Source organism: Rhizobium alarense, from assembly GCF_021555155.1.
Lineage (GTDB): Bacteria > Pseudomonadota > Alphaproteobacteria > Rhizobiales > Rhizobiaceae > Rhizobium_D > Rhizobium_D alarense.
Map to the genome: position 1 here is coordinate 1 of NZ_JAKGBU010000047.1, position 41,254 is coordinate 41,254.

The following is a 41,254-nucleotide window of genomic DNA, read 5'->3' on the forward strand; positions in this document are numbered from 1 at the left end:
GCTTCATCAAGAAGGTCCGCTTCTACGACTACTACGGCAACCTGCGCGTCAAGCGCATCCGCGTCTGCCACTGAGACAACCCGACGACATCCTCCCGTCAAACGAAGAACCCCGGCCACCTCTGGAGGCCGGGGTTCTTCGTTTGACGGGGGCGTGGCGCAAGGGACGAGGGCGGTGGCGGAATCGTCTCAGTCGCGGCGTCGCAGCGCGGTCACCTCGATTTCGACCAGCATTTCGGGCTTGATAAGCCCGCAGACGACCATCGTGGCCGCAGGGCGGATGGCACCGAAGGCCTCGCCGAGGATCGGAAAGACGATGTCGGCGAAGGCGGCGTCCGTCACGTAATAGTGACAGCGCACCGTATCGGCGAGCGAGAAGCCGGCCTCCTCCAGCGCCTTTCGAATGGTGGCAAGACAGTTCCGCGTCTGCGCCTCCACCGTCTCCGGCATGGTCATGGTGGCATAGTCGTAGCCGGTCGTGCCGGAGACGAAGCACCACTCGCCCTCGACGACCGCGCGCGAATAGCCCGCGATCTTCTCGAAGGGTGAACCGGAGGAGATCAGCCGGCGCATCAGGCCCAGGGCCGCGACGCGGCGTTCGTCTTCTCGAAGCTGTCGATGGCCGTCGCTTTCTCGAGCGTCAGCCCGATGTCATCAAGGCCGTTCAGCAGGCAATGGCGACGGAAGGCATCCACCTCGAAGACAATGCGGCCGCCGTCCGGTCCGCTGATTTCCTGCGCCTCGAGGTCGATGGTCAGGACGGCGTTGGAGCCGCGGCTGGCATCGTCCATCAGCTTGTCGAGATCGGCCTGGCTGACGACGATCGGCAGGATGCCGTTCTTGAAACAGTTGTTGTAGAAGATGTCGGCAAAGGACGTCGAGATCACGCAGCGGATGCCGAAATCGAGCAGCGCCCACGGCGCGTGCTCGCGCGAGGAGCCGCAGCCGAAATTGTCGCCGGCCACCAGGATCTTGGCGTTCTGGTAGGCGGGCTTGTTGAGCACGAAATCCGGGTTCGGCGAACCGTCCTCCAGATAGCGTGCCTCGGCGAAGAGGCCGGTGCCGAGACCGGTGCGCTTGATCGTCTTCAGGTAGTCCTTCGGGATGATCATGTCCGTGTCGATGTTGACGACGGGAAGCGGCGCGGCGACGCCGGTCAGCTTGACGAACTTGTCCATGACTCTGCGCTTTCGATTACGGGTGTCGGATATTTCCCCGCCTTAGAGCAATTTTCCGCCGAAATGAAGGAAAATCTCGTGCCGGGACGGGCGGGAGGTTGCCGTCCGTCCCTTCTACACGGGTTGGATTACCGCGCAGCAGGCTCGTTCATGGCCCAGAGCACGCCGAAAGGATCGCGCAGCTGCCCGTAGCGATCGCCCCAGAACATGCGTTCGACCGGCATCACCACCTCCATGCCGGCATCGACGGCCCGTCCCCACCAGCGGTCGATGTCGTCGACGACGAGCTGTAGCGTGTAGCCCTGCGGCTTTTCGTAGGGGTGGCCGAATTCCGGATAGGCGTCGGCGAGCATCAGCGAACTGCCATTGACGTAGAGATGCACATGCATCGTGCGGCCCTGCTCGTCGACGGGAACGAGAAAAGCCCGCTCGGCGCCGACGGCCTTCGCGTAGAATTCCGCCGCCTTCACGGCGCCATCGACGGTGATATACGGCAGGAGCCCGTTCTTGACGGGCGGCATGGGCGGGTGGGATTCGGTGGTCTGTTCCGGGGTCGTGTCCATCTTGGTCTCCATCTCCTGTCACGATGCCGCGATGCGCGGTCGATCTAGGACGATGGCGGGTCCGGGATTCCGACAGGTGCCCCGAAAATTTCCCGAAACGTCGCCTGGGCCGGTCAGAGATCGATGATCGTGCCGCGGCCGTCGTTCCAGACGCGCGGTTCGCGCGGGGCCTGGCGGCGGTTGCGTGCATCGACCGTGGCGCGTACCGGCCTCGGCTGCATGCGGGCGGCAACCCAGCTCCCGAACATCAGCACCGCCGTGATGCCGGCAAGCGCAAGCCCGAGCGAGGCGGCGAACAGGAAAACGGCGCCGGCGAACAGAACGCCGGCAACGGTGAGGAACAGAGAACGAATGCTTTGCATTGGATGGAACCCTTTCTCTGCTGAGAATGTGGGAGGCGATTGTGTTGATTGCAAGGCTTCATTCGGTCGCAGGCACTGAGGATCGGCGCTTGCCGCCTGCGGCAAAGCGGTGCACAAAGACCCCATGATCAGCCTGCCCCATCACCATCCCGTCCGCCTGCGCCGTTCGGTGCTGAGCGTTCCCGCCAGCAACGCGCGCGCGCTCGCGAAGTCGGCGGCGCTCGATTGCGATGCGATCATCTTCGACCTCGAGGACTCCGTGCTGCCCGAGAAGAAGGCGGAGGCGCAGGCGGCCCTCGTTTCCCATTTCGCCGCGCTCGACCGCTCGGGATCGCGCGAACACGTCATCCGCGTCAACCCGTTCGCCGGCCCGGACGGGCTGGCGGATCTCGAAACCGTGGCCGCCTGCGTACCGGATGCGGTTCTGCTGCCGAAGGTCTGCGAGCCGCAGCACGTGCTCGACGTCGCCGACTGGCTGAGCGAGAAAGGCCTCGACGAGGCGCCGCGGCTCTGGGCGATGATCGAGACCGCGGCGTCGATCCTCAACCTTGCGCCGATCGCCGAAGTGGGCCGAACGGCCGGCGGTAGGCTCGACTGCTTCGTCGTCGGCCTCAACGACCTGCGCAAGGAGACCGGCATCGCCGATATGCCGGGCCGGCCCTATCTGCTGCCAATTCTCGTGCAGGCCGTGGTCGCCGCGCGTGCATCGGGCCTCGACGTGATCGACAGCGTCTTCAACGATTTCGCCGATACCGATGCCTTCGCCGCCGAATGCGAGCAGGGCCGGCTGATGGGCTTCGACGGCAAGATGCTGATCCATCCGGCGCAGATCGCGGCCGCCAACGCCGCCTTCGGGGTTTCGGAGGCGGAGGCCGCCGAGGCGCTCGTCATCGTCTCCGCCTTCGCCGCGCCGGAAAACGCCGGCAAGGGGGCGATCAACCTCAAGGGTCGCATGGTCGAGAAGCTGCATGCCGACCAGGCCGACCGGCTTCTCGTCAAGGCGGACCTCATCGCAGAGCGAAAGAACAGCGCATGAAACTCTACCGTTTCCTGACCGGACCCGACGACGCCTCCTTCTGTCACAAGGTGACCGCCGCCCTCAACAGGGGCTGGGAACTGCACGGCTCGCCGAGCTACGCCTACAACGACGAGACGCGCAGCATGCAGTGCGGCCAGGCCGTCGTCAAAGAGGTCGCCGGCAAGGACTACGTCCCGGAGATGAAGCTTTCGGAGCAGTGAGGCGGCCGGTCAGGCCCTGCGGAGCGCCGGCGGGGCGATCTCCCCGGCCGCTGTCGGAGCGAAGGACCCGTTCCGGGCCGGCAGTGCCGACACGTCGAGATGATCGGGCGCAAGGCCGGCTTTGGCCCGCTCGACCATGGCCTCGAAGGCCCGTTCCAGATGCCGGCAGAAGCGCTCCGCGTCGAAGAGCGGCATCGTGAAGCGGTTCGCCGCAAGCCTTTCCCTGTAGCCGGCTAACCTCTCGCGGTCGCGGCTGAGCGACACGGCCGTCGCGACATAGTGATCCGCATCGGCCGCAACGAGTTCCGGCAGTCCGATGGTGTTCAAAAGGCTTTCGCTGACCCGCGAGGCGAAGTTGGTGCCCTTCACGGTCAGCACCGGCACACCGGCCCAGAGCTGCTCCGAGGTGGTCGTATGGCCGTTATAGGGCCAGGTGTCGAGGCCGAGATCGGCGGCGGGCAGGCGGTTCAGGTGGTCCTCGTAGTTCATCTTCGACGTGAAGCGGATGCGCTCCCCGTCGATGCCCGCGGCCTGCGCACGCTTGCGGATATTCGCCTCGGTGCGGCCATTGTCCGGCAGGATCCACAACAGGCTGTTTTCGGCCTGCCGCAGGATCGCGAACCAGCGGTCCAGCGTCTCCGCCGTGATCTTGCGGTTGGCGTTGAAGGAGGCGAGGACGAAGGCCGCCTCGGGCAGGCCGAGGGCCGGCCGCGGCGTCGGCGCGGCGAGCGGGCGCCGGAGCGGATCGTTCGGCTGGTAACAGTCGGGAAGCCGGCAGAATTTCTCGTGGTAGAAGGCTTTCGAGCTTTCCGGCAACACCACGGGATCGCCGATCACATAATCCAGGTCGACATGCGTCGTGCTGCCCGGAAAGCCGAGCCACCCCACCTGGATCGGCGCGGCGGCGGCGTTGAAGATGCCGGGGCGGCTGCCGAGCGTATGGCCCTTGAGGTCGACCAGAACGTCGATTTCCCGCGCACGGACAATCTCGGCCACCGCATCGTTGGCAAGGCCGTGGATGTCGACGACGGTCCCCCAGCGCGAACGGTCGGTCCTGTTGCGGGCAAGGTTGTCCTTTGGCGTGTGGCAGAACAGCGTGACGTCGAAACGTTTCCTGTCGTGCAGCTCAAGCACGCCCTGGAGCAGCTTCATCGTCGCATGCATGTCCCAGAAATCCGCGGAGACATAGCCGATGCGGATCTTCTCGCCCCACCGGTGGGGCTGCGTGCGCCGGGCGGCTGTCAGCGCCGGCGGCACCGGCTTGAGGCCGATCGTCGCCATGCGGTTCAGGCGTTCGCTGCCGGTCCAGCTGATGTTGCAGAAGGCGAGATCGTTGGCGAGAATATCCACCTGGCCCTTCGCGAGCGCCTTGCGGACCGGCGGAGACAGCCGGTCGATCGCCTCGAAATCGCAGGATTCCCGGGCATAGATCAGATTCAGGAACCGCCACTTGAAGCTGTCGGGCGCATGTTTCAGCAGGTTGCGGGCGAGCTGGTGGTTCGTCTCGTCGCCGAAATCGTCCGTCAGCAGCTTGCGGGCAAGATTGTGGTGGAGCGGCAGCGGGCTCTCCGAGAGAGCGACCTTGAACTGCCGGGCGATGTCCATCCGGCCGCGCTTCATGAAGATCGAGACGAGCACGAAGGCGATGTCGGCATCCTTCGGTGCCTTCGGGAGAAGCCGCATGCCGTAAAGCAGCGCCTGGTCCTCATTGCCGTCTTCGAAATGCAGCTTCATCGCCTCGCGCAGGTGGTCTGCCGCATCGGGCTCCTCGAAACCGGCAGCAAGCGTGAAGGCACTGGCCGCTTCGGATTTCAGCCCGAGTTTCGCAAGCGTCCGCGCCAGCAGCGCATAGGTCTCGGCGTCCTTCCGGATGTCGATCAGGGCGTTCAGCGCATCCAGCGCCTCGGCGTAGCGGCCCTTCCGGTAGTTTTTCGACGCCTCCGAGAGCGATGCCTTGCTGTTCACGTTTCACTCCTGCCGGCCTGTTCGGCCGTCGTCCCGGATGGTCGCGCGCGGCGACAGGCCGGGTGCAGGCCTTGCTTCCCGCAAGTCTGCCCGGCCAAACTTGCGTCAGGCAGGCGGGCGGCAGAAGTGAAATGCCATTCGGCGAAACCCGGCCCTGCGGCCGAGCATGAAGGGGGCAATCGGCGCCGGCCTCACCCCGGCGCAGCCTCGGAGCTTTCCTCGATGCGTTCCATGTCGTCATCGGACAGGCCGAAATGATGGCCGATCTCGTGGATGAGCACATGGGTGATGATATCCCCCAGCGTCTCCTCGTTTTCGGCCCAGTAATCGATGATCGGGCGCCGGTAGAGCGTGATGCGGTTCGGCATCTCGCCCGTCTCCGCCGTAAAGCGCTCCGTCACGCCGCGCCCCTCGAACAGGCCGAGCAGGTCGAAGGGCGTTTCCAGCGCCATGTCCTCGAACACCTCATCGCTCGGGAAATCGTCGATCTCGATAATGAGGTTGCCGGTCAGCGCACGGAACTCGTCCGGCAAGTGGCCATAGGCTTCCACCGCGAGCGATTCGAAGGTGCTGATCGTCGGCGCATGGCGGTTCCGCCAATCCTCGGTCTGGTCAATGCGGGCCATGGGCACTCCTTTGACCCGTGATATAGCGATTTCATTGGCCTTTTTCGAGTATTGAATTCTGTCCAGGTAAAATACAGGAATAAATTCATAAAATTCCCGATTGACTCTTTCGGTAAGCTCTGGAATCCATAAGAACATAACAGGAACAGTCAAGGGAACGATCGTCATGGCGCAGCCTGCCCTGGCGCGTGAGCGGCTTTTTGCTCTGCGTGAAGCCATAACCCGGATCGAGACCGCCGACGGGCCGAAGACCGGCGCCGGCCGGGGGCGGGGCGGGGTATGGACGAAGGCGGAAGCAGCCGGCGGCGCAGAGCACAGGGAGCGGCCGCAGCGGCTGTCCTTCGGCCATCCGGCTCTCGACGCCCGGACGGATGGCGGCCTGCCGCTGGGCGGGCTCTGCGAGATCCGCAACGGCGAGACCCGCGACATCGGGGCAGCATCCGGCTTCGTCCTTGCGCTGCTTGCGCTTTGCCAGAAACACGGCGGGGGTGAGGGCGCGCTTCTCTGGATCAGCGAGGCAGAGGCCCTGCGGGAAGCGGCACTGCCGGATGCGCGCGGCCTCGAGAACCATGGGCTTTCCTCCCGCCGCTTCTTCCTTGCCCGCCCGCGGCGGCTGCCGGATGCCCTCTGGATGGCCGAAGCGGCGCTTGCCGTTTCGGCCTTTTGCGCCGTCGTGCTCGAAATGCGCGGCAATGCCGTCTGTTTCGGGCTGAGGGAAAGCCGCCGGCTGCAGTTGCGCGCGCAGGCCGCCGGCATGCCGCTCATCCTGCTTCGCCAGTCCGGCGAGGAGGAGGCGAGCAGCGCGCGTTTCCGGCTCCGCGTCGATCCCGCCCCGGCCGCCGCCCGCCCGATGCCGGACGGGCCGGCCCTCGCCGACAGCATCGGCAATCCCGTTTTTCACGTCACGGCCGAAAAGAGCAGGGCTCCTGCATCGAGCGGCCTTTTTCTGGAGTGGAACCCCCATGACCGCCGTTTCTCCGATCCCCGCGCCGGACACCTCCCTCTTCGCCGCAACGCGGACACAACGGATTCTGTCGCTGTGGTTTCCGCATCTTCCCGCCGATCGGGTCGCCCGACGGCGCTGGGGGCGGTCCTGGCTTTCGACCGGGCGTCCTGACCATCCGCCGGTCGCTTTCACCGAGCGCGTGGACAATGCCATGCGGCTCGTCCACCTCGACAGCGAGGCCGAACGGCGCGGCCTGAAGGCCGGCCAGGGGGTGGCGGAGGCGCGCGCCGTGTGCCCGGCACTCGACGTCCTGCCGGCGGAACCCGTCGCCGATCGCGCCTTCCTCGAGGGGCTCGCCGACTGGTGCGGCCGTTTCACGCCGCTCGTGGCGCTCGATGGCGAAGACGGGCTCTGCCTCGACATCACCGGCTGCGCCCATCTCCACGGCGGCGAGCGGGCCCTGCTCGACGGACTGCTCGCCCAGCTCTTCGTCCTCGGCATCGAGGCACGCGGCGCCGTCTCGTCCTCCGTCGGCCTGTCCTGGGCGGCGGCGCGCTCCGGCCGGGGCGGTGTCATTGCGCCGGAAGCCGCCGCCGACACCCTGTCGCCGCTTCCCGTTGCCGCCCTCCGCCTGTCCCGGGAGCTGGCCGAGGCCCTGGGCCGGGTCGGGCTGAAACGCATCGGCGATCTCCTCAGCCTGCCCCGCGCGCCGCTCGCCCGTCGCTTCGGACCGTCCCTGCTGCTCAGGCTCGATCAGGCACTCGGTCGCGAAGACGAACCCATCTCGCCGCGGCTTGCCGTCCCGCTCCTCTCGGCGGAGCGCAAGCTCTTCGAGCCGGTCCAGGCGGCAGACGATATTCTCGGCCTCGCCCGCCGCCTCGCCGATCCGGTCCGCGAGGGTCTGGAACGGCGGGGAGCGGGAGGGCGCCTGTTCGAGCTCATGCTCTTCCGGGTGGATGGGAAAGTTTTCCGTATCCATGCCGCGGCATCGCTGCCGCTGCGCGATCCGGAGCGCATCGCCGGGCTTTTCCGCGAGCGCCTCGATGTCTTGCACGACGATCTCGATGCCGGCTTCGGCTTCGAGATCGTCCGGCTCTCGGTTCTCGACTGTGCGGACTTCCGGGCGCAGCAACAGGATTTCTCCGCCGGCGGCGGGGAGGAAGAGGCGCTTTCCGTTTTCGTCGACCGGGTCCGTGCCCGGTACGGGCCGGACTGCCTCGCCGTCGCCACCCTGTGTGAAAGTCACGTGCCCGAACGCGCATCGGCCTTCCGGCCGGCTTCCGATCTTTTTGCAGAGGGCACGAAGGAAAGAACGGCACGGACATCGCCGGCAGAGGCACTTGCACCCGGCACCCGGCCGGTCCGGCTTTTTACCCGGCCGGAACCGGTGGAGACCGTGGCGGAAGTGCCGGAGGGTGCACCGCGCACCTTCCGCTGGCGCCGCAGCCTCCACCGCATCAGCCGTGCCGAGGGTCCGGAACGCATTGCGGGCGAATGGTGGGCTGACGGCAGGGACGCCCGGACGCGTGACTATTTCCGGGTCGAGGACGAGGAGGGGCGGCGCTACTGGCTCTACCGCGAAGGTTTCTATGGCGAAAAGGCCGATCCGAAATGGTTTCTTCACGGCATATTCGCATGAGGCGCATCATGCCCTTCTTCGAACTCGGCGCCCGCAGCAATTTCTCCTTCCTCGAAGGCGCCGCCTCGGCCGAGGATATGGTCGCCACCGCGAAGACGATCGGGCTCGGCGGCATCGGGATCGCCGACCGCAACACGGTCGCCGGCGTCGTGCGCGCCCACGCCAAGGCACGGTACGAGAAATTTCCCTTCCGGCCCGGCAGCCGCCTCGTCTTTTCCGACGGCACGCCGGATGTCCTCGCCTATCCGCGCAACCGCAAGGGCTGGGCGCATCTCTGCCGGCTGCTCAGCGCGGGCAACCTGCGCGCCCGCAAGGGAAACTGCGCGCTCGCACTCGCCGACCTTCTGGAGTGGCAGGCGGAGATGCAGTTCATCGTCCTGCCGGGACGGATTCGCCCGGCCTTCGACCGGCTGATCGAAACCCTCACGGCGCTACGGGCGGCAGCCGGCGACCGGCTCTATCTCGCTCTGACGCCGCGCTACGACGGGTTCGACCGGCACGATTTCGCGCTCCTGTCGCGCCTTGCCCGGCAGAACGGCGTACGGCTCATCGCCACCAACGACGCGCTCTACGACAAGCCGGACCGCCGCCCGCTTGCCGATGTGGTGACGGCCATCCGCGAGAACGTTCCCGTCGCCGAAGCGGGTTTCCGGCTGCAGCCGAATGCGGAGCGCTACCTGAAGACGGCAGAGGACATGGCCGGCTTCTTCTCCGCGCATCCCGAAGCGATCAACAACAGCCGGCGCTTCTTCGAAGGCCTCTCCTTCGATCTGGAGGAGCTTTCCCATCAATATCCTGAGGAAGCCGCCGAAGGGGAAACGCCGGCGGAAACACTTGCCCGGCTGGTGGCGGAAGGCGCTGCAATACGTTATCCGGCGGGTGTCCCGGCAAAAGTTTCGGAGAATATCCGCTACGAGCTGAAGCTCATCCACGCCAAGCGTTATGAGCCGTATTTCCTGACGGTGCACAAGCTGGTGACGTTCGCCCGCAGCAAAGACATCCTCTGCCAGGGGCGCGGCTCGGCGGCCAATTCGTCCGTCTGCTACTGCCTCGGCATCACCGAGGTGGACCCGAACCGGTTCAAGCTGCTCTTTGACCGGTTCCTTTCGGCGGACCGCGACGAACCACCGGACATCGACGTCGATTTCGAGCACGAGCGACGCCAGGAGGTGATCGAATATATCTACAAGACCTACGGCAAGGAGCATGCGGGTCTTGCAGCGGCCGTGATCAGCTACCGGACACGTTCGGCGGGCCGCGAGGTCGCCAAGGCCTTCGGCCTGTCGGAGGATGTGCGGGCGGCTCTTTCCGGCTCCGTCTGGGGCTGGTGGACCACCTCCGTTTCCGACGAGCAGGCGCGCGCGGCCGGCCTCGACATGCAGGATCCGACGACAGGGCGGGTGATCGCCTATGCCGGCCAGCTCATGGGCTTTCCCCGCCATCTCTCCCAGCATGTGGGCGGATTCGTCATCACGCGCGACCGGCTCGACGAGGTGGTGCCGATCATGAACACGGCGATGCCGGACCGCTACATGGTGGAGTGGGACAAGGACGACCTCGACACGTTGAAGATCCTGAAGGTCGATGTGCTGGCGCTCGGCATGCTCACCTGCCTCGCAAAGGCGCTGAAGCTGCTCGACACCCATTACGGCAGACAGAAAACGCTGGCCGCGATCTACGAGGAGGAGCGGACGGACGACCCCGTCTACGACATGATCTGCCGGGCGGACACGCTCGGCGTCTTCCAGATCGAGAGCCGGGCGCAGATGAGCATGCTGCCACGGCTGCGCCCCCGCGAATTCTACGACCTCGTCATCGAGGTGGCGATCGTGCGTCCCGGACCGATCCAGGGCAACATGGTTCACCCCTACCTGAAGCGCCGGGAGGAATTCCGGGACAGGAGAAAGGAGGCCGAATATCCGAAGGAGGAACTTCGCGATGTCCTGGCGCGGACGCTGGGCGTGCCGCTTTTCCAGGAGCAGGCCATGCAGATCGCCATTGTCGCCGCCGGGTTCTCGCCGAACGAGGCGGACAAGCTGCGCCGCGCTATGGCGACCTTTCGCCGGACGGGACAGGTGAGCGGCTTCAAGGCGCGTTTTGTCGAGGGCATGGTCGCGCGCGATTATCCGCGTGAATTCGCCGAGCGCTGCTTCAGCCAGATCGAGGGTTTCGGCGAATACGGCTTCCCGGAGAGCCATGCGGCCTCCTTCGCCACGCTCGTCTACGCGTCCTCCTGGTTCAAGGCCTATTATCCGGACGTCTTCTGCGCGGCGATCCTGAATGCCCAGCCGATGGGTTTTTATGCTCCTTCGCAGCTCGTGCGGGATGCCCGCGAGCATGGCGTGAGGGTGCTGCCGGTCGACGTCAACCATTCCGGCTGGGATTGCGGTCTGGAGGGAGAACGGATGTTCAACCCGGACGACATCGCGGCACGCCACCGGGAGATGCGCGGCGTCATCCGCTCGAAAAGGGCGGTGCGGCTCGGCTTTCGGCTCGTCAAGGGATTGAGGGAGGACGACATCGGGAAGCGGCTCGTCGCCAATCGCGGGCCGGGTTATGCCTCCGTGCGCGACCTCTGGCTGCGTTCGGGCCTGCCGCGCTCCGTCATCGAGCGACTGGCCGACGCGGATGCTTTCCGTTCGCTCGGCATCGACCGCCGCGCGGCGCTTTGGGCGGCGAAGGCGCTCGACGAGACCAGCGCCGCGGAGCGCCTGCCGCTGTTCGACCGTGCGGGCCGGGGCGACCTGCAGGCCGAGCCCGCGATCCGGCTGCCGGACATGCCGGCGAGCGAGCAGGTGGTCAACGACTACCGCTATCTCGCCTTGTCGCTCAAGGCGCATCCGGTCTCCTTCCTGCGCGGCGAATTTGCCCGTCTGGGGGTGTTGCGCAGCGAGGAACTCGAAACGGCCCCGAAGGGGCGCCTTGTCACGGTGGCGGGTCTCGTGCTCGTGCGCCAGCGCCCGGGCTCGGCGAAAGGGGTGATCTTCATGACGCTGGAAGACGAGACGGGCATCGCCAATGCGATCGTCTGGCCCAAGGTCTTCGAGGCCTACCGATCGGTCATCATGGGGGCGCGGCTCGTGACGATCCGCGGGCGGCTGCAACGGGAAAGCGGCGTCATCCATGTGGTCGTCAGCCATGTCGAGGACATGACGCCGATGCTCGGCATCCTGACATCGGAGAGGCGGAGCTCGGGTGCCATGAGCCACGCCGGCGAAGTGCTCCATCCGGTGGACGAGGCGCGCGGCAAAGTGCGTCAGGACAGCCGCGGCACGCCGCCCGGGCAACCGGATGCCGCCGTCCGCGAGACGGCGCGGGTCATGCCGAAAGGCAGGAACTTCCATTAACCCGCGCCAGGGCATTTTTTCGCATACCTGCAACAAAAAGTGATCAGCCGGCATACAGGGATGCATGGTGGCATTTCGCCTCCCTCAGGAAAACCAAATATATGAAAACACGATATGTTTCCTCTAGTTTATAATGATTCTAATAGTATGTGACAGGACTTCTGACCTGTTTTTTCTTGACACTCACTGTCGTCTTTTGCTTAATCCCGGAAACTCAGTGCATTGCGCATGGCAGGCCGGACGTATGCTCGTTTGCAGTTGCAACTTCATCACCGAAAAAGAGATCGCCGACGTCGTTGTCGACCTTCTCAACGAGGACTGCTGGCAGCTGATCGTCCCTGCAAAAGTCTATCACGCGATGCAGAAACGCGGCCGTTGCTGCGGCTGTTTTCCCAATGTCGTCGACATCATCATCCGCACGACGGAGCGCTATCATGCCGAGCGCCACTCGACGGACGGCGAGATATTTGATTTCATGACCCGCCTCAAACAATTCCATGAAGAAAACAGGAGAGCGGATCTTGAAAGGCGACAAAAAGGTCATCGAGCAGCTTAACGAAGCGCTCTATCTCGAGCTCGGGGCCGTCAACCAGTACTGGCTCCATTACCGCCTTCTCGAAGACTGGGGATACACGCTTCTGGCCAAGAAGGAGCGCGCCGAATCGATCGAAGAGATGCAGCATGCCGACAAGCTGGTCGCGCGCATCATTTTCCTCGAAGGCCATCCCAACCTGCAGACGGTTGCGCCGCTGCGCATCGGGCAGAACGTCAAGGAAGTCCTCGAAGCGGATCTTGCCGGCGAATATGACGCCCGCACCGCCTACAAGAAGTCGCGCGACATCTGTCATGGCGCCGGCGACTACGTGTCCATGAAGCTTTTCGAGGAACTGCTGATGGACGAGGAGGGGCACATCGACTTCCTCGAAACCCAGCTGGAACTTCTCGACAAGCTCGGCGCGGCGAAATACGGCCAGCTCAACGCGGCACCGGCCAACGAAGCGGAAGCCGACTGAACGACCCTCTTTCCTTCCCGTAGCACAACGCCCCCGGCACGGCCGGGGGCGTTGTGCTTTTCAAGCCATTGCCGAAGGGGCGCATGTCGACACCGCGCGCCTCAATCCGCCTGATGGAAGCGGATGGGCTGGGCACCGTCCCACAGGCAGAGCCGCCCCAGCGCCGCGAGGTTCTCCAGCCCGCCCGTCACCGTGATGAAGTGGTTGCCGGCGAGCTGCCCGACCTTCGAGGCGAATCGCACGCCGCCATAGGCGAGCAGGATTTCGGTCTCGCTGATGCCGCCCGGATACAGCAGGATCCGGTCCGGTGCGGGAAAGCTGGTGGCATTTTCGTATCCGACGCCGAAATCGCGGTCCCCGAGGGGCAGCCATACCGCTTCGCCGCTCCAGCGCACGTGCACGGCGCGGCTCTCGAAGGGCATCTGCCTGCGGAAGGCCGCGCATGTCTTCGGCGCCGCCGCCTCTTCGAACCGCGCCTCGAAACGGAACGGCCCGGCCTCGATCCTCAATCTGTGCATCAAACCCCCACGCGCGACAGGACGACACCTTCGTACCGGCGTTCTTCGGTCCGCCGCGTCCCGAAAATCGCGGCGCCCAGCCGCTATCCATCAAAATGCCTGCGGAGATCCGGGCCAACGTTCACGGCACGCGAAAGACTTTTCCGGAAGCCATCTCGGCGGGCGCCATCCGCCCGTTGCCGAGATTTCTTCGCCGAAACCGCCATCTCCCGGTGAAGCGCCGGGAGCACGCGACCGTTCGCCTTCGCAAGGTGGGGAGCCGAGATTGCCCTATTCCCGGACAGAGGCCGCGCGGTCCTGCGCCTGGCCCCGTTCCGCGGAGAGCGGCGCGAAGATGGAGACCACCTCGTCGTAGACCTTGCGCTTGAACGGCACGATGAGGTCCGGCAGCGCCTGCATCGGCTTCCATTCCCAGGCGTCGAACTCCGGCTCGTGGCCACCCGGCGGCGGGTTGATGGCGATTTCGCTCTCGTCGCCCTCGAAGCGGAAGGCGAACCAGCGCTGCGTCTGGCCGCGATACCTGCCCTTGAGCCCGATGCCGATCAGCTGCGGGGGCAGATCGTAGTTGATCCAGCGACCCGCATCGGCCAGCAGCGAGACAGAGCGCATGCCCGTCTCCTCATAGAGCTCGCGATAGGCGGCTGCCAGCGGATCCTCGTCCCTGTCGATGCCGCCCTGCGGCATCTGCCAGAGCTGCGGCGAGCCGTCATACTCCGAATTGCCGATCGCGATGCGCCGTCCGGCCCAGACGAGCCCATCGCGATTGAGCACCATGACGCCGACACACGGCCTGTATGGCAGGTCCCCGGCCGTCACGACGCGCTTCTTGTCTTTCCCCATCCCGTCCCGTCTCCTATTGCGCGGCAAGCGCCGCGACGCCGACGATCTCGACGCCGCGCTTCGCCGCCTCGCCGCTCCATTCGGCGATCGCCTCGACGCTCTCATCGAAGGCGGAGGCAACGCCGATCGCCGTGCCGTTCCGCCGTGCGATCCGTTCCAGGTCATCGAGCTTGCGCAGCACCGCCTCGCGCGACAGCTCCGCGTCGAGCTGGATGTCGGCGAAGGCGTGCGGCATGGAAAAGGTCCCGGCGAGCGTCGCAGAGAGCGACTGCGCCGCCGTGCCGTCGTCCAGGAAGAGCAGCCCGCGCTCGCCGATATCGCGGAAAACCGGTTCCATCGCGTCCGCGTCGGAGAGGAAGCGCCCGCCCATGAAATTCATGATGCCCGTATAGTTGGTGAACCGTCCCATGGCCCGATGGAGATCGGCAAGGTTCTCGGTCGCGGAGGCGTCGACCTGCAGCGTGTTCGGCCCCGGATCGTTGGCCGGGTAGCCGAAGGGTTCGAAGGGCACCTGAAGCAGGATTTCATGACCGCCGCGCCGGGCCTCCTGCATCCAGCGGGTCAGGCTGTTGCCCGCCGAGGCAAAGGCGAGCGTTACCTCGCCCGGCAGCGTCTCGATGGCGCGCTGGGTGCCCGTCTGGCTGAGGCCGAGGCCTCCGACGACGATCGCGACGCGCGTGCCACGCGCACCGGACCACGGCCGCGCATATTGTTCATAGGGTTTGAGCCCGTCGACGCCGACCACCGGCAGGCGGCCGAACTCCGTCTCCTCGAGCAGTGCCTCGTTCGGAAAGGCGGCCGCGCGCGGATCCTGGCCGATCCGGCTGGCGTCGATGATGAGCGGGCCGTCGCCGTCGCGCTCGCCGGGCGAATATTTCCGCACGATCGACCCGTCGTCCGTGCGCGTCTCCTCGATCACGGCGCCTGCGGTACCAGACGACCGTCGAACGCCGTCCCGTCCCGTCTCCTGCGCGGTCAAGGCAACGTCGGCATCCGCGGACGCAGCGGGCTCGGCGGCAACCCCGGTCGGGCTATCGCTGAGGCCCGAAGGCGCCAAGGCGGTGAAGACGGAAAGGCTAAGAACGCCGGCCCCCACCAGACCGAATGCCAGGCGTCCCGCGGAAAACCGGGCGACGCCCGCCGCGGGGGACCTCGCCTTCCGGTTCTGGCCGAGCGGTGCGTTGATGTCTGTGCCCAAAGGAAGGTCTGCCGGTGGCGCGAATCCGAAGCGCCCGGAACCGGGTCCGGGCGCTTCGCTTCGTCGGTTGTCAGTTCTTGAGTTCAGCCTTCTCGGGATTGGCCGGGAAGGAAGGATCCGTCTTCGCGCCGCGCAGGAGGTCGAGCGCATACTGAAGCTGCAGATCGTCCTTTGCCTCCGGCGGCACATAGGCGGACGAACCGGAGCCTTCGTCGGTCTCGCTCTGCCCCTGGATATGGCCGCGCAGGTTGGATTCGCCGGCGGTCTCCAGTTTGCCCTGGAGTTCGGGCGGCAACGGTTGCTCGACCTTGACGTCCGGGGTAATGCCCGTGCCCTGGATCGACTTGCCGGAGGGCGTGTAGTAGAGCGCCGTCGTCAGACGGAGCGCACCCGCGTCGCCCATGGGGATGATGGTCTGGACCGAGCCCTTGCCGAAGGACCGCGTGCCGAGCACCGTTGCCCGGCGAAGGTCCTGCAGCGCGCCGGCGACGATCTCGGACGCCGAGGCAGAGCCGCCGTTCACCATGACGATGACGGGTTTGCCGTCGGTCAGGTCGCCCGGCGAGGCATTGAAACGTCGTGTCTCGTCCTCGTTGCGGCCGCGGGTGGAGACCACCTCGCCGCGCTCCAGGAAGGCATCGGAAACGTTGATCGCCTGATCGAGCAGGCCGCCCGGATTGAGGCGCAGATCGAGCACATAGCCCTTCAGCTTGTCGGCCGGCACCTCCGTCTTGATCTTCTCGATCGCCGCCTCCAGGTCGTCATAGGTCTTCTCGGTGAAGGAGATGACCCGCAGGTAGCCGACGTCGCCCTCGACGCGGGACTTGACCGCCTTGACCGCGATGATGTCGCGCACGATGGTCAGCTCGATCGGCTTGTCGGCGCCCTTGCGCAGGATCGTCAGCTTGATCGGCGTGTTGACCTTGCCGCGCATCTTCTCGACGGCTTCCTCGAGCTTGAGGCCGCGCACGTCCTGCCCGTCGATTTTCGAGATGAAATCGCCGGCAAGAACGCCGGCGCGCGAGGCCGGCGTGTCGTCGATCGGCGTGATGACCTTGACGAGCTCGTCCTCCATCGTCACCTCGATGCCGAGGCCGCCGAATTCGCCGCGGGTCTGCGTGCGCATGTCCTCGGCGTCGCGCGCATTCATGTAGGACGAATGCGGGTCGAGAGACGAGAGCATCCCGTTGATGGCGTTCTCGATGAGCTGGTCTTCCTTGGGCGGCGTCACGTACTGGGCGCGCACGCGCTCGAAGACGTCGCCGAAGATCGACAGTTCGCGGTAGGTCGAGGCATTGGCCGCCTCGGCGGGGAGCGTCGCCGAATAAATGACGCTTGTCGCCGTGGCACCCATCAGTGCACCGACAAGAACAAGAGAAGCCCTACGTATCATTGCGCGCCTTTCCAGAGACCTTGGACGTCCACCAGGGACCGGAATCAACCGGTTTACCGTTCTTCCGAAATTCAATGTAAAGCGTCGGCCTATCCGTTTCCAGCGCCAATGCATTTACACTCGCCACTCTTTTGTTACCCATCGTGGCCAGCGGCTCGCCAGCCACCACGAACTGGCCCTCGCGCACGGTCACCTGATCCATGCCCGAGAGCACGAGGTGAAAGTCCTCGCCGGCGTTCAGGATGACCATGCGGCCGTAGCTGCGGAAATTGCCCGCAAAGACGATCCAGCCATCCGCCGGCGCCGTGACGAGAGCTCCGGGATTGGCCGCGAGAACGAGACCCTGCGATTGATGCCCCGTTCCGTCGGCGTCGCCGAACTGCCGCAGGGGCTCGCCCGCCACCGGATAGTCCAGGCGCCCCGTCAGATCGGAGAACGGATATGCGGGAGCAATGCGGTTTTTGTCGGGCATCGCTTCAAGCGCCTGCTGCTTCTGGCGCTGCCGCTCCTCGGCGGACAACTTCGCCAGCCTCTCCTCCTCCGCTTTCGCCAGCGCCGCCGCGTCCCGCACCGAGCTGATCTCGCGCTCGAGGCTGCCGATCAGCGCCTGCAGGCCCGTCGCGCGGCCCGCGAGCTCCTCCGCCCGCCGGCGCTCCGCCTCGAGCGTCCGCGTGCTGGCGGCCGACATCGCCTCGTTCTCGCGGATGAGGAGCTCGGAGCGCTTCTCCTCGGCGAGACGGCTTTCCATCGCCGAAGCGAGTTCGGAGCGCTCGGCACCGATCCGGGCCTGCACGTCCGAGAGCGCCGCGAGGTCGGCGACGAGCTTGTCGGTCTCCGCGCGCAGACCGGGAACGACGGCGCCGAGCAGGATGGCGCTGCGCACGGAGGAAAGCGCGTCGTCGGGGGTGACGAGCAGGGCGGGCGGCGGATTGCGGCCCATGCGCTGCAGGGCGGCCAGAACCTCCGCCAGCAGGCCGCGCCGTTCGATCAGCGAGGCGCGGATGCCGGATTCCTCGCCGCGCAGCGCCGTCAGGCGGCGCTCGCCGTCCAGGATGCGCTGCTCCATGTCCTTGCGCGCCTTGGCGGAGGCGACGATCGCCTCACGCAGCGATGCGCGGTCCTTTTCGAGGTCGCCGATGCGCGAAACGAGCTCCCTGGTCTTCTCGTCCGTCAGGCGGATCGTGCCGGAAAGCGCGTCCAGCTCGCGGCGGGTGCTTTCGCGGCGCAGACGCAGCGCCGCCGCCGGATCGGCCTCGGTGACGGGAACGGCACCGGTCTTCTCGAGCGCCACGTCCGCCGGGCCGGACTGGGCACGCGGCGGCGAGGGAAGCAACAGCAGGGCAATCGCAAAGCCGGCCGCGAGCGGGCCGCGACGAAGGATGCGATGGCGAAAGTCACTGGCCTTGCTCATGGTCTCGCGCGTTCGAGGGTCTCCGTTCGTCTAAGCTGATTTGGCGATTTCGCCAAGAAACATCGCCGAAAATACGGCCGGCGCCGGCGTCAGGCCCGATGATAGGGGTGGCCGGACAGGATCGTCACGGCGCGATACAATTGCTCGGCGATCAGGATCCGCACGACCTGGTGCGGCCAAGTCATCTTGCCGAGGCAGAGCACGGCATCCGCCCGGTCGTGAAGGGCGGGATCCAGCCCGTCCGCGCCGCCGATCGCGATCATCACGTCGCGCTTGCCCGCGTCCCGGTAGCTGCCGAGCAGAGACGCGAAACTCTCCGAACCGAGCGCCTTGCCCCGTTCGTCGAGCAGGATGAGCACGGCACCGTCCGGCAGGGCCCTGTCGAGCAGGCCGGCTTCCTCGCGCTTGCGGGTCTCGGCATTGGACGCACGGCTCTCGGCGACTTCCGCGACGCGCCCCGCTTCAAGGCCAATGGCAGGACCCGCCTTGGCGAAACGGTCGAGATAGCGCGCGGCAAGATCCTTTTCCGGTCCGGCCTTCAGCCGTCCGACCGCAAAGAGTCCGATCCGCATCGACGTCGCCTCCTGTGGCACAAGCGGCGCCTCTCACCCTGGAGGTGCCTTGTTTCGCCGCTCTTGCCGACGGATGCGCCGACCGGCTCTACCCTAGTGCCGCGTTCCGTCTTCGATTTCGGGAGCCGCCCACATCCGTTCGATGTTGTAGAACTCCCGCACCTCGGGTCGGAACACATGCACGATGATGTCGCCCGTGTCGATCAGCACCCAATCGCCCGCTTCCAGCCCTTCGACACGAGCGGCGCCAAGCCCCTCGTCTTTGAGGTCGGTAATCAGGTGATCCGCGATCGCCATGACATGACGGTTCGAGCGCCCGGACACGACCACCATGTAGTCGCCCAGCGCCGATTTGCCGGCAATGTCGATGGAAACGATATCTTCTGCCTTCGAATCCTCGAGACTTGCGAGGACCACCTGAAGCGCGCGGTCGGCGGCATCGTCGCCACGTCCCGGGCTTTTAGAGAAGACGCCGGCGGCGCTTCCCTTGGCGTGCACTGTTGTCAGAGTAATCCCTTTCCACTTAACAGGACAGCACGGCGCAAACCAGAAGATCGACTGGTCTGCAGTGTAAATGTAGTCATCAATGGGTTAAGCTTTCAAGACGTCACTTCTGAGGGGCGTGTTTCTCTAGTGCGGCACCGTCGCGAAGGACGGTCGAACTCAGGATCGAGCGGGGTCCGTGGATGAACGTCCAGGCCGGCGCAGGGCGGCGGGCAAGCGTCGCGGCGTCCTCCTCGTCCACCCGCGCATAGGCGAACGTCTTTGCCATCTTGGAGGAGAGATAGGAGAGCGTATCACCCGGCCGGTCGATCACCGCGATCGGGAAGGTCGAGGCGATCGACCGCCAGCTCTGCCAGCGGTGGAAGTCCTTGAGGTTGTCGGCTCCCATGATCCAGACGAATTTTACGCCCGGATTCCTTGCCGCGACCACCGCCAGGGTTTTCGCCGTGTAGTTCTGTCCGAGCGTACGTTCGAAGGCCGTGACCTTGACGCGCGGATCGGGCGTGATCGTCTCGCTGAGCGCCAGCCGCTCGGCCAATGGAGCCAGGATGCGGTGATCTTTCAGCGGGTTGCCCGGCGTGACCACCCACCAGAGCTGGTCCAGCCGCAGGCGCCGCATCGCGATCTCGGCGACGAGCACATGGCCCTCGTGCGGCGGGTTGAAGGAACCGCCGAAGAGACCGACCGCCATGCCCTTCTCGACATGCGGCATCCTCAGGTAACGGGCGGCAACCTCCCCTTGCGCCACGTCAGGGCCGGACCTGTCCGGTGCCGCGCACCCGGTACTTGAACGAGGTGAGCTGTTCCACGCCGACAGGCCCGCGGGCGTGCATCTTGCCGGTCGCGATGCCGATCTCGCCGCCCATGCCGAATTCGCCGCCATCGGCGAACTGGGTGGACGCGTTGTGCAGCAGGATGGCCGAATCGATCTCCGCGAAGAACCGGTCGGCGACCGCCTGATCCTCGGCGATCACGGCTTCCGTGTGGGACGAGGACCAGCGGTTGATGTGGTCGATCGCGCCGCCAATGCCATCGACGAGCGTGACGGCGATGATGGCGTCGAGATATTCCGTCGACCAGTCCTCTTCCGACGCGGCGATGAGTCCGGGCACCATTTCCCGGATTTCAGCGGAGGCGCGGATTTCGCAACCGGCGGCTTTCAGCGCGTCGAGGATCGGAACGAGATGCGTGGAGGCAACCGCGCGATCGACGAGCAGCGTCTCGGCCGCGCCGCAGATGCCGGTGCGGCGCATCTTCGCGTTGACGACGATGGACGTCGCCATCGCGAGGTCGGCAGACCGGTCGACATAGACGTGGCAGAGACCCTCGAGATGGGCGAAGACCGGCACGCGCGCCTCGTTCTGCACCCGGGCGACGAGGCTCTTGCCGCCGCGCGGTACGATGACGTCGATCGTGCCGTTGAGACCCGAGAGCATGGCGCCGACGGCCGCCCGGTCGGCGACCGGCACCATTTGTATCGCATGCTCTGGAAGTCCCGCCTGCTTCAGGCCGGCGACGAGGCAGGCATGGATAGCCTGCGATGAATTGAGGCTGTCGGAGCCGCCGCGCAGGATCACGGCATTGCCTGCCTTCAGGCAGAGCGCACCGGCGTCCGCCGTCACGTTCGGCCGGCTTTCGTAGATGACGCCGATGACACCGAGCGGTGTGCGCACGCGCTCGATATGCAGGCCGTTCGGCCGGTCCCATTCGGCGATCACGTCGCCCACCGGATCCTTGAGCGCGGCGATCTCGCGGATCGTCGCCGCGATGCCGTCGATGCGCTGCGGCGTCAGCGTCAGGCGATCGATGAAGGAACTCGCGACGCCGCTTTCCCGGGCGTTCTCGAGGTCGATGGCATTGGCGGCGAGGATCCCGTCCCTGCCCGCGACGATCGCCGCTGCCATTGCCTCGAGCGCCGCGTTCTTCGCTCCGGCGGAGGCCGTCGCCAGCGGTCGGGCGGCCGCCCGCGCGTTTCGGCCGATACCGGCCATCAGTTCCGCGACGTCGGTCGCGCTCTGGACCTGGTCAAGCATGGGCAGCGTCCTTTCCTTCCTCCACGGTCTCGAAAGGCCGGGCAGCCGAAGCGCCCATCATGACGAGATCGTCCCGATGCACCATCGCGGCGCGGCCGGCATAGCCGAGGATCGCCGCGATCTCTCCCGATTTCTTGCCGGCAATGCGCCGCGCGTCCTCCGCGTCATAGCCCGCCAGCCCGCGCGCGATTTCCCGGCCGTCGAGCCCGCGGATCGCCACCGTGTCGCCGCGCGAAAAATGGCCCGATACGGCCCGCACGCCGGCCGGCAAAAGGCTCTTGCCCGAGCGCAAGGCCGTCTCCGCTCCCGTGTCGACCTCGATCGTGCCGGCCGGCTGCAGCTGGCCGGCGATCCAGGTCTTGCGCGCCGTGACCGGCGTGCCGGAGGGCGCGAACCACGAGGAGCGCGCGCCGTCCTCGATCGTCTGCAACGGATGGTCAATCTTGCCCGAGGCGATGATCATGGCGCAACCGGCGCCCGTCGCGATCTTTCCGGCGTCGATCTTCGTGCGCATTCCGCCGCGCGACAGTTCGGACGCGGCACCGCCCGCCATCGCCTCGATCTCCGGGGTGATTGCGGCGATCGTATCCAGGAACCGCGCGTCCGGATCGAGATGCGGCGGGGCGGTATAGAGCCCGTCGATGTCGGACAGCAGGATCAGCAGGTCCGCGCCGGTCATGGTGGCGACGCGCGCCGCCAGCCGGTCGTTGTCGCCATAGCGGATCTCGGTGGTGGCGACCGTGTCGTTCTCGTTGATGATCGGTATGGAGCCGAGTTTCAGCAGCTGGCTGATCGTCGCGCGGGCGTTGAGGTAGCGGCGACGTTCCTCGGTATCACCGAGCGTCAGCAGGATCTGGCCCGCGACGATGCCGTCCCGCGACAGGCTTTCCGACCAGGCGCGTGCAAGCGCGATCTGGCCGACAGCGGCCGCGGCCTGACTTTCCTCGAGTTTCAACAGGCCGGCCGGCAGCTTCAGCACGGTGCGCCCGAGCGCAATGGCACCCGACGAGACGACCAGCACGTCGGCGCCGCCGGCGCGCAGCGCCGCAATGTCCGCGCAGAGCCCGTCGAGCCAGCCGTTCTTCAGCCCCGTCTGGCGGTCGACGAGCAGGGCCGAGCCGATCTTGATGACGATGCGCCGGTATCTGGCGAGCGGCTTGCGGCCCTTGACCATCTCACTCTCCGTCCCCGGCCGCACCGATGCCGTCGATTTCGGCGCGAAGCGCCCGAAGAGCGTCGGTCATGCCCCTGCCTGTCGCCGCCGACAGCAGCAGCGGCTTCTGCCCGCAGGCCTTCTCCAGTTCCTTGGCCTTCTTCTTGAGTTCCGCCTCGTCGAGCACATCGATCTGGGAGAGCGCGACGATCTCCGGCTTGTCGACCAGACCACCGCCATAGGCCTCGAGTTCGTGCTTCACGGTCTTGTAGGCCGTGCCGACCTTTTCCTCCTGGGCCGACACGAGATGGAGCAGCACGCGCGTGCGCTCCACATGGCCGAGGAAGCGGTCGCCGATGCCGACGCCCTCGTGCGCGCCCTCGATCAGGCCGGGAATGTCGGCAAGGATGAATTCGCGCCCGTCGACGGTCGCGACACCGAGGTTCGGGTGCAGCGTCGTGAACGGATAGTTGGCGATCTTCGGCCGGGCACGGGTGCAGGCGGCAAGGAAGGTGGACTTGCCGGCATTCGGCAGGCCGACGAGCCCGGCGTCGGCGATCAGCTTCAGCCGGAGCCAGATGGTCTTCTCATCGCCTTCGAGCCCCGGATTGGCCCAGTTCGGCGCCTGATTCGTGGACGACTTGAAATGCGCATTGCCGAAGCCGCCATTGCCGCCGGCGGCCAGCCGGAAGCGCTGGCCCTCGACGGTCATATCGACGATCAGCGTCTCGTTGTCTTCCTCGAAGATCTGCGTTCCGACCGGAACCTTCAAGGTCACGGAGGCGCCGTTCGCACCGGTGCGGTTGCGGCCCATACCGTGGACGCCGGTGGCCCCCTTGAAATGCTGCTGGAAGCGGAAGTCGATCAGCGTGTTGAGGCCGTTGACGGCCTCGACCCACACATCGCCGCCACGCCCGCCGTCGCCGCCGTCCGGCCCGCCGAATTCGATGAATTTTTCGCGACGGAACGACACGGCCCCTGCCCCGCCGTCGCCCGAGCGGATATAGACTTTCGCTTCGTCGAGGAATTTCATCGGGCTGCCGTTTGCTTGTTCTGTCGTCGGAATGTCATTTTGCCGCCATCTCGATATAGCCGGTTCCAGCGGAGGTCAAAGACTATCGTGAAATTCGTGAGCTACAACGTTCAGTACGGCGTCGGACTCGATGGACGCTTCGACCTGCCGCGCATCGTTTCCAGCATCCACGGCGCCGACGTGATCGCGCTGCAGGAGGTGACCCGCAACTTCCACCGCAACGGCCATGTCGACATGGTGGCGGAGCTGCAGACGCTGCTCGCCTCGCATTATTCGGTCTACTGGCCTGCCGGTGACGTCGACGCCGGCTCGGCGGTCGAGAACGGCCGCGCCGTCAACCGCCGCTTCCAGTTCGGCAACATGATCCTCTCGCGCTGGCCGATCCTCTTGTCGCGCCTCATCACGCTGCCCCGCACGCGCACCATCGACAAGCTCAACCTGCAGCGCGGCGCGACCGAGGCGGTGATCGCCGCACCCGGCGGCCCGGTCCGCGTCTACTCGCTCCATCTCGACCATGTTTATCGCGGCGAGCGCATCGCCCAGATCCGCTATCTCAAGGACCGGGCCCAGGCCTACGGGCTGGAGGGCGGCGCGATTTCCGGCGCGGAGGAATTCGGCCTTTCCGAACCACCCTGCCCCGAAGACTATGTGCTGATGGGCGACTTCAACATGCTGCCGGAATCGCCGGAATATTGCGAGGTCGCCGGCGAGGTGGACGGCTTCTACGGCCGCCAGATCCGCGCGGGCAATCCGGTCGACGTGCTCGCCGGCCTCGGCAAGCGCCATCCCGGAAGCTATACCTGGATCGATCCGAAGGATCACGGCCACCGCATGTTCCTCGACTACTGCTTCGTCAGCCACGGCCTGCTGGAGCGGCTGAAGGATGCCTGGGTGGACGAGACCGCCTTCGGCTCCGACCACCTGCCGGTCTGGTTCGAACTGGCCTGACGGCCGAAGGGAGCCGGCGCCCGGTTTCCCGGGCACCGGTGTGGCAATCAGCGGCGTGGCGCCGCCGGCCGGAAGTCGCCCGGCGAAAGCCGCGTTTCGATATGCGGCACCAGGGCGTTGCGGGCGACCGAGAAGATCTCGCCGCAGCCGGCCACGCGGAATCCGCAGGCCTGCTGCACCTTCAGCGACGCGAGGTTGTCGGCAAAGACGCCCGAATGGATGTCCGTGCCCGGGACGCGCATCAGGAACCGGCCGCTCACCGCCCGCACGGCCTCGCTCATGTAGCCGCGCCGCCAATAGAAGCGGTTCAGCCAATAGCCGAGATGCCAGGCGTCGCCGCGCATCTCGATCGAGACGCAGCCGACATGAACGTCGTCGCCGGTCGTCACGGCAAAGGCCCAGCCGGGGATGAAGCCGGTGGTGACGAGGTTGAGCCATTCCGCCGCATCCTGCCGGTCGTAGGGCACCGGGACGCGCGCCAGCATGCGCGCGACCTGGTAGTCCCCGAGCGACTGGGCGATCGCCTCCGCATCCGACGCGCGGTGCGGACGCAGGACGAGGCGGGCCGTCGTGAGGGTCGGGCACGGACCGGGATCGATCGCGGGTGCAACCGAAGAGTCGGGGCGCATGGCGTTCATCGCATGCCTCCCCAGCTCTTCAGCGAAACCCAGGTCCGGCGGTCGAGCCGATACCATTCGACGGGCACCATGCCGCCGACGGCCAGGCTCTGTATCATGCCCGTCGCCTGGAACTGGAAGCCGCATTTCTGGATGACCCGGCGGGACGCGATGTTCATGACCCGGCAGCGGGCGTCGATCTGTTCGACGTCGCGCGTGCGGAAGACCATGTCGGTCAGCGTCTGGGCGGCCTCGGTGGCATACCCCTTGTTCCAGTGGGGTTCGCCGAGCCAGTAGCCGAGTTCGACCGTCTGGCCGTCGCCTTGCGGTTCGATGCCACAGCAGCCGAGGAAGGCGCCGTTGTCCGCCTTGGTGATGGCATAGACACACTTGCCGATCCCGCCGGCCTTCGTGCGTCGGACGAAATCCGCCGCATCGGCCACCGTATAGGGGTGGGGCATGCGCGCGACCATCGTGGCGATGTTGGCATTGTTGGCGAGATGGGCAAGGGCGTCGATGTCGTCTTCATGCGGGGCTCTCAGAACCAGCCGCTGCGACAGCAATATCGGACAATCCGTCCTCGACCTCTCAGGCCTCGGCCTTTGTTCGGGAGACCGGGATTGGCCTTCCCTCAACAGTTCGCTTTGCATGGTTCTATCCTCCAGAAACCAAAAGGGAGATGGGGTATTGCCCCATCTCCCCTGGTGTCTGGACTGAACCTTGCGCTTCAGCCGGGTCGATGAGACGCCGGCTGTTTTAGAGCGCTACCGGCTTATTCCGCTGCTTCCGCTTTCGGCATGACGGACACGTATACGCGACCATTGGCCTTCGTGCGGAAATCCACATTGCCTGCCGTCAGCGCGAAAATCGTGTGGTCCTTGCCGAGGCCGACGTTCTGACCCGGATGCCACTTCGTGCCGCGCTGGCGGACGATGATGTTGCCTGCGATGACGGTTTCGCCACCGAACTTCTTCACGCCAAGGCGCTTGGACTCGGAATCGCGACCGTTGCGCGAGGAGCCGCCAGCTTTCTTGTGTGCCATGGGAGTTCTCCTTTACCTGTCCTGATCTTATTCGGCTGCTTCGGCAGCGGCTTCGGTCTTCTTCGAAGACTTCTTGGCCTTGCCGCCGGCGGCTGCGATGTCAACGATACGGACAGTCGTCTGGTGCTGACGGTGGCCGCGCGTACGCTTCGAGTTCTGGCGACGACGCTTCTTGAAGGAAATGACCTTCTTGGCGCGACCCTGCTCGACGACTTCAGCGGTGACGACCGCGCCTTCGACGATGGGAGCGCCGATCGTAGCGTCGGCGCCCACGCCGACCATCAGCACTTCGGTGAATTCGATCTTGTCGCCGGCATTGCCCGCAAGCTTCTCGATCGTGACGACATCGTTGGCCGCCACGCGGTACTGCTTACCGCCGGTCTTGATGACTGCGAACATTTTTTATCCTTTCATGTTCGGTCCGGCTCTCTGCACGAAGCAAGGCCGTCTTTTTGTCAGTCGGGTGGAGCGAACCGAGACCGGTTCGCCGGTGAAGGGCGACTGCGGCATCAATCCGCAATAGTCCGCAACAGCGGCGCAGGCAGACCTGTGCCACGTCACCTTGCGCAATAGGTGAACCGGGCAAAACTGTCAAGGCGGATTCGGTTGCGAAAATGCACAAACTGCCGGCGGCGACGGCGCACCGGAGCATCTGGGCGAGGGCGACATTATCGGTTATGAGGGAGCCGCGCCAGGCCTGCGATCGACTGCGGAAGGGGAATGACATGACGGAAAAGCTGAAACAAAACCGTGCGGCGACCGCGGCGGCACCACTGCAGATCCTCCTCTGCGCCGCCGCCTCCCGCGCCGCCGCAAACGTGCTGGCGAAGGCTGCCGGCGGTCGCGCGCAGATCGGCCCGTTCAGCCCGTCCGCCGTGGAAGAAGCGGTCGCAAAGGGGCAGCAGTGTGTCGTCCTCTGGCCCGATCTCGCATCGGCGCTCGCAAGGCGCAACGGCGCGGAGCCGGCCGAGGTGCTGGAGCGTTGGAAACAGGCTGTCGGGAGCCTGCTCGATGTCTTTCGTCGGCACCGCGCAGCCATCGTTCTGGTAGAGGCGGACCTCGTCGAAAGCGGCGGGGAAGCGGCAGCGGCGCTCAAAGAGCGGCTCGCGCTTCGTGCCGACCTCGAACCGGAGCCGGAGGCCATCGGAACCGGCCACACGGACGACCTGTCGTTTGCCATCGCCACGCTCTACATGAACCTTCCGGGAAACCTCGCGGATCTGGTTGAAGAGTTGCGGGCAAGCAGCTACGCGCGGGCGGCACGCCCGTCGTCGCTCGTCGATCTCGACGAGGCGGCACGTCTTGTCGCCCGGGCCGGGACCGAACGGGAACTGCTGCGCAATCAGGTCGCGCTGCTGCAGGAAGCCCTCGACACGACGGAGCATCAGCACGCGCGCGCTCTGGCGGCGGAGAAAGCTGCCGAACGGGCGCTTTCCGACCTGCGGGCGGAAAGCAAGCGACGGGCGTCACTCGAGTCGGAACTGAAGAAGGCCCGGGCGACGGCCGGCCGGCCAGGCCAGCGCGACAAGGAACTGAAGGATGCGCGCGACATGCTGGCGCGCATCACGCGCGACAATACCGCGATGCTTGCCACAATCTCCGCCCAGGCGGCCCTCAAGGCGGACGCCGATACGGCACGGAAACGCTACGACCGTCTGCAGAAGACGTTTTCCTGGCGAATCACCGCGCCGATGCGCGCCACGGCCAGGCTCTTCAGGGCGAAGAAGGCCTGACGCGCCCTGCGCTCTCCCGGGAGCAAGGCTCGCATCGGCAGCTTCCGCAAGGCCTCGGATCACATTGCGCGCTGCGCTCGGGGCCGGCACCGCGTGCATGTCACCCGGCACCGCATCGTGCTCGCAATCGGCACTGCCCGGTCGCGCCTGCAAGAGGATGTCAAGTCGCCGCGACTTAGCCCTTGCAAGCACCGGGAACAGCCGCTATGTAGCCCCCCGCGCCGACATGGCGCCGACCGACGATGCGGAGAGGTGGCAGAGTGGTCGAATGCACCGCACTCGAAATGCGGCATACCTGCAAGGGTATCGGGGGTTCGAATCCCCCCCTCTCCGCCATTCGTTGGGTGTACGACCCGGACACATGGGTAACAGAACGTCCCTAAGACAGGGGTGACAACCTCGTGGGGTGCGATGTTGGTCGCACTGGCGGAAATCGACGCGACGACTGCCGGCTTTTGGGTCGTTCGTCGCAGCGCGGGCGCTCACACGGCCAGGCCGGACGCCTTCTCCCGTTCCAGATATTCGCGCTGCTTGTCCGTGATGTAATCCCGGACGATCGGGGCGGCGTCGCGGGAGCGCGACAGCTGCATGTGGAAGACGAGCTGGCTGCCGGTGCGGAACATCATCTCCGCGCTGACCAGATAGAATTCCCACATGCGGGCGAAACGCTCGTCGTAAAGCGCGATCACCTTCTCGCGGTTGGCTTCGAAGCGCTCGGTCCAGTGGGCGAGCGTCGTCGCGTAGTGGAGGCGCAGAAATTCGAGATCCGTCACCCACAGGCTGTTTCGTTCGACGACCTCGAAGACTTCGGAGAGGGCCGGCGAATAGGCTCCCGGAAAGATGTATTTCCGTAGCCACGGGCTTGCCATGCCCGGTGGGCTCATATGTCCGATCGAATGCAGCACGGCCACGCCGTCATCCGGCATGAGGGCATTCAGCTTTTTGAAAAATTCGTCGTAGTGATGAACGCCGACATGTTCGAACATGCCGACGGAAACGATGCGGTCGAAGCGGCCGTCGACGTCGCGATAATCCTTCAGTTCGAAACGGACGCGGCCGGCAAGCCCTGCTTTCTCGGCGCGCGCGGCGGCGAGTGCCTGCTGTTCCCGCGACAGCGTCACACCGAGAACGGTCACATCCTCGAGTGCCGCGAGATAGAGCGCAAGGTCGCCCCAGCCGCACCCGATGTCGAGCACCGTCATTCCGGGCTTCAGCCCGAGCTTGCTGGCGAGAAGGCGGAGCTTGTTGCGCTGGGCCTGCTCGAGGGTCTCGCCCGGCTCGCGGAAATAGGCACAGGAATACAGCATGTTCTCGTCGAGAAACAGTTTGTAGAAGTCGTTGCCGAGATCATAGTGATGGGCGACGTTCTGTTGCGCCTGTCCCTTGCGGTTCGACTGCTGGCGCTTGCGGAAGCGCATCCGGATGGCGCGCAGCACCTTCTGGATCGGATAGGAGCCGAGCGACAGGCGGTTGATCGAGAAGAGCGTCAGGAAATCCCGCAGCGTCGATCCGTCCTCGAAACGCATCGTCCCGTCCATGTAGGCTTCGCCGGCCGCGAGCTCGGCGTTGAAGACCAGGGTCCGGTAGAGCCGCCGTTCCGTCAGCCTCATCGTCACCTGCGGGCCGGAGGTGCCTTGGAAAACATGACGTTTTCCATCGGCATCGATGACCGTCAGGCAACCCTTGCGGATGAAGGACCGCATCATATGGGAAAGGGGAAACATGCGCGCCTCGCGTTTGCTGATGCCGTCGGCCCCGACCGCTCAATCTCATCCGATCGGCGGGAATTTGCAATCTTTGCTGGAAACGGTTTTCCCCGCGAAATGCCACGCGCACCATCGCCGGGGCCGCGCCGCACGCCAGCGGCTCGAGCCGGCCATCCGGCGGCGGCATAGGATATCGCGTTGCGTGCAAGCTCGGCATCGATGGCGGGCCGGATGGCGCCCGCGGGCCGGCAGGACGATAAGCGCCGCACGCCGGGCCGGGTGACAGGGGTGTTCTCCCGTGGCATAGGGGTACCCGCAATCCCACCAGGCCTTTCCCGATGATCCGCATTGACAATATCAGCAAGTCCAACAGCCACCGCATCCTCTATATCGAAGCCTCTGCCGCGCTGAACCGTGGCGAGAAGATCGGGCTCGTCGGGCCGAACGGCGCCGGCAAGACGACGCTCTTCCGCATGATCACCGGCGAGGAGCAGCCGGACGAGGGGCAGGTCTCGGTCGAGAAGGGCGTGACCATCGGCTATTTCAACCAGGACGTCGGCGAGATGGCCGGCCGGCCGGCCGTCGCGGAGGTGATGGAGGGAGCAGGTCCCGTCAGCGCCGTTGCAGCGGAGCTGCACGCGCTGGAGGCCGCCATGGTCGATCCGGACCGCCTCGACGAGATGGATACGATCATCGAACGTTACGGCGAGGTTCAGGCACGCTACGAGGAGCTTGACGGCTACGGGCTCGAGAGCCGTGCCCGCGAGGTCCTGGCGGGCCTGAGCTTCAGCCAGGAGATGATGGACGGCGACGTCGGCAAGCTGTCGGGCGGCTGGAAGATGCGCGTGGCGCTCGCCCGCATTCTCTTGATGCGGCCGGACGTCATGTTGCTCGACGAGCCGAGCAACCACCTCGACCTTGAAAGCCTGATCTGGCTCGAGAATTTCCTGAAGGGCTATGACGGCGCCCTGCTGATGACGGCGCACGACCGGGAGTTCATGAACCGCATCGTCGGCAAGATCATCGAGATCGACGGTGGCGCGCTCACCACCTATTCCGGCGACTATGCCTTCTACGAGCAGCAGCGTGCCCAGACCGAGAAGCAGCAGCAGGCGCAGTTCGAGCGCCAGCAGGCGATGCTCGCCAAGGAGATCAAGTTCATCGAGCGCTTCAAGGCGCGCGCATCGCATGCCGCACAGGTGCAGAGCCGGGTGAAGAAGCTGGAGAAGATCGACCGCGTCGAGCCGCCGCGCCGCCGCCAGACGGTGGCCTTCGACTTCCTTCCCGCTCCCCGTTCCGGCGAGGACGTGGCAAACGTCAAGCGTGTGCACAAGCGCTACGGCAGCCGCGTGATCTACGACGGCCTTGACTTCATGGTCCGCCGCCGGGAGCGCTGGTGCATCCTCGGCGTCAACGGTGCCGGCAAGTCGACGCTCCTGAAGCTCGTTGCCGGCGCCGCCGAGCCGGACGAGGGCCGCGTCGCGATCGGCGCCAGCGTGAAGCTCGGCTATTTCGCGCAGCATTCGATGGACCTGCTCGACGGCGACAGCACCATCCTGCAATGGCTGGAGGAGCGCTTTCCCAAGGCCGGGCAGGCGCCGCTCCGGGCACTGTCCGGCTGTTTCGGCTTCTCCGGCGACGACGTTGAAAAGCGCTGCCGGGTTCTGTCCGGCGGCGAGAAGGCCCGGCTGGTCATGGCGGCCATGCTGTTCGACCCGCCGAACTTCCTCGTGCTCGACGAGCCGACGAACCATCTCGATCTCGACACCAAGGAAATGCTGATCCGGGCGCTTTCGGCCTATGAGGGCACCATGCTCTTCGTCTCGCACGACCGGCATTTCCTGAGCGCGCTTTCCAATCGGGTCCTGGAACTCACCCCCGACGGCGTCCACCAATATGGCGGCGGCTACACTGAATATGTCGAGCGCACCGGCCAGGAGGCGCCCGGCCTGCACCCCTGACCCACGCGGCGGGACCCTGCCGGCCGCACAAGCCCGGGGCAAGGCGCCGCGGCTAGGGTCGGGCGATACCGGCATGAGGCCGGCACGGAAGGACGATATGATGTCGAACACCCTGGAAACGCGCCGTGAGACCGATCCCGAGGCTCTTGCGCTCTATCTTGAAAACAACGATGGCGACGACCTGACGGACCTGCTGGTGGAAGCCCTCACCGAGGCCTTTCGCATTCTCGACGAAGATCTGCGGTCGCCGACGGTACACTGATCGGCGGACGAGCCGAATCGCAATCGCTCGCCGCGTGGAGCGCGACCGGTTGGACAGGCGACCACATTCCCTCGGTGCGGCAGAGCAAATGCGCATGGCGGCGGCTAGGATCGCGATCATCGGGGGCGGCCCGGCGGGCCTGATGGCGGCGGAAACGCTCGCGGCGGCGGGCTGTGCCGTCACGGTCTACGACGCGATGCCGACGGTCGGACGAAAATTCCTGCTTGCCGGCAAGACCGGGCTGAACCTCACGCATGCCGAGGACTACGTGTCATTCCGCGGCCGCTTCGGCGCGGCGGGCCCACACCTTGGCCCGGCGCTCGACGCCTTCCCGCCGGATGCGCTGCGCGCCTGGGCCGACGCGCTTGGCGCACAGACCTTTGTCGGAAGCTCGGGGCGCGTCTTTCCTAAGGCGATGAAGGCCTCGCCGCTGCTTCGAGCGTGGGTTGGTCGGCTCGAGGAAAGCGGCGTTCGAATCGAGAAACGGCACCGTTGGACAGGTTTTTCCACCGGGCGTCCCCTTTTCGCGACTCCGGACAGCGAGAAAGCAGTCGATTGCGACGCAATCCTGCTGGCGCTTGGCGGCGCAAGCTGGCCTCGACTCGGCTCGGATGGACGCTGGGTTGAAAGCCTGGAGAAATGCGGGGTGCCCGTGCGGCGCCTGCAGCCCGCCAATTGCGGCTTCGATGTCGCCTGGAGCGGCCTGTTCCGCGATCGCCACGCCGGCGCGCCCGTCAAATCCGTCACCGCCATGTCGGACGCCGGCAGCCGCCAGGGCGAGTTCGTCATCAGTCGCTCCGGCATCGAAGGCAGCCTCGTCTACACGCATGCGGCGGCGCTGCGCGATCGGCTGGCGCGGGAGGGGTCGGCAACACTGACGCTCGACCTCGTGCCCGGACAGCCCGCCGAACGCCTCGCCGAAGCGCTGGCCCGGCAGTCAGCCGGGGCGAGCCTGTCGACCCGGTTGCGCAAGGCCGCGAACCTGACCGGCGTCAAGGCGGCCCTCGTCCGCGAAATCGAACCTGATGCCGGCCATCGGACCGCCGACGCCCTTGCCGCCCTGCTCAAGGCGCTGCCGCTCGCCGTCGACCGGCCGCGGCCGATCGAGGAGGCCATCTCATCGGCCGGCGGCATCGCCTGGGACGGACTGGACGACCGCTACATGTTGGCGGCCCTGCCGGGTGTCTTCGCCGCCGGCGAGATGCTCGACTGGGAAGCCCCGACGGGGGGCTATCTGCTGACCGCCTGTCTCGCCACGGGTCGGGCGGCGGCGAACGGCATTCTGGACTGGCTCGCCGCTCCGTGAGCGGCCTGCCGGCAACCTCAATCCATATGGAAGATGTCGCGGGTATAGACCTTGTCGATCACGTCGCGCACCTCGGCTGAAACGCGGTTGGCGACGATGACGTCTGACATCGCCTTGAACCTGTCGAGGTCGTGAATCACCGGCGACTTGAAGAACGTGTCCTCGGCGAGATTGGGTTCGTAGACGACGATCTCGATGCCCTTCGCCTTGATGCGCTTCATGATTCCCTGGACGGAGGAATCGCGAAAATTGTCCGAGCCGTTCTTCATGACGAGCCGATAGATGCCGACCGTCTTCGGGTTGCCGCTGACGATGCTGTCGGCAACGAAGTTCTTGCGTGTCGAATTGGCCGAGACGATCGCCTCGATCAGGTTCTGCGGCACGTCCTTGTAATTCGCCAGAAGCTGCTTCGTATCCTTCGGCAGGCAGTAGCCGCCATATCCGAAGGAGGGATTGTTGTAGAAGTTGCCGATTCGCGGATCGGCCGAAACGCCCGAGATGATGTCGAGCGCCTTCAGGCCGTGCACCTCGGCATAGGTGTCCAGCTCGTTGAAGAAGGCGACGCGCATGGCGAGGAAGGTGTTGGAGAAGAGCTTGATCGCCTCGGCCTCGCTGGACCCGGTCAGGAACACCTGGACATCCTTGTCATCGGCGCCCTCGACGAGGCAGTCGGCGAAGGCTTTCGCCTCGGCGTCGCGGCCGCCGACGATGATGCGCGACGGGTGGAGGTTGTCATGGACGGCGCGGCCCTCGCGCAGGAATTCGGGCGAGAAGATGATCCTGTCCGAGCCGTATCTGTTGCGGAGCGATTCGGTGAAGCCGACGGGGATCGTCGACTTGATGATGATCGTGCAGTCGTAGTCCCTTTCAAAAACATGCGAGACGACGGCGTTCACCGAGGATGTATCGAAGCTGCCCGTGCCGGGATCGTAGTTTGTCGGCGTCGCGACCACGACGAAACGGGCACCGGCAAGGGCCTCGTCCCTGTCCGTCGTGGCGCGCAGGTTGAGCGGCCGCTCGGCGAGGAATTGAGTCGCCTCCCTGTCCTCGATCGGTGAGATGCGGGCGTTGATCTTGTCGACTTTCGACCGGACCGGGTCAAAGGCGACGACTTCGTTGTGCTGGGCGAGAATGATGGCGTTGGAAACGCCAACATAGCCAAGGCCGGCGACGGCAATTTTCATGAATGCACCTGGGATGGGTCTCTGGTGCCGGCCTTATGGCGGCCGGGCGCGGCGGTTTCAACAGGAATCATCGTCCCGGCCGGCCTTGCGGGCCTTCGGCCCGTCGCCCCACCGGGTCACGGTTGCGGCATGCCGTTCGCTTCGGCAACGAAATCCGACAACATGGGCACATAGTCCTCGCCACGGCCGGCGCCGACTGCCTGCGCAAAGGCGTTGCGAACGGCCGCCCCCATCGGATTGGCGGCTCCACTCGCGTTGGCATAGGCGGCGAGATAGCTCATGTCCTTGAAGGCATTGCGGATCGCGAACCTGTGGGCGTCACGGTCCCGCTCCAGCACATAGCGGAAGAAGGTCTGGTAGAAGGGGCAGTCCATGCGGCCGCCGCGAATGACGTCATCGAAAACCTCCGGCGTGAGCCCCGCCTTGCGCCCAAGCATCAGCGCCTCGGAATAGAGCGCGGCATAACCCATCGCGAGAAAATTGTTGAGGAGCTTCATCGTGTGCCCGGTGCCCGTCGGGCCGGTATGGACAATGCGGCCGGCAAAACATTCGAGCACCGGTCGGATGCGCGCCACGTCCGCTTCGGCTCCGCCGACCATCACGTCGAGTGTGCCCGCCGCGGCGTCAGCCGGCGTGCGGCTCAGCGGCGCGTCGACGAGGACGATGCCGGACGTCGCGAGGCTTTCGGCCAGGGCTGTCGTGATCGAGGGATCCGACGTCGAGCAGTCGACGACGGTCAGCGGCCGCGCGGCCGCGGCGATGCCGTCCGGCCCCTCGATCACGGCGCGCACTTCCGGCGAGCCGGTAACGCAGAGCACGATGACGTCGCAGACACCGGCCATTTCGCGCGGTGACTTCGCCTCGGCGGCCCCGGCCGCAACGAGCGCTTCGACCGGCGCGCGGTTGCGGTGCGCCATGACCGTGAGCCCGAAATCCTTCCTCAGGATGTTCGCGGCCATACCCTGGCCCATGAGACCGAGGCCGATGAAGCCGATCCGTGTTTTTTCCGTCATTCGTTTCCTCCCGGTAGCCCCCTTCCATCCTAAGCGGATGGATGTGAATCGCCAGACCGGAAAACTTGCCGCGGAACGGCATTTGACGCATAAACAAGACTGTGTTTGTCATATTTTAACGCATTTGCGAATAGAAGAGACGCAAGCGGGCCGGCGCGACCTTTGCCAAAAGGCAAAACTGTTTCCGGAAGTGGTTGAGAAGGCTGGCTTCCATGCCTTATCAACGTTCCGCAGAACCTCTACATTGCATTGCAGCATCCTTCTTCGCTGGAGTCCCCGCACATGGCCAACACGGATTTCATCGGCAAGCGTTCGAAAGCCGCCGGCGGCTGGGGGGCGCTGAAGAGCTGCGGCAAGCGCCTGCTCGAGACCGGTTCGCCGATCGCCGGCGCCCGCGCCATGCTGAAGGCCAACCAGCCGGACGGCTTCGACTGCCCCGGCTGCGCCTGGGGCGATCCCGAACACGGTTCCTCCTTCGAGTTCTGCGAAAACGGCGTGAAAGCAGTTGCCTGGGAGGCGACCGAGAAGCGCGTGACGCCGGATTTCTTCGCGGCACACACCGTCTCGGAACTGCGCACCTGGACGGACTACGCGCTGGAGCACGAGGGACGGCTGACCCATCCCATGCGCTACGATCGCGCGACGGACCGCTACGCAGCCGTCGACTGGGGGACGGCCTTCGCCGACATCGGCGCGATCCTGCGCGACCTCGATCATCCCGACCGGGCGGAATTCTATACGTCCGGGCGGGCGAGCAACGAGGCGGCCTATCTCTATCAGCTCTTCGTGCGGCTCTACGGCACGAACAATTTCCCCGATTGCTCCAACATGTGCCACGAGGCGAGCGGCGTCGCGCTGCGTCAGGCGATCGGCGTCGGCAAGGGCACCGTGCTGCTCGAGGATTTCGAGAAGGCGGACGCGATCTTCGTCATCGGCCAGAATCCGGGGACGAACCATCCGCGCATGCTGGGCGACCTGCGCCGGGCGGCCGAGCGCGGCGTCAGGATCGTCGTCTTCAATCCGGTGCGCGAGCGCGGCCTCGAGCGCTTCTCCGACCCGCAGGACAAGCTGGAAATGCTGCGCGGCGGCAGCACGTCGATCGCCAGCAGCTACTACCAGCCGCGGCTCGGCGGCGACATGGCGGCCGTGCGCGGCATGGCCAAGGCGGTTTTCGCCGCCGACGAGGCGGCATTGGCCGACGGCGGACCGTCGATCCTCGACCGCGCCTTTCTTGCCGAGCATACGACGGATTTCGATGCCTACAGAAAGGCCGTCGAGGCGACCGGCTGGGCGGAAATCGAAGACCAGTCGGGCCTCTCACGCGCGCAGATCGAGGAAGCGGCCGCCGTCTATATGGCGGCCGAGCGCGTCATCTGCACCTGGGCGATGGGCGTGACACAGCATCGCCATTCCGTGGCGACGATCCGCGAGATTGCGAACTTCATGTTCCTGCGCGGCAATGTCGGCAAGCCCGGCGCGGGCCTTTGCCCGGTGCGCGGCCATTCCAACGTACAGGGCGACCGCACCGTCGGCATCAACGAGAAGCCGCCTGCCGCCTTCCTCGACGCGCTGGAGCGCGAATTCGGCTTCGAGGTGCCGCGCCGGAACGGCCACAACGTGCTCGGCGCCATTGGCGCGATGCTCGACGGCTCCGCCCGGGCCTTCATCGGGCTCGGCGGCAACTTCGCTCGCGCGACACCCGACAGCACGCTGATCGCCAAGGCGCTCTCGTCGCAAAAGCTGACGGTTCATATCGCGACGAAACTCAACCATTCGCACCTGCTGCCGGGCGAGGCGGGCTACGTGCTCCCCTGCCTCGGCCGCACCGAGATCGACCGCAACGCGGCCGGCGTGGCGCAGATCGTCACCGTCGAGGATTCGATGAGCATGGTGCACGGCTCCGGCGGCATCAACCGGCCGGCCTCGCCCGCGTTGCGCTCCGAGGTGGCGATCGTTGCCGGTATCGCGGCCGCGACCGTCGGCTCGTCGATCATCGACTGGCTCTGGCTCGCCGACGACCACGACCGCATCCGCGACCTCATCGAACGCACCATTCCGGGCTTCGAGCGCTACAACGAGCGGGTCCGCCAGCCGCGCGGCTTCCACCTGCGCAATGCAGCCACGCACCGCGAGTGGAACACGCCGGCGGCGAAGGCGACCTTCTCCTCCGTGGCCCTGCCGGCAGCGACGGAACACCAGATCGCAAGCGGCGGAGACGGAATATTCGTCCTGCAGACCTTCCGCTCGCACGACCAGTACAACACGACGGTCTACGGTATGGACGACCGCTACCGCGGCGTCTACGGCGAGCGGCGCGTCGTCTTCATGAACCCTGGCGACATGGACCGGATGGGCTTCCGGCCCGCCGAACGCATCGACATCGTCGGCCGCCATGACGACGGGATCTCGCGCGTCGCCGAGGACTTCCGCCTCGTGCCCTATGACATCCCGCGCGGTTCGGTCGCCGGCTACTATCCGGAACTGAACGTGCTTGTGCCGCTCTCGACTTTCGGATCGGAGAGCGACACGCCGGCGTCGAAGTCGGTGCTCGTCTCGTTCCGCCGCCGAAAGGCCGAGGCCGCGTGAGCGGCGACCCGGCCGAGCGCTGCATGGCGCTCGTCGAAGCCACCCTCTCGACCGACGGCGCAGCATTGACGCCGCTTGCCGCGGCCATCCTGGCGGCCTGCCATCTGGGCATCGCGGCCGACAGCCGCAGCTTCGCCCGGGCGCTGGGGCTCGCTCATGCCTTCGTTCTGCGCGAGATCGAGGACCTCGTCTCGGAGCGCCGCCTGCTCGTCGTCACCGATCGGGACCGCAGGACGCAGCGCATCTTCTACCGCCTGAGCGAGGCCGGCGAACGGCGCCTCGGCGCGGCCGCCCTCAGCCTCTGCTGAAGACATAATCCGTCTCCTGCCGCAGCACCTCGCCGGGACGCAGAACCGCCTCGGGAAAGCCGCCGTGGTTGACCGCATCCGGCCAGATCTGCGTCTCCAGGCAAAAGCCGGCGAAGGGACCGTAGCGACGGCCGTCAAGCCCCGGCACCGGCACGTCCATCTTGAAGCCGGTGTAGAGTTGCACGCCCGGCTCCGTCGTGCGGACCTCCAGCGACACACCGGACAGGACGCTGCGCACCATCGCAACCGGCGCCTTTTGCCGGCGCTCGGGCGTCAGGCAGAAATTGTGGTCGTAGCCGATCTTCTCGCCCTCCGTCTGGATGCGCATCGACGTCGGTGCCCTGAGATCGAAGACCGTGCCGTCGACGGGACGGATCTCGCCGGTCGGGATCTGCCGCTGGTCGGTCGGAAGATAGTGATCGGCGGCGATCCGGATCTCGTGGGCGAAGGCGTCCGGCTCTCCGTCGAGATTGAAATAGCTGTGCTGGCAGACATTTGCGATGGTCGCGGCGTCGGTGACGCTTTCATAGACGACCGACAGAATGCCGGCGCCGGTGAGCCGGTACGTGCAGGTGATGTCGCAGTTGCCCGGATAGCCGGCGCGGCCGTCCGGATCGCGGATGGCGAGAACCACATGGCTTTCCGACTGCGCGACGATCCGCCAGTTGCGTTTGGCGATGCCGTCGCTGCCGCCGTGCAGGTGCGTGATACCGTTCTCATTCAGCTCGAGCTGGCGGGTCATGCCGTCGATCGCGAAACGGCCATTGCCGACCCGGTTCGCGTTGCGGCCCGGCGTCGCGCCGAAATAGGGCGAATGGACTAGATAGGAGCCGAGATCCTCGAAACCCAGCACCAGGGGCGCATCGTGCCCGTCGAGCCGGAGATCCTGGATGATGGCGCCATAGGTCAGGACATGCGCCGTCAGTCCGCCACCCGCAAGCGCGATGCGATCGACCGGCTCCCCGGTTGGAAGTGTGCCGAACGGTTCGTTCGATGCGTTCACGAAACCTCCTCCTCCTCGCGGCCTCTCGCCGCGCGGCAACCTGCGTCAATTCGCAAGCTGGCTCAAGCCAAAAATCATACTTTTGAGGGCGCAGCGATCAGCGCCCGGCCGGCGAGCCGGGCGAAGGTCGAGCTAGACCGTCTCCGGCAGTTCGGTCTCGTAGAGGGCGGGACAGGCGGCCCAGACGCGCCGCCAGTCAGCCGTCTTCGGGAAGAAGCGGCCGGATGGCACGGCTCGACGGGCGTTATCCCCCGGTTCCGATGCTTTCGACCGCGTAGGGGGTGGTCTGGTAGATCTCGTTAATCCAGTTGCCGAAGAGCAGATGGGCATGGCTGCGCCAGCGGTTCTGCGGCGTGATCGACGGATCGTTGTGCGGAAAATAGTTCTTCGGCATCTTGATCGGCACGCCGGCATTCACATCCCGGAAATATTCGTCGGCAAGCGAGGTGGAATCATATTCCACATGGTTGAAGATGTAGAGCCGGTTGCCGGCTTTTTCCTGCACCAGGCAGACGCCCGTTTCGTCGGATTCCATCAGGATCTCGAGTTCGGGAACACGGGCAATGTCCTCGGCGCGCACCTCCGTCCAGCGCGAGACGGGAATCTGGAAGTCGTCCGAGAAGCCGTTCAGGTAGACGGAGGAGGGTTTGCGATTATGGTGGCGGTAGACGCCGAAGGCCTTTTCCGCGAGCGGGTGTTTCGGTACACCATGGAAATGGTAGATCGCGGCCATCGCGCCCCAGCAGACATTGAGCGTCGAATGCACGTTCGTCACTGTCCAGTCGAGGATCTGCTTCATCTCGCCCCAGTAGGTAACGTCCTCGAAATCGAGGGCTTCGACCGGGGCACCGGTGATGATGAAGCCGTCGAACTTGCGGTGCTTCACCTCGTCCCAGGTTTCGTAGAAGGCGAGCAGATGGTCCTCGGAGGTGTTCTTGGCCTTGTGGCCGCCGACACGCACGAGCGAGAGCTCCACCTGCAGCGGGGAAGCGCCGACGAGGCGCGCCATCTGCACCTCCGTCTTGATCTTGTTCGGCATCAGGTTGAGAAGCCCTATCTGCAGCGGGCGGATATCCTGCCGGATCGCCACCGTCTCGGTCATCACCCGCACGCCCTCGTGAACGAGGGTCTGGAAGGCGGGCAGCGTGTCGGGAATCTTGATGGGCATCGTTTCAACCGTTCGAACAACAAAAAACCGGCGGCGATGAAATCGCGACCGGTCCGTGGGAAGTTTCGTCTTCTCGCGGCCCTTTAGCGAATTCTTTTACGTGGCTGCAAGCCGGCCGGCCAAATCACCACGGAACGAGCCCCTAGATAGCGCCGCCCGATCCGAGAATCAATGCGAATGCCGCAACATCGTTCGCGCCGTGTCCCAAAGGCCAGCCGTTCGAAGAGCCGGGCATCCCGCTCGTGCTTCGAAAGTCTGCCGTGGCGGGATCGCCGGCAGCCTGTCGCGACGGTTGTCGTCATCGGCCCCGCCCCCTGTATCCGGCCCATGCCGGCGCCGCCGCGGTGCCGCCGGCACCCATTCCCGCCCTGCAGGCACATGCCTCCGGCCCGAACGGCCCGCGGGAACGATCCGGACCTTCGGGACGGAGTCCCGGATCCTCCGCCGGCAACTGCCGGCTTTCGAACCGCCCGACGCCGCACATCCGTCCGTTCGATCGTTCCGGCACCGGGGCCAGTCAGGAGATCCCTTGCAGGTACCAGGGTGCGGACCCATTAAATTGGTCCATTCTGCGTGACGGATTTTGCGCCCGGACGGCCTATGAGAAGCCTTCGGAAAAGCGGGCACGGGAAAAGGCCGAGGCCGTGCGGCGGGCGCGCAAGCTGGCACGCAAGAAGGCCCGCGCGAAGGGCTTCTCCGGCACCGAGGAACAAGGCCTCAAGCCCGGGCCGCCGCGGCGCCGTCTGAGCATGACGGTGTTCGGAACGCCGGGCGGCGGCCTTGCGCCACACCCCCGTCAAACGAAGAACCCCGGCCTTCAGGGGTGGCCGGGGTTCTTCGTTTGACGGGAGGATGTCGTCGAGTGGTCTCAGTGGCAGACGCGGA

Annotated in this window: 40 protein-coding genes, 1 tRNA gene, 1 pseudogene and 1 riboswitch; of the genes and pseudogenes, 16 read left to right on the plus strand and 26 right to left on the minus strand. The window is 65.8% G+C overall.

Annotation, left to right across the window (positions count from 1 at the left end):
• Positions 1-188: 188 nt before the first annotated feature.
• From LXM94_RS15275 to LXM94_RS15290, 4 genes are all read right to left on the minus strand, one after another.
• On the minus strand, positions 189-572 hold the full coding sequence (locus tag LXM94_RS15275; protein ID WP_235772330.1) for a RidA family protein: 384 nt from the start codon (positions 570-572) through the stop codon (positions 189-191).
• Positions 572-1,177 (minus strand): 3-isopropylmalate dehydratase small subunit, encoded by a 606-nt coding sequence (gene leuD / locus LXM94_RS15280; RefSeq protein ID WP_235772331.1) that lies wholly within the window; start codon positions 1,175-1,177, stop codon positions 572-574. The genes LXM94_RS15275 and leuD overlap by 1 nt, the downstream gene beginning before the upstream one ends.
• 128 nt (positions 1,178-1,305) lie before the next feature.
• Positions 1,306-1,740, minus strand: a complete 435-nt coding sequence (locus tag LXM94_RS15285) for a VOC family protein (protein ID WP_235772332.1) — start codon at positions 1,738-1,740, stop codon at positions 1,306-1,308.
• Between the two features lie 113 nt (positions 1,741-1,853).
• Positions 1,854-2,102: a hypothetical protein gene (locus LXM94_RS15290; protein ID WP_235772333.1), complete on the minus strand. Its 249-nt coding sequence runs from the start codon at positions 2,100-2,102 to the stop codon at positions 1,854-1,856.
• 124 nt (positions 2,103-2,226) lie between these two features.
• On the opposite strand from LXM94_RS15290, the gene LXM94_RS15295 reads away from it, so the two are divergent.
• Positions 2,227-3,138 carry an HpcH/HpaI aldolase/citrate lyase family protein gene (locus tag LXM94_RS15295; protein WP_235772334.1) on the plus strand — a complete coding sequence of 304 codons (912 nt, stop codon included), beginning with the start codon at positions 2,227-2,229 and terminating at the stop codon, positions 3,136-3,138.
• Positions 3,135-3,341, plus strand: a complete 207-nt coding sequence (locus LXM94_RS15300; protein ID WP_235772335.1) for a DUF1737 domain-containing protein — start codon at positions 3,135-3,137, stop codon at positions 3,339-3,341. The genes LXM94_RS15295 and LXM94_RS15300 overlap by 4 nt, the downstream gene beginning before the upstream one ends.
• 9 nt (positions 3,342-3,350) lie before the next feature.
• Here the strand turns inward: LXM94_RS15300 and LXM94_RS15305 are convergent, their stop codons facing one another.
• Positions 3,351-5,306 carry an O-linked N-acetylglucosamine transferase, SPINDLY family protein gene (locus tag LXM94_RS15305; RefSeq protein ID WP_235772336.1) on the minus strand — a complete coding sequence of 652 codons (1,956 nt, stop codon included), beginning with the start codon at positions 5,304-5,306 and terminating at the stop codon, positions 3,351-3,353.
• Between the two features lie 191 nt (positions 5,307-5,497).
• Positions 5,498-5,932: a metallopeptidase family protein gene (locus LXM94_RS15310; RefSeq protein ID WP_235772337.1), complete on the minus strand. Its 435-nt coding sequence runs from the start codon at positions 5,930-5,932 to the stop codon at positions 5,498-5,500.
• Between the two features lie 166 nt (positions 5,933-6,098).
• On the opposite strand from LXM94_RS15310, the gene LXM94_RS15315 reads away from it, so the two are divergent.
• The 5 genes from LXM94_RS15315 to bfr all read left to right on the plus strand — a co-directional run bounded on the left by LXM94_RS15315 (position 6,099) and on the right by bfr (position 12,877).
• Entirely contained in the window at positions 6,099-7,049 is a 951-nt protein-coding gene (locus LXM94_RS15315) for an ImuA family protein (RefSeq protein WP_235772338.1), read from the plus strand.
• A 40-nt stretch (positions 7,050-7,089) separates the two neighbouring features.
• Positions 7,090-8,517, plus strand: a complete 1,428-nt coding sequence (locus tag LXM94_RS15320) for a DNA polymerase Y family protein (RefSeq protein ID WP_235772339.1) — start codon at positions 7,090-7,092, stop codon at positions 8,515-8,517.
• Positions 8,518-8,525: 8 nt separating this feature from the next.
• Positions 8,526-11,864, plus strand: coding sequence for an error-prone DNA polymerase (locus LXM94_RS15325; protein WP_235772340.1), 3,339 nt, complete (start codon positions 8,526-8,528; stop codon positions 11,862-11,864).
• Between the two features lie 244 nt (positions 11,865-12,108).
• Positions 12,109-12,420 (plus strand): (2Fe-2S)-binding protein, encoded by a 312-nt coding sequence (locus LXM94_RS15330; protein WP_235772367.1) that lies wholly within the window; start codon positions 12,109-12,111, stop codon positions 12,418-12,420.
• On the plus strand, positions 12,386-12,877 hold the full coding sequence (bfr, locus tag LXM94_RS15335; protein ID WP_235772341.1) for a bacterioferritin: 492 nt from the start codon (positions 12,386-12,388) through the stop codon (positions 12,875-12,877). The genes LXM94_RS15330 and bfr overlap by 35 nt, the downstream gene beginning before the upstream one ends.
• A gap of 101 nt (positions 12,878-12,978) precedes the next feature.
• Here the strand turns inward: bfr and LXM94_RS15340 are convergent, their stop codons facing one another.
• The 11 genes from LXM94_RS15340 to obgE form a co-directional block, all read right to left on the minus strand.
• The gene (locus tag LXM94_RS15340; RefSeq protein ID WP_235772342.1) at positions 12,979-13,395 is read right to left on the minus strand and encodes a DUF3830 family protein; all 417 of its coding nucleotides are present in this window, start codon (positions 13,393-13,395) and stop codon (positions 12,979-12,981) included.
• Positions 13,396-13,665: 270 nt separating this feature from the next.
• Positions 13,666-14,235 (minus strand): RNA pyrophosphohydrolase, encoded by a 570-nt coding sequence (locus LXM94_RS15345; protein ID WP_235772343.1) that lies wholly within the window; start codon positions 14,233-14,235, stop codon positions 13,666-13,668.
• A 13-nt stretch (positions 14,236-14,248) separates the two neighbouring features.
• Positions 14,249-15,433: a divergent polysaccharide deacetylase family protein gene (locus LXM94_RS15350; RefSeq protein ID WP_235772344.1), complete on the minus strand. Its 1,185-nt coding sequence runs from the start codon at positions 15,431-15,433 to the stop codon at positions 14,249-14,251.
• Positions 15,434-15,503: 70 nt separating this feature from the next.
• Complete coding sequence (locus LXM94_RS15355; protein ID WP_235772345.1) at positions 15,504-16,826, minus strand: S41 family peptidase; 1,323 nt, start codon at positions 16,824-16,826, stop codon at positions 15,504-15,506.
• The gene (locus tag LXM94_RS15360) at positions 16,816-18,237 is read right to left on the minus strand and encodes a murein hydrolase activator EnvC family protein (protein ID WP_235772346.1); all 1,422 of its coding nucleotides are present in this window, start codon (positions 18,235-18,237) and stop codon (positions 16,816-16,818) included. The genes LXM94_RS15355 and LXM94_RS15360 overlap by 11 nt, the downstream gene beginning before the upstream one ends.
• Positions 18,238-18,326: 89 nt before the next feature.
• Positions 18,327-18,809, minus strand: a complete 483-nt coding sequence (gene rlmH, locus LXM94_RS15365) for a 23S rRNA (pseudouridine(1915)-N(3))-methyltransferase RlmH (RefSeq protein ID WP_235772347.1) — start codon at positions 18,807-18,809, stop codon at positions 18,327-18,329.
• 93 nt (positions 18,810-18,902) lie between these two features.
• A complete protein-coding gene (rsfS, locus tag LXM94_RS15370; RefSeq protein WP_235772368.1) occupies positions 18,903-19,385 on the minus strand; it encodes a ribosome silencing factor in 483 nt (160 codons plus the stop codon).
• Between the two features lie 31 nt (positions 19,386-19,416).
• Entirely contained in the window at positions 19,417-20,025 is a 609-nt protein-coding gene (locus tag LXM94_RS15375) for a nicotinate-nucleotide adenylyltransferase (RefSeq protein ID WP_235772369.1), read from the minus strand.
• Between the two features lie 37 nt (positions 20,026-20,062).
• Positions 20,063-21,346 (minus strand): glutamate-5-semialdehyde dehydrogenase, encoded by a 1,284-nt coding sequence (locus tag LXM94_RS15380; protein WP_235772348.1) that lies wholly within the window; start codon positions 21,344-21,346, stop codon positions 20,063-20,065.
• The gene (proB, locus tag LXM94_RS15385) at positions 21,339-22,520 is read right to left on the minus strand and encodes a glutamate 5-kinase (RefSeq protein WP_235772349.1); all 1,182 of its coding nucleotides are present in this window, start codon (positions 22,518-22,520) and stop codon (positions 21,339-21,341) included. Before proB ends, LXM94_RS15380 begins: the two co-directional genes overlap by 8 nt.
• Before the next feature lies 1 nt (position 22,521).
• Positions 22,522-23,532, minus strand: coding sequence for a GTPase ObgE (obgE, locus tag LXM94_RS15390; RefSeq protein WP_235772350.1), 1,011 nt, complete (start codon positions 23,530-23,532; stop codon positions 22,522-22,524).
• A gap of 87 nt (positions 23,533-23,619) precedes the next feature.
• Between obgE and LXM94_RS15395 the strand changes: the two genes are divergently transcribed.
• Positions 23,620-24,480, plus strand: coding sequence for an endonuclease/exonuclease/phosphatase family protein (locus LXM94_RS15395; protein ID WP_235772351.1), 861 nt, complete (start codon positions 23,620-23,622; stop codon positions 24,478-24,480).
• A 47-nt stretch (positions 24,481-24,527) separates the two neighbouring features.
• On the opposite strand, the gene LXM94_RS15400 is transcribed toward LXM94_RS15395, so the two are convergent.
• From LXM94_RS15400 to rplU, 4 genes are all read right to left on the minus strand, one after another.
• Positions 24,528-25,118 (minus strand): GNAT family N-acetyltransferase, encoded by a 591-nt coding sequence (locus LXM94_RS15400; protein WP_235772352.1) that lies wholly within the window; start codon positions 25,116-25,118, stop codon positions 24,528-24,530.
• On the minus strand, positions 25,115-25,747 hold the full coding sequence (locus LXM94_RS15405; RefSeq protein WP_235772353.1) for a GNAT family N-acetyltransferase: 633 nt from the start codon (positions 25,745-25,747) through the stop codon (positions 25,115-25,117). The genes LXM94_RS15400 and LXM94_RS15405 overlap by 4 nt, the downstream gene beginning before the upstream one ends.
• Positions 25,748-25,869: 122 nt before the next feature.
• On the minus strand, positions 25,870-26,139 hold the full coding sequence (gene rpmA, locus LXM94_RS15410; protein WP_235772354.1) for a 50S ribosomal protein L27: 270 nt from the start codon (positions 26,137-26,139) through the stop codon (positions 25,870-25,872).
• A 27-nt stretch (positions 26,140-26,166) separates the two neighbouring features.
• The gene (rplU, locus tag LXM94_RS15415; RefSeq protein ID WP_235772355.1) at positions 26,167-26,538 is read right to left on the minus strand and encodes a 50S ribosomal protein L21; all 372 of its coding nucleotides are present in this window, start codon (positions 26,536-26,538) and stop codon (positions 26,167-26,169) included.
• A gap of 326 nt (positions 26,539-26,864) precedes the next feature.
• Between rplU and LXM94_RS15420 the strand changes: the two genes are divergently transcribed.
• On the plus strand, positions 26,865-27,872 hold the full coding sequence (locus tag LXM94_RS15420) for a hypothetical protein (protein ID WP_235772356.1): 1,008 nt from the start codon (positions 26,865-26,867) through the stop codon (positions 27,870-27,872).
• Between the two features lie 246 nt (positions 27,873-28,118).
• A tRNA-Ser gene (locus LXM94_RS15425) sits at positions 28,119-28,208 on the plus strand.
• Between the two features lie 146 nt (positions 28,209-28,354).
• Here the strand turns inward: LXM94_RS15425 and LXM94_RS15430 are convergent.
• Positions 28,355-29,596, minus strand: coding sequence for an SAM-dependent methyltransferase (locus tag LXM94_RS15430; protein WP_235772357.1), 1,242 nt, complete (start codon positions 29,594-29,596; stop codon positions 28,355-28,357).
• Positions 29,597-29,916: 320 nt separating this feature from the next.
• Between LXM94_RS15430 and LXM94_RS15435 the strand changes: the two genes are divergently transcribed.
• The 3 genes from LXM94_RS15435 (at position 29,917) to LXM94_RS15445 (ending at position 33,107) form a co-directional block, all read left to right on the plus strand.
• Positions 29,917-31,539 carry an ABC-F family ATP-binding cassette domain-containing protein gene (locus LXM94_RS15435; protein WP_235772358.1) on the plus strand — a complete coding sequence of 541 codons (1,623 nt, stop codon included), beginning with the start codon at positions 29,917-29,919 and terminating at the stop codon, positions 31,537-31,539.
• A 100-nt stretch (positions 31,540-31,639) separates the two neighbouring features.
• Positions 31,640-31,801, plus strand: coding sequence for a hypothetical protein (locus LXM94_RS15440; RefSeq protein ID WP_235772359.1), 162 nt, complete (start codon positions 31,640-31,642; stop codon positions 31,799-31,801).
• A gap of 94 nt (positions 31,802-31,895) precedes the next feature.
• The gene (locus tag LXM94_RS15445) at positions 31,896-33,107 is read left to right on the plus strand and encodes a TIGR03862 family flavoprotein (RefSeq protein ID WP_235772360.1); all 1,212 of its coding nucleotides are present in this window, start codon (positions 31,896-31,898) and stop codon (positions 33,105-33,107) included.
• 17 nt (positions 33,108-33,124) lie between these two features.
• On the opposite strand, the gene LXM94_RS15450 is transcribed toward LXM94_RS15445, so the two are convergent.
• Positions 33,125-34,291, minus strand: coding sequence for a nucleotide sugar dehydrogenase (locus LXM94_RS15450; RefSeq protein WP_235772361.1), 1,167 nt, complete (start codon positions 34,289-34,291; stop codon positions 33,125-33,127).
• A gap of 116 nt (positions 34,292-34,407) precedes the next feature.
• Positions 34,408-35,343 (minus strand): NAD(P)-dependent oxidoreductase, encoded by a 936-nt coding sequence (locus LXM94_RS15455; RefSeq protein WP_329605616.1) that lies wholly within the window; start codon positions 35,341-35,343, stop codon positions 34,408-34,410.
• A 243-nt stretch (positions 35,344-35,586) separates the two neighbouring features.
• Between LXM94_RS15455 and LXM94_RS15460 the strand changes: the two genes are divergently transcribed.
• Both LXM94_RS15460 and LXM94_RS15465 read left to right on the plus strand, forming a co-directional pair.
• Positions 35,587-37,890: an FdhF/YdeP family oxidoreductase gene (locus LXM94_RS15460; protein WP_235772363.1), complete on the plus strand. Its 2,304-nt coding sequence runs from the start codon at positions 35,587-35,589 to the stop codon at positions 37,888-37,890.
• Complete coding sequence (locus LXM94_RS15465) at positions 37,887-38,198, plus strand: hypothetical protein (protein WP_235772364.1); 312 nt, start codon at positions 37,887-37,889, stop codon at positions 38,196-38,198. The genes LXM94_RS15460 and LXM94_RS15465 overlap by 4 nt, the downstream gene beginning before the upstream one ends.
• Here LXM94_RS15465 and LXM94_RS15470 read toward each other — a convergent pair.
• Both LXM94_RS15470 and metA read right to left on the minus strand, forming a co-directional pair.
• Positions 38,185-39,201, minus strand: coding sequence for an aldose epimerase family protein (locus tag LXM94_RS15470; protein ID WP_235772365.1), 1,017 nt, complete (start codon positions 39,199-39,201; stop codon positions 38,185-38,187). The two genes, LXM94_RS15465 and LXM94_RS15470, sit on opposite strands and share 14 nt — an antisense overlap.
• Before the next feature lie 244 nt (positions 39,202-39,445).
• Entirely contained in the window at positions 39,446-40,369 is a 924-nt protein-coding gene (metA, locus tag LXM94_RS15475; protein WP_235772366.1) for a homoserine O-acetyltransferase MetA, read from the minus strand.
• 63 nt (positions 40,370-40,432) lie between these two features.
• Positions 40,433-40,510: riboswitch (SAM riboswitch) on the minus strand.
• Positions 40,511-40,956: 446 nt separating this feature from the next.
• On the opposite strand from metA, the pseudogene LXM94_RS15480 reads away from it, so the two are divergent.
• A pseudogene (locus LXM94_RS15480) lies at positions 40,957-41,214 on the plus strand (small ribosomal subunit protein bS21); the annotation flags it as partial.
• Between the last annotated feature and the right edge of the window lie 40 nt (positions 41,215-41,254).

Excerpts from the sequence above, each read along its gene's own strand:
- LXM94_RS15275 (WP_235772330.1), bottom strand. The coding sequence starts at position 572 with ATGCGCCGGCTGATCTCCTCCGGTTCACCCTTCGAGAAGATCGCGGGC.
- leuD (WP_235772331.1), bottom strand. The coding sequence starts at position 1,177 with ATGGACAAGTTCGTCAAGCTGACCGGCGTCGCCGCGCCGCTTCCCGTC.
- LXM94_RS15285 (WP_235772332.1), bottom strand. The coding sequence starts at position 1,740 with ATGGACACGACCCCGGAACAGACCACCGAATCCCACCCGCCCATGCCG.
- LXM94_RS15290 (WP_235772333.1), bottom strand. The coding sequence starts at position 2,102 with ATGCAAAGCATTCGTTCTCTGTTCCTCACCGTTGCCGGCGTTCTGTTC.
- LXM94_RS15295 (WP_235772334.1), top strand. The coding sequence starts at position 2,227 with ATGATCAGCCTGCCCCATCACCATCCCGTCCGCCTGCGCCGTTCGGTG.
- LXM94_RS15300 (WP_235772335.1), top strand. The coding sequence starts at position 3,135 with ATGAAACTCTACCGTTTCCTGACCGGACCCGACGACGCCTCCTTCTGT.
- LXM94_RS15310 (WP_235772337.1), bottom strand. The coding sequence starts at position 5,932 with ATGGCCCGCATTGACCAGACCGAGGATTGGCGGAACCGCCATGCGCCG.
- LXM94_RS15315 (WP_235772338.1), top strand. The coding sequence starts at position 6,099 with ATGGCGCAGCCTGCCCTGGCGCGTGAGCGGCTTTTTGCTCTGCGTGAA.
- LXM94_RS15320 (WP_235772339.1), top strand. The coding sequence starts at position 7,090 with ATGCGGCTCGTCCACCTCGACAGCGAGGCCGAACGGCGCGGCCTGAAG.
- LXM94_RS15325 (WP_235772340.1), top strand. The coding sequence starts at position 8,526 with ATGCCCTTCTTCGAACTCGGCGCCCGCAGCAATTTCTCCTTCCTCGAA.
- LXM94_RS15330 (WP_235772367.1), top strand. The coding sequence starts at position 12,109 with ATGCTCGTTTGCAGTTGCAACTTCATCACCGAAAAAGAGATCGCCGAC.
- LXM94_RS15340 (WP_235772342.1), bottom strand. The coding sequence starts at position 13,395 with ATGCACAGATTGAGGATCGAGGCCGGGCCGTTCCGTTTCGAGGCGCGG.
- LXM94_RS15345 (WP_235772343.1), bottom strand. The coding sequence starts at position 14,235 with ATGGGGAAAGACAAGAAGCGCGTCGTGACGGCCGGGGACCTGCCATAC.
- LXM94_RS15355 (WP_235772345.1), bottom strand. The coding sequence starts at position 16,826 with ATGATACGTAGGGCTTCTCTTGTTCTTGTCGGTGCACTGATGGGTGCC.
- LXM94_RS15360 (WP_235772346.1), bottom strand. The coding sequence starts at position 18,237 with ATGAGCAAGGCCAGTGACTTTCGCCATCGCATCCTTCGTCGCGGCCCG.
- rlmH (WP_235772347.1), bottom strand. The coding sequence starts at position 18,809 with ATGCGGATCGGACTCTTTGCGGTCGGACGGCTGAAGGCCGGACCGGAA.
- LXM94_RS15375 (WP_235772369.1), bottom strand. The coding sequence starts at position 20,025 with ATGCCGCATGTCGAGAAGGGCATGGCGGTCGGTCTCTTCGGCGGTTCC.
- LXM94_RS15380 (WP_235772348.1), bottom strand. The coding sequence starts at position 21,346 with ATGCTTGACCAGGTCCAGAGCGCGACCGACGTCGCGGAACTGATGGCC.
- proB (WP_235772349.1), bottom strand. The coding sequence starts at position 22,520 with ATGGTCAAGGGCCGCAAGCCGCTCGCCAGATACCGGCGCATCGTCATC.
- obgE (WP_235772350.1), bottom strand. The coding sequence starts at position 23,532 with ATGAAATTCCTCGACGAAGCGAAAGTCTATATCCGCTCGGGCGACGGC.
- LXM94_RS15400 (WP_235772352.1), bottom strand. The coding sequence starts at position 25,118 with ATGAACGCCATGCGCCCCGACTCTTCGGTTGCACCCGCGATCGATCCC.
- LXM94_RS15405 (WP_235772353.1), bottom strand. The coding sequence starts at position 25,747 with ATGCAAAGCGAACTGTTGAGGGAAGGCCAATCCCGGTCTCCCGAACAA.
- rpmA (WP_235772354.1), bottom strand. The coding sequence starts at position 26,139 with ATGGCACACAAGAAAGCTGGCGGCTCCTCGCGCAACGGTCGCGATTCC.
- rplU (WP_235772355.1), bottom strand. The coding sequence starts at position 26,538 with ATGTTCGCAGTCATCAAGACCGGCGGTAAGCAGTACCGCGTGGCGGCC.
- LXM94_RS15420 (WP_235772356.1), top strand. The coding sequence starts at position 26,865 with ATGACGGAAAAGCTGAAACAAAACCGTGCGGCGACCGCGGCGGCACCA.
- LXM94_RS15430 (WP_235772357.1), bottom strand. The coding sequence starts at position 29,596 with ATGTTTCCCCTTTCCCATATGATGCGGTCCTTCATCCGCAAGGGTTGC.
- LXM94_RS15435 (WP_235772358.1), top strand. The coding sequence starts at position 29,917 with ATGATCCGCATTGACAATATCAGCAAGTCCAACAGCCACCGCATCCTC.
- LXM94_RS15440 (WP_235772359.1), top strand. The coding sequence starts at position 31,640 with ATGTCGAACACCCTGGAAACGCGCCGTGAGACCGATCCCGAGGCTCTT.
- LXM94_RS15445 (WP_235772360.1), top strand. The coding sequence starts at position 31,896 with ATGGCGGCGGCTAGGATCGCGATCATCGGGGGCGGCCCGGCGGGCCTG.
- LXM94_RS15450 (WP_235772361.1), bottom strand. The coding sequence starts at position 34,291 with ATGAAAATTGCCGTCGCCGGCCTTGGCTATGTTGGCGTTTCCAACGCC.
- LXM94_RS15460 (WP_235772363.1), top strand. The coding sequence starts at position 35,587 with ATGGCCAACACGGATTTCATCGGCAAGCGTTCGAAAGCCGCCGGCGGC.
- metA (WP_235772366.1), bottom strand. The coding sequence starts at position 40,369 with ATGCCCATCAAGATTCCCGACACGCTGCCCGCCTTCCAGACCCTCGTT.